This window comes from Klebsiella sp. C360 (assembly GCF_048822415.1).
In the GTDB taxonomy this organism is placed as follows: Bacteria; Pseudomonadota; Gammaproteobacteria; order Enterobacterales; family Enterobacteriaceae; genus Klebsiella; species Klebsiella quasipneumoniae.
This window is the reverse complement of the sequence record NZ_JBMEZZ010000003.1, coordinates 114,872-170,268: the sequence shown is the minus strand read 5'-3', so window position 1 is coordinate 170,268 and position 55,397 is coordinate 114,872. Positions and strand designations below refer to the sequence as shown.

The 55,397-nt window shown below is 59.0% G+C and carries 53 protein-coding genes, 1 other RNA gene, 2 pseudogenes and 1 other annotated feature (2 of these 57 running past the window's edge); of the genes and pseudogenes, 21 read left to right on the top strand and 35 right to left on the bottom strand.

The window, feature by feature from the left end:
• The 8 genes from ldtE to ACOI7D_RS09650 all read right to left on the bottom strand — a co-directional run.
• Positions 1-694 carry the 5' portion of a L,D-transpeptidase LdtE gene (ldtE, locus tag ACOI7D_RS09685; protein WP_065881334.1) on the bottom strand. Its footprint begins 293 nt before the window's first position, so the window shows 694 of its 987 coding nt (coding positions 1-694); the start codon lies at positions 692-694; the stop codon falls past the left edge of the window.
• A 99-nt stretch (positions 695-793) separates the two neighbouring features.
• Positions 794-1,210 (bottom strand): cysteine desulfuration protein SufE, encoded by a 417-nt coding sequence (sufE, locus tag ACOI7D_RS09680; protein WP_023290073.1) that lies wholly within the window; start codon positions 1,208-1,210, stop codon positions 794-796.
• Between the two features lie 11 nt (positions 1,211-1,221).
• Positions 1,222-2,442, bottom strand: a complete 1,221-nt coding sequence (sufS, locus tag ACOI7D_RS09675) for a cysteine desulfurase SufS (protein WP_109547214.1) — start codon at positions 2,440-2,442, stop codon at positions 1,222-1,224.
• Positions 2,439-3,713 (bottom strand): Fe-S cluster assembly protein SufD, encoded by a 1,275-nt coding sequence (gene sufD, locus ACOI7D_RS09670; protein WP_281166475.1) that lies wholly within the window; start codon positions 3,711-3,713, stop codon positions 2,439-2,441. Before sufD ends, sufS begins: the two co-directional genes overlap by 4 nt.
• Complete coding sequence (gene sufC, locus ACOI7D_RS09665) at positions 3,688-4,434, bottom strand: Fe-S cluster assembly ATPase SufC (protein WP_048335957.1); 747 nt, start codon at positions 4,432-4,434, stop codon at positions 3,688-3,690. The genes sufD and sufC overlap by 26 nt, the downstream gene beginning before the upstream one ends.
• Positions 4,435-4,450: 16 nt before the next feature.
• Positions 4,451-5,938, bottom strand: coding sequence for a Fe-S cluster assembly protein SufB (sufB, locus tag ACOI7D_RS09660; protein WP_002908877.1), 1,488 nt, complete (start codon positions 5,936-5,938; stop codon positions 4,451-4,453).
• 2 nt (positions 5,939-5,940) lie between these two features.
• Entirely contained in the window at positions 5,941-6,318 is a 378-nt protein-coding gene (gene sufA, locus ACOI7D_RS09655) for a Fe-S cluster assembly scaffold SufA (protein ID WP_004143232.1), read from the bottom strand.
• Between the two features lie 480 nt (positions 6,319-6,798).
• A complete protein-coding gene (locus ACOI7D_RS09650; RefSeq protein WP_004203090.1) occupies positions 6,799-6,996 on the bottom strand; it encodes a hypothetical protein in 198 nt (65 codons plus the stop codon).
• On the opposite strand from ACOI7D_RS09650, the pseudogene ACOI7D_RS09645 reads away from it, so the two are divergent.
• Both ACOI7D_RS09645 and lldD read left to right on the top strand, forming a co-directional pair.
• A pseudogene (locus ACOI7D_RS09645) lies at positions 6,995-7,084 on the top strand (hypothetical protein); the annotation flags it as partial. The gene ACOI7D_RS09650 and the pseudogene ACOI7D_RS09645 sit on opposite strands and share 2 nt — an antisense overlap.
• Positions 7,085-7,374: 290 nt before the next feature.
• Positions 7,375-8,559: an FMN-dependent L-lactate dehydrogenase LldD gene (gene lldD / locus ACOI7D_RS09640; protein ID WP_048297731.1), complete on the top strand. Its 1,185-nt coding sequence runs from the start codon at positions 7,375-7,377 to the stop codon at positions 8,557-8,559.
• A gap of 49 nt (positions 8,560-8,608) precedes the next feature.
• Here the strand turns inward: lldD and ACOI7D_RS09635 are convergent, their stop codons facing one another.
• From ACOI7D_RS09635 to ACOI7D_RS09620, 4 genes are all read right to left on the bottom strand, one after another.
• Positions 8,609-11,710, bottom strand: a complete 3,102-nt coding sequence (locus ACOI7D_RS09635) for an efflux RND transporter permease subunit (protein ID WP_109547213.1) — start codon at positions 11,708-11,710, stop codon at positions 8,609-8,611.
• Positions 11,707-12,816 (bottom strand): efflux RND transporter periplasmic adaptor subunit, encoded by a 1,110-nt coding sequence (locus tag ACOI7D_RS09630; RefSeq protein ID WP_117140821.1) that lies wholly within the window; start codon positions 12,814-12,816, stop codon positions 11,707-11,709. The genes ACOI7D_RS09635 and ACOI7D_RS09630 overlap by 4 nt, the downstream gene beginning before the upstream one ends.
• A gap of 74 nt (positions 12,817-12,890) precedes the next feature.
• Positions 12,891-13,505, bottom strand: coding sequence for a TetR/AcrR family transcriptional regulator (locus ACOI7D_RS09625; protein ID WP_065805468.1), 615 nt, complete (start codon positions 13,503-13,505; stop codon positions 12,891-12,893).
• A gap of 97 nt (positions 13,506-13,602) precedes the next feature.
• Positions 13,603-14,598 carry an NAD-dependent epimerase/dehydratase family protein gene (locus tag ACOI7D_RS09620; RefSeq protein WP_117140822.1) on the bottom strand — a complete coding sequence of 332 codons (996 nt, stop codon included), beginning with the start codon at positions 14,596-14,598 and terminating at the stop codon, positions 13,603-13,605.
• Between the two features lie 96 nt (positions 14,599-14,694).
• Here ACOI7D_RS09620 and ACOI7D_RS09615 point away from each other — a divergent pair, with 96 nt between their 5' ends.
• The 5 genes from ACOI7D_RS09615 to ACOI7D_RS09595 all read left to right on the top strand — a co-directional run bounded on the left by ACOI7D_RS09615 (position 14,695) and on the right by ACOI7D_RS09595 (position 19,803).
• Complete coding sequence (locus ACOI7D_RS09615; RefSeq protein WP_023290091.1) at positions 14,695-15,606, top strand: LysR family transcriptional regulator; 912 nt, start codon at positions 14,695-14,697, stop codon at positions 15,604-15,606.
• A gap of 156 nt (positions 15,607-15,762) precedes the next feature.
• Positions 15,763-16,761 (top strand): ABC transporter substrate-binding protein, encoded by a 999-nt coding sequence (locus ACOI7D_RS09610; RefSeq protein ID WP_048335962.1) that lies wholly within the window; start codon positions 15,763-15,765, stop codon positions 16,759-16,761.
• Positions 16,761-17,798, top strand: coding sequence for a FecCD family ABC transporter permease (locus tag ACOI7D_RS09605; RefSeq protein WP_023290093.1), 1,038 nt, complete (start codon positions 16,761-16,763; stop codon positions 17,796-17,798). The genes ACOI7D_RS09610 and ACOI7D_RS09605 overlap by 1 nt, the downstream gene beginning before the upstream one ends.
• Complete coding sequence (locus ACOI7D_RS09600; RefSeq protein WP_023290094.1) at positions 17,798-18,559, top strand: ABC transporter ATP-binding protein; 762 nt, start codon at positions 17,798-17,800, stop codon at positions 18,557-18,559. Before ACOI7D_RS09605 ends, ACOI7D_RS09600 begins: the two co-directional genes overlap by 1 nt.
• An 11-nt stretch (positions 18,560-18,570) precedes the next feature.
• The gene (locus ACOI7D_RS09595) at positions 18,571-19,803 is read left to right on the top strand and encodes an MFS transporter (protein ID WP_109547591.1); all 1,233 of its coding nucleotides are present in this window, start codon (positions 18,571-18,573) and stop codon (positions 19,801-19,803) included.
• Positions 19,804-19,867: 64 nt separating this feature from the next.
• Here the strand turns inward: ACOI7D_RS09595 and ACOI7D_RS09590 are convergent, their stop codons facing one another.
• Together ACOI7D_RS09590 and ACOI7D_RS09585 are read right to left on the bottom strand one after the other, a co-directional pair.
• The gene (locus ACOI7D_RS09590; protein ID WP_023290096.1) at positions 19,868-20,899 is read right to left on the bottom strand and encodes a methionine synthase; all 1,032 of its coding nucleotides are present in this window, start codon (positions 20,897-20,899) and stop codon (positions 19,868-19,870) included.
• Between the two features lie 23 nt (positions 20,900-20,922).
• Positions 20,923-21,900 carry a DUF1852 domain-containing protein gene (locus tag ACOI7D_RS09585; protein ID WP_050533306.1) on the bottom strand — a complete coding sequence of 326 codons (978 nt, stop codon included), beginning with the start codon at positions 21,898-21,900 and terminating at the stop codon, positions 20,923-20,925.
• Positions 21,901-22,498: 598 nt separating this feature from the next.
• Here ACOI7D_RS09585 and ACOI7D_RS09580 point away from each other — a divergent pair.
• Complete coding sequence (locus ACOI7D_RS09580) at positions 22,499-22,819, top strand: hypothetical protein (RefSeq protein ID WP_072421549.1); 321 nt, start codon at positions 22,499-22,501, stop codon at positions 22,817-22,819.
• A 98-nt stretch (positions 22,820-22,917) separates the two neighbouring features.
• Here the strand turns inward: ACOI7D_RS09580 and ACOI7D_RS09575 are convergent, their stop codons facing one another.
• The 3 genes from ACOI7D_RS09575 to ACOI7D_RS09565 all read right to left on the bottom strand — a co-directional run bounded on the left by ACOI7D_RS09575 (position 22,918) and on the right by ACOI7D_RS09565 (position 26,833).
• Entirely contained in the window at positions 22,918-23,166 is a 249-nt protein-coding gene (locus ACOI7D_RS09575; protein WP_004203110.1) for a GlsB/YeaQ/YmgE family stress response membrane protein, read from the bottom strand.
• Between the two features lie 203 nt (positions 23,167-23,369).
• A complete protein-coding gene (gene menI, locus ACOI7D_RS09570) occupies positions 23,370-23,780 on the bottom strand; it encodes a 1,4-dihydroxy-2-naphthoyl-CoA hydrolase (RefSeq protein WP_064158377.1) in 411 nt (136 codons plus the stop codon).
• The gene (locus tag ACOI7D_RS09565; protein ID WP_109547590.1) at positions 23,777-26,833 is read right to left on the bottom strand and encodes an FAD-binding and (Fe-S)-binding domain-containing protein; all 3,057 of its coding nucleotides are present in this window, start codon (positions 26,831-26,833) and stop codon (positions 23,777-23,779) included. Before ACOI7D_RS09565 ends, menI begins: the two co-directional genes overlap by 4 nt.
• Before the next feature lie 218 nt (positions 26,834-27,051).
• On the opposite strand from ACOI7D_RS09565, the gene ydiK reads away from it, so the two are divergent.
• Both ydiK and rprA read left to right on the top strand, forming a co-directional pair.
• The gene (ydiK, locus tag ACOI7D_RS09560; protein ID WP_023290101.1) at positions 27,052-28,164 is read left to right on the top strand and encodes an AI-2E family transporter YdiK; all 1,113 of its coding nucleotides are present in this window, start codon (positions 27,052-27,054) and stop codon (positions 28,162-28,164) included.
• A gap of 189 nt (positions 28,165-28,353) precedes the next feature.
• Positions 28,354-28,461: antisense sRNA RprA (gene rprA / locus ACOI7D_RS09555), an RNA gene on the top strand.
• Between the two features lie 86 nt (positions 28,462-28,547).
• Here the strand turns inward: rprA and ppsA are convergent.
• Positions 28,548-30,926, bottom strand: coding sequence for a phosphoenolpyruvate synthase (ppsA, locus tag ACOI7D_RS09550; protein WP_004203115.1), 2,379 nt, complete (start codon positions 30,924-30,926; stop codon positions 28,548-28,550).
• A 75-nt stretch (positions 30,927-31,001) separates the two neighbouring features.
• Between ppsA and ACOI7D_RS09545 the strand changes: the two are divergent.
• The 4 genes and pseudogenes from ACOI7D_RS09545 to hemP all read left to right on the top strand — a co-directional run.
• Positions 31,002-31,118 (top strand): annotated as a pseudogene (locus ACOI7D_RS09545) (hypothetical protein); the annotation flags it as partial.
• Between the two features lie 147 nt (positions 31,119-31,265).
• Positions 31,266-32,099 (top strand): pyruvate, water dikinase regulatory protein, encoded by an 834-nt coding sequence (gene ppsR / locus ACOI7D_RS09540; protein ID WP_002909061.1) that lies wholly within the window; start codon positions 31,266-31,268, stop codon positions 32,097-32,099.
• 154 nt (positions 32,100-32,253) lie between these two features.
• The gene (gene aroH / locus ACOI7D_RS09535; protein WP_032453261.1) at positions 32,254-33,300 is read left to right on the top strand and encodes a 3-deoxy-7-phosphoheptulonate synthase AroH; all 1,047 of its coding nucleotides are present in this window, start codon (positions 32,254-32,256) and stop codon (positions 33,298-33,300) included.
• Between the two features lie 155 nt (positions 33,301-33,455).
• Positions 33,456-33,635 (top strand): hemin uptake protein HemP, encoded by a 180-nt coding sequence (gene hemP / locus ACOI7D_RS09530; protein ID WP_023290103.1) that lies wholly within the window; start codon positions 33,456-33,458, stop codon positions 33,633-33,635.
• A 29-nt stretch (positions 33,636-33,664) separates the two neighbouring features.
• Here hemP and selO read toward each other — a convergent pair whose 3' ends face one another.
• The 4 genes from selO to ACOI7D_RS09510 form a co-directional block, all read right to left on the bottom strand.
• Positions 33,665-35,107 (bottom strand): protein adenylyltransferase SelO, encoded by a 1,443-nt coding sequence (gene selO / locus ACOI7D_RS09525; RefSeq protein WP_109547210.1) that lies wholly within the window; start codon positions 35,105-35,107, stop codon positions 33,665-33,667.
• Between the two features lie 113 nt (positions 35,108-35,220).
• Positions 35,221-35,685, bottom strand: a complete 465-nt coding sequence (locus ACOI7D_RS09520) for an NlpC/P60 family protein (RefSeq protein WP_002909082.1) — start codon at positions 35,683-35,685, stop codon at positions 35,221-35,223.
• Between the two features lie 80 nt (positions 35,686-35,765).
• Positions 35,766-36,515, bottom strand: a complete 750-nt coding sequence (btuD, locus tag ACOI7D_RS09515) for a vitamin B12 ABC transporter ATP-binding protein BtuD (protein WP_032453263.1) — start codon at positions 36,513-36,515, stop codon at positions 35,766-35,768.
• Positions 36,515-37,066, bottom strand: coding sequence for a glutathione peroxidase (locus tag ACOI7D_RS09510; RefSeq protein WP_101866368.1), 552 nt, complete (start codon positions 37,064-37,066; stop codon positions 36,515-36,517). The genes btuD and ACOI7D_RS09510 overlap by 1 nt, the downstream gene beginning before the upstream one ends.
• Before the next feature lie 236 nt (positions 37,067-37,302).
• On the opposite strand from ACOI7D_RS09510, the gene ACOI7D_RS09505 reads away from it, so the two are divergent.
• Complete coding sequence (locus ACOI7D_RS09505) at positions 37,303-38,103, top strand: MetQ/NlpA family ABC transporter substrate-binding protein (RefSeq protein ID WP_004203125.1); 801 nt, start codon at positions 37,303-37,305, stop codon at positions 38,101-38,103.
• Positions 38,104-38,148: 45 nt separating this feature from the next.
• Here ACOI7D_RS09505 and btuC read toward each other — a convergent pair whose 3' ends face one another.
• Positions 38,149-39,126, bottom strand: coding sequence for a vitamin B12 ABC transporter permease BtuC (gene btuC / locus ACOI7D_RS09500; protein ID WP_023290108.1), 978 nt, complete (start codon positions 39,124-39,126; stop codon positions 38,149-38,151).
• A gap of 120 nt (positions 39,127-39,246) precedes the next feature.
• Complete coding sequence (locus tag ACOI7D_RS09495) at positions 39,247-40,680, bottom strand: H+/gluconate symporter (RefSeq protein ID WP_023290109.1); 1,434 nt, start codon at positions 40,678-40,680, stop codon at positions 39,247-39,249.
• Between the two features lie 275 nt (positions 40,681-40,955).
• Here ACOI7D_RS09495 and ACOI7D_RS09490 point away from each other — a divergent pair, with 275 nt between their 5' ends.
• The 3 genes from ACOI7D_RS09490 to ACOI7D_RS09480 are packed head-to-tail and all read left to right on the top strand — an operon-like array spanning position 40,956 to position 43,523.
• Positions 40,956-41,870 carry a LysR family transcriptional regulator gene (locus tag ACOI7D_RS09490; RefSeq protein WP_050533303.1) on the top strand — a complete coding sequence of 305 codons (915 nt, stop codon included), beginning with the start codon at positions 40,956-40,958 and terminating at the stop codon, positions 41,868-41,870.
• Between the two features lie 49 nt (positions 41,871-41,919).
• Complete coding sequence (locus tag ACOI7D_RS09485; protein ID WP_109547208.1) at positions 41,920-43,173, top strand: D-amino acid dehydrogenase; 1,254 nt, start codon at positions 41,920-41,922, stop codon at positions 43,171-43,173.
• The gene (locus ACOI7D_RS09480; protein WP_072419980.1) at positions 43,170-43,523 is read left to right on the top strand and encodes a RidA family protein; all 354 of its coding nucleotides are present in this window, start codon (positions 43,170-43,172) and stop codon (positions 43,521-43,523) included. The genes ACOI7D_RS09485 and ACOI7D_RS09480 overlap by 4 nt, the downstream gene beginning before the upstream one ends.
• 52 nt (positions 43,524-43,575) lie before the next feature.
• Here ACOI7D_RS09480 and ihfA read toward each other — a convergent pair whose 3' ends face one another.
• From ihfA to ACOI7D_RS09430, 10 genes are all read right to left on the bottom strand, one after another.
• On the bottom strand, positions 43,576-43,875 hold the full coding sequence (gene ihfA / locus ACOI7D_RS09475; RefSeq protein ID WP_002909098.1) for an integration host factor subunit alpha: 300 nt from the start codon (positions 43,873-43,875) through the stop codon (positions 43,576-43,578).
• Between the two features lie 4 nt (positions 43,876-43,879).
• Positions 43,880-46,267, bottom strand: a complete 2,388-nt coding sequence (gene pheT / locus ACOI7D_RS09470; protein ID WP_060592527.1) for a phenylalanine--tRNA ligase subunit beta — start codon at positions 46,265-46,267, stop codon at positions 43,880-43,882.
• A gap of 15 nt (positions 46,268-46,282) precedes the next feature.
• Positions 46,283-47,266, bottom strand: coding sequence for a phenylalanine--tRNA ligase subunit alpha (gene pheS / locus ACOI7D_RS09465; RefSeq protein WP_002909105.1), 984 nt, complete (start codon positions 47,264-47,266; stop codon positions 46,283-46,285).
• A gap of 63 nt (positions 47,267-47,329) precedes the next feature.
• Positions 47,330-47,454: a sequence feature (Phe leader region), on the bottom strand.
• On the bottom strand, positions 47,405-47,449 hold the full coding sequence (gene pheM, locus ACOI7D_RS09460) for a pheST operon leader peptide PheM (protein WP_001386830.1): 45 nt from the start codon (positions 47,447-47,449) through the stop codon (positions 47,405-47,407). (Overlaps the previous feature by 45 nt.)
• Before the next feature lie 118 nt (positions 47,455-47,572).
• On the bottom strand, positions 47,573-47,929 hold the full coding sequence (gene rplT, locus ACOI7D_RS09455) for a 50S ribosomal protein L20 (protein ID WP_000124850.1): 357 nt from the start codon (positions 47,927-47,929) through the stop codon (positions 47,573-47,575).
• A 50-nt stretch (positions 47,930-47,979) separates the two neighbouring features.
• Positions 47,980-48,177 (bottom strand): 50S ribosomal protein L35, encoded by a 198-nt coding sequence (gene rpmI / locus ACOI7D_RS09450; protein WP_001124225.1) that lies wholly within the window; start codon positions 48,175-48,177, stop codon positions 47,980-47,982.
• A 92-nt stretch (positions 48,178-48,269) separates the two neighbouring features.
• The gene (infC, locus tag ACOI7D_RS09445; RefSeq protein ID WP_004189469.1) at positions 48,270-48,812 is read right to left on the bottom strand and encodes a translation initiation factor IF-3; all 543 of its coding nucleotides are present in this window, start codon (positions 48,810-48,812) and stop codon (positions 48,270-48,272) included.
• Positions 48,813-48,815: 3 nt separating this feature from the next.
• A complete protein-coding gene (thrS, locus tag ACOI7D_RS09440) occupies positions 48,816-50,744 on the bottom strand; it encodes a threonine--tRNA ligase (protein ID WP_017900777.1) in 1,929 nt (642 codons plus the stop codon).
• Positions 50,745-51,175: 431 nt separating this feature from the next.
• Positions 51,176-51,409 carry a hypothetical protein gene (locus ACOI7D_RS09435; protein WP_023290114.1) on the bottom strand — a complete coding sequence of 78 codons (234 nt, stop codon included), beginning with the start codon at positions 51,407-51,409 and terminating at the stop codon, positions 51,176-51,178.
• Positions 51,410-51,678: 269 nt separating this feature from the next.
• Positions 51,679-52,437 (bottom strand): DUF481 domain-containing protein, encoded by a 759-nt coding sequence (locus ACOI7D_RS09430; protein WP_004203142.1) that lies wholly within the window; start codon positions 52,435-52,437, stop codon positions 51,679-51,681.
• Between the two features lie 355 nt (positions 52,438-52,792).
• Here ACOI7D_RS09430 and pfkB point away from each other — a divergent pair, with 355 nt between their 5' ends.
• The 3 genes from pfkB (at position 52,793) to ACOI7D_RS09415 (ending at position 55,081) form a co-directional block, all read left to right on the top strand.
• Entirely contained in the window at positions 52,793-53,725 is a 933-nt protein-coding gene (gene pfkB / locus ACOI7D_RS09425; protein WP_281166476.1) for a 6-phosphofructokinase II, read from the top strand.
• A 93-nt stretch (positions 53,726-53,818) separates the two neighbouring features.
• A complete protein-coding gene (ghoS, locus tag ACOI7D_RS09420) occupies positions 53,819-54,103 on the top strand; it encodes a type V toxin-antitoxin system endoribonuclease antitoxin GhoS (RefSeq protein ID WP_023290116.1) in 285 nt (94 codons plus the stop codon).
• Between the two features lie 105 nt (positions 54,104-54,208).
• Positions 54,209-55,081, top strand: coding sequence for a fructosamine kinase family protein (locus tag ACOI7D_RS09415; RefSeq protein WP_109547206.1), 873 nt, complete (start codon positions 54,209-54,211; stop codon positions 55,079-55,081).
• 43 nt (positions 55,082-55,124) lie between these two features.
• Here the strand turns inward: ACOI7D_RS09415 and tonB are convergent, their stop codons facing one another.
• Positions 55,125-55,397, bottom strand: partial view of a TonB system transport protein TonB gene (gene tonB, locus ACOI7D_RS09410; RefSeq protein WP_032428890.1) — the end only. 474 nt of this gene lie beyond the right edge of the window; the window shows 273 of its 747 coding nt (coding positions 475-747); its start codon lies off the right edge, out of view — the gene reads right to left on this strand; its stop codon occupies positions 55,125-55,127.

Genomic DNA, 55,397 nt, shown 5'->3' with positions numbered 1-55,397 from the left:
GCACCGGCGTCCCGGTTTTCACCTGACTGAACAGCGCCTTGATGTCATCGGCGTTCATCCGCATACAGCCCGAGCTGACGCGCAGCCCAACGCTGTCCGGCGCGTTAGTCCCGTGGATGAGATATTCGCCGTTACCGTAGGCCAGACGCAGCGCATAGCGGCCCAGCGGGTTATTCGGCCCGGCCGGCACCACCGCCGGGAGCGTCACCCCTTTCTCCAGCGAGCGCGCGCGGATGCCGGCGGTGGGTGTCCAGGTCGGGTTAGGGATCTTCTGCCCGACGCGGGTGGTCATCTCCGGCGTTTCCAGCCCTAACTGGCCGATGCCCAGGGGATAAACCTGGACCTGATTCTCTCCCGGCGGGAAGTAGTACAGCCGCAGCTCCGCGAGGTTGACGACAATCCCCTCCCGCGGCACGTCGGGCAGCAGCATCTGAGAAGGGATCAGCACCTGGGTCCCGGGCTTCGGCTGCACCGGCGCGATGGTATCGTTGGCTTCAAGGATCAGCATCGCCGCGGTATCGAAATGGCGGGCAATCGCCTGCAGGTTGCGATCGCTCTCCTGAACCGTCCAGTACTGGTTCTGGCCAATCAGCCGGCTGTTGGCCGGAGGCAGCGGGTAATCGACGGCCCAGGCGGCCGGTGAGGCGCCAAGGGCGCTGAGAAGGGCTAAAGCGATCATCGTTTTGCGTTTCATACTGAGATTCCTTCTTTCGCTGATAAAACGCCAGGAGACTGAACGGCGGCAGGGTCAGCGCCCTGCCGGACGTAACAGAATGAAATCTACCTGTTTATTCTAGCTAATATTTGCGGCTTTCGCGCGTATCGCGCGGATCATGGCTTCGAGGCCCTGCGAGCGGGAGGGGGTAAGATGCTGGGTGAGGGCCATTTTTTCAAACCACGGGCGGACGTCGAACTCGGTGATGTCCTGGGCGGTCATCCGGTCATAAAGGATAAACACCACCGCAATCAGCCCTTTGACAATCGCCGCATCGCTGTCGCCGCGCAGGGTGACAACGCCGGAAGGATCCTGCGCCATCACGATCCACACCTGGCTTTGACAGCCCTGAATAATGTTCTGCGGGCTGTGCTCCTCGGCGCTCAGCGGCGGCAGCCGCTGGCCCAGCTCAATGATATAGAGATACTTCTCTTCCCAGTTGGCGCAACGGCTAAAATTGCGCAACAGTTTGTCTTTGTCCGGTAATGCCGCCATCGTCACGTCCTTTACCCTAATAGTTTGCGGATCCGCTGGAGGCCGGCCACCAGGCGGTCCACCTCTTCCGTGGTATTGTACATCGCCAGCGACGCCCGACACATGGCCGGTACCTGATAGCGGGCCATCAGCGGCATGGCGCAGTGATGCCCGGTCCGCACGGCGATCCCGTAGTTATCGAGGAAGCTGCCGACGTCATAGGCGTGATGCTGGCCGAGGTTAAAGGCAATCACCCCTTTGCGCTGCGCCGGACCGTAGAGGATCAGATCCGGCACCGCGCGCAGGGCCTCCAGCGCGTAGCGCATCAGCGTCTGCTCGTATTCGGCGATCTGGGTCAGTCCCAGCTGGCTGACGTAGCTCAGCGCCGCGCCGAGGCCAATGATCCCCCCGGTATTCGGCGTGCCGGCCTCAAAGCGCCAGGGCGCCTGGTTCCAGGTGGTGCCCTCCGTCAGGCTGACGGTGGCGATCATCGACCCGCCCCCTTCCCATGGCGCCATTGTCTGCAGCAGCTCGGCCCGGGCGTAGAGCACGCCGATCCCGGTCGGGCCGTACAGTTTATGGCCGGAGAAGACATAAAAATCGCAGCCCAGCGCCTGAACGTCCACCGGGTGGTGCATCACCGCCTGGGCGCCGTCCACCAGCACTTTCGCGCCATGCTGATGCGCAAGGGCAATCAGCGCCGACAGCGGGTTTTCCGTCCCCAGCACGTTGGAGACTTCGGTTATCGCCAGCAGGCGGGTACGCTGGTCAAACAGCCCGGGAACCACGTCCAGCTGCAGGGTGCCGTCCGGGTTGAGGGGGATCACCCGCAGCTCAGCCCCTACCCTGGCGCAGAGCATCTGCCACGGTACGATGTTGGCGTGGTGCTCCATCTCGCTGATGATGATGTTATCCCCGGCGCCGACGTTGGCGTTTCCCCAGCTGTTGGCCACCAGGTTAATGCCCTCGGTGGTGCCGCGCACGAATACCAGCTCCTCCGCCGAGCCGGCGTTAAGGAAGATGGCCGCCTGCTGGCGCACCGCCTCCATCCGCGAGGTGGCTTCCGCGCTGAGGGTATGGATCCCACGATGCACCGCCGCGTAGCCGTGGCGATAGAATTCCGCTTCGGCGCCAATCACCGCCTCCGGTTTCTGGGCGCTGGCGGCGCTGTCAAGATAGACCAGCGGCTGGCCGTTAACCTCCCGGCTCAGTACCGGAAAATCGGCGCGAACCCGTTCTACTGAAAATGTCATGCTGTGCCTCCCGGCAAACGCTCTCCAATCCGCGCCAGCACCTGCTCTCTGAGCGCATCGCTGTGGATAGCTTCGGTAAGCTCGGCGGCGAAGGCGTAGAGGATCATCTGCTGCGCCGCCTGCTGTTCAATCCCGCGCGAGCGCAGATAGAACAGCTGTTCTTCGTCAATGCGCCCTACCGTCGCCCCGTGGCTGCATTTCACGTCATCGGCGTAAATCTCCAGCTGCGGTTTGGTGTCGACCTCCGCCAGCCGCCCGAGCAGCAGATTGTTGTTGGTCATCTGGCCGTCGGTTTTCAGCGCATGCGGCGCGACGTTGATCAGCCCGTTAAACACCGCCCGGCCCTTATCGCTGACAATGGTTTTATGCAGCTGGCGGCTGGTGCAGTACCCCACCTGGTGGTCCAGCCAGGTGCGGCTGTCGCAGACCTCATTTTTCACCGGCATCGCCAGCGAGTTAAGACGCAGGTCGCTGTTTTCGCCGCCCAGACGCGTGCTGGTGTGATGACGCAGCACCTGACCGCCGAGCAGGAAACTGCTGCTGAAAGCCGAGGCGTCGCGGCCCAGCAGCAGGTCGTTATGGGCGAAGTGGTAGCTGTGCGCGTTCTCGAACGCCAGCTTGAAGTGCTGCAGGCGCGCGTTGTCCGCCACCGTCATGGTCAGCCGCCCGCCGGTGAAGTGCGGTTGCTCATCAAGGCTAAGATAGTGCTCGACAATCGTCGCCTCCGCCCCGCTCTCCAGCGCCAGATGGTGACGATAGTGGGCGGTATTCAGCGCATCGCCGGCCAGGCCGCGGGTGATATGCATCAGCAGCAGCGGCTTGTCCAGGCGACGGTTGCGCGGCACGCGCAGGCGGGTCACCGTCTGCGCCAGGCTTTCGGTCAGATGGAGAAACACCTCCGGCTGGAGGGCACCCGGCAGATGCTGGCGCTGGTTATCGACACTGACCTCCACGCCGCTGGCGGCGAGATCGTCGCTCAGCTCAGGATGATAGCGACCGTCGATAAACACCAGTCGCCAGGCGTCCAGCGGCAGCGCCAGCGCGTCACGCTGTTCGGCGCTGATCGACGCTCCCTCATCGGCGACGAAGCGGCCGTTAATCAGCGCGTCCAGCGGGGTGTATTTCCAGTCCTCCTGCTTGCGCGTCGGCAGACCCAGGCGCAACAGCTGCTGCAGATGCTGGCTGGCCTCCGGCGTACGCTGGTCGCCCTGCGCTTCAAACAGATGGTGCCACTGCTGCAGCGCATTACTGCTGTTCGGTAAGCCAGCCATAGCCCTGCTCCTCCAGCTGTTTGACGAGAGTGAAATCCCCCGACTTCACAATCCGCCCCTGATACAGCACATGGACATAGTCCGGCTTGATATAGTCAAGGATGCGCTGATAGTGAGTGACGATGATGAAGGCGCGTTTGCCGTCGCGCAGCGCGTTCACGCCCTGGGAGACGATTTTCAGGGCATCGATGTCGAGCCCGGAATCCGATTCATCGAGAATGCACAACTCCGGCTCAAGCACCGCCATCTGCAGAATGTCGTTACGCTTTTTCTCGCCGCCGGAGAAACCCACGTTCACCGAACGGGTCAGCAGATCTTCCGGCATCTGCAGCAACCTGATTTTCTCTTCCATTAAATCCTGAAAGTCGAAGCGATCCAGCGGCTCCTGGCCGCGATAGCTGCGCACGGCATTCAGCGCGGTCTGCAGGAAGAACTGGTTGCTGACGCCGGGGATCTCCACCGGATACTGGAAGGCCATAAAGATGCCTTCCCCGGCGCGATCTTCCGGGGCGAGCTCCAGCAGGTTTTTGCCCTTAAACTCGACGCTGCCGCCAGTGACCTCGTAATCTTCGCGCCCGGCCAGGGTGGCCGAAAGCGTACTTTTCCCCGAGCCGTTCGGCCCCATAATGGCGTGGACCTCCCCCGGACGCACCGCAAGGTTCAGCCCGCGCAGGATCGCTTTATCTTCGACGGCGACGTGTAAATCTTGAATACTTAACATCTTTTTTCCTTAATTATCAGCCGACGCTATGCTCAAGGCTAATGGCCAGCAATTTTTGCGCCTCTACGGCGAACTCCAGCGGCAGTTCGGAGAAGACGTCTTTACAGAAGCCGTTGACGATCATCGAGATGGCATCGTCTTCGCTGATCCCGCGCTGCAGGCAGTAGAACAGCTGGTCCTCACCGATCCGCGAGGTGGTCGCTTCGTGTTCCAGCTGAGCGCTGTTGTTGCGGCATTCGACATACGGGAAGGTATGCGCCCCGCAGTCCGGGCCAATCAGCATCGAATCGCACTGGGTGTAGTTGCGGGCGTTGGTGGCGGTCGGCATGATTTTGACCAGCCCGCGATAGCTGTTCTGGCTGTGTCCGGCGGAGATCCCTTTCGAGATGATGGTCGAGCGGGTGTTCTTGCCGATATGGATCATTTTGGTGCCGGTGTCCGCCTGCTGATGGCCGCTGGTCAGCGCCACCGAAAAGAATTCGCCGATCGAGTTATCGCCGCGCAGGATGCAGCTGGGGTATTTCCAGGTGATGGCCGAGCCGGTTTCCGACTGGGTCCATGACATTTTGCTGTTCTCCCCTTCGCACAGGGCGCGTTTGGTGACAAAGTTGAGGATCCCGCCGGTGTTGTTATCCCCCGGGAACCAGTTCTGCACCGTGGAGTATTTCACTTCCGCGTCTTTATGGATGATGACTTCCACCACCGCGGCGTGCAGCTGATAGCTGTCGCGCACCGGCGCCGAGCAGCCCTCAATGTAGCTGACGTAGCTGCCTTCATCGGCCACCAGAATGGTGCGTTCAAACTGGCCGGTCTTTTCGGCGTTGATGCGGAAATAGGTCGACAGCTCCATCGGACAGCGGACGCCCTTCGGCACATAGATAAAGGTGCCATCCGAAGCCACCGCGGCGTTCAGCGCGGCAAAGAAGTTGTCATTGCCCGGCACCACGGTCCCCAGATACTTTTTCACCAGTTCCGGATGGTCGTGGATCGCCTCGCCGAAAGAGCAGAAGATGATCCCCTGCTCCGCCAGCTTTTCACGGTAGGTGGTCGCCACCGACACCGAGTCGAATATCGCGTCCACCGCCACCTCGCGCCCTTCGCGCACCGGCACGCCCAGCTGGTTAAAGGCTTCTTCCACCTCGCTGGTCAGGAAGGTGTTGGCCCCGGTCTGCTGTACCGCGCCGGGCTCGGAGGCGCAGGTCTCATCGCAGTTGCCGCAGGAGGGGGCGGAATAGTAGCTGTAATCCTGATAATTCAGCTTATCGTAATGCGCCTTCAGCCAGTGCGGCTCTTCCATCTCCAGCCACGCCCGGTAGGCATTGAGCCGGAACTCCAGCATCCACTGCGGCTCATTGCGACGGGCGGAGATGGCGCGAACCACCTCTTCATTAATGCCTTTGGCCAGCTCATCGGTCTGCAGGCGAGTGAAAAAGCCCTCTTTATAATTGAGCGGGCCGCCGGTCCAGGTTTTGACATCGTCTGTTGCTTCAGTATTACGCGACATAGTTACTCCGCCTGCACCCCAAAACTTTCGCCGCAGCCGCACTCGTGCTGCGCTTTCGGGTTATGAAATTTAAAGATTTCATTTAAACCTTCCCGGACGTAATCCAACTCCGTGCCGTCAATGAACGGCATCGCCTGCAGCGGCGCAAACAGCTTCGCCCCGTCAGATTCAAAGAGCAGATCGTCGGGCGCCGGCTCGGCAATCATTTCGAGCACATAGCCAAAACCGGCGCAGCCGCTGGTTTTGATACCCAGCCGTAGCCCCTTTTTATCCGGTTGCTTACGCATCAGATCGCGAATATGCGCGGCAGCGGCCGGCGTCATGGTCAGTCCCTGCCAGCTGAAATCGGCGGGATTAAAGGTTCCTGCTTGTACTTCCATCGATAGACCTCCAGGTTGGCGCCATCAAGGCATACCGCCATGTTAGTGATAATGATTATCACTTCAACCCTTCTCCAGCAGGGATATTGCCTCATTTAGCGCTTTTTATAAGCATAGACCCTTGCCCGGGGATTATCAGGGTACGCAAGTCGAACCTAATCATATGATTTATAATATGTTATTCTGATATTGTTCTGTTACCGCACGCAATGGCAAAGATGTATCGAAAATACCGATTTATGCGATAGCAGCAGACCACCTTCCTGATTCACCCTGGCGCAGAAACGGAAAAAGTGACGGCGTCACTAAGCGGCCATGCGCGCTGAACAGGCGCTGGCCTGCGGAATGAGAAAGCGTGAGAAGAAAGCGTCAAGGCGCGACGCTTTCGGCAGGGGCGGTCGCGGCCTGGCGGGGACGTGGCCGCGATCGGGGGGGATGTAAACCGCGATGAAACGGGTAGTCAGGAAGGCTATCGGTTGGCTAGGTCCCTTTTCTCACCAGGCGGGCGGCCTGGACAAAGACCTCATCCTCCACCCCATCCCCCTTCTGTCTGCCCAGCCGCACCAGCTCATCCACGATACTCCCCTGATTAATCTGCTTTTGGGTCGCCACTAAGCTAATGACCGCCGCGCCGATAGCCATGCCAATCAATGCCGTTTGTTCATCTTTATCTTTCATGGTGTCGCTCCGTCTGTCCTCATCAGAAAGGCTAGCAAAAGATAGCCACTGCTCCATTTCAAATTCACTTTCTTTACGCCTGCTGGAAAAGGCAGGCGCCGAGTTGACCACGCTTCCTTACTATGGCGATAGCGCATAACGCTGTCGCACCACGTGGGGTCTTTTATTTGGCCGAATTCACGCGTCGCGGAAATAAATAAAAATAACGCGCGTGCCTGAGGCAAAAAAAAGAAATAACTCATTAAGCGACAAATCCAGATTATTCCATTAGGGAATGGCTGAGATGCTAATATTTCATTTCCCCAACGATTTTAAGAAGCCTATAGTTTTTTTGCCTGCAGAACATCCACTTAGGTTAAAAGACATAAGGATATAATCATGATTGTTTCAGCCCCCAGCGATTATCGCGAAGCCGCTCGTCGCCGTCTGCCCCGTTTCCTTTTTGACTATATTGACGGTGGCGCGGTGGCGGAAAATACCATGAACGCCAATGCCGCCGAGCTCGCCTCGGTCGCTCTTCGCCAGCGCGTGCTGTGCGGGGCGGGTGAACCGACGCTGGCCACCACCATCCTTGATGCCCCATGGGCGATGCCCGTGGCGCTGGGGCCGGTCGGCGCCACCGGCATGTATGCCCGCCGCGGCGAAGTCCAGGCGGCCCGCGCCGCCTCCCGCGCCGGGATCCCTTACACGCTGTCCACCGTGTCGGTCTGCTCCATTGAGGAGGTGGCGAGCCACGCCAGCGGCGCGCTCTGGTCCCAGCTGTACGTCCTGAAAGATCGCGGCTACATGCGTAACGCGCTGGAGCGCGCCTGGGCCGCCGGCATGAAAACCCTGGTATTCACTGTCGATATGCCGATCCCCGGCTCACGGTATCGGGACAACCGCTCAGGAATGTCCGGGCCGCACGCCACCTTACGACAGTATCTTCAGGCCTGCACCCACCCGCGCTGGGCAATGAACGTCGGCCTGGCGGGCAGGCCTCTGTCGTTCGGTAATATCGAAGCCTATACCGGCCACAAAATGACCATGGACGACTATATGGGGTTTATCAGCAACAACTTCGACCCGTCCATCGCCTGGCACGATCTGGAGTGGATCCGCGACAGCTGGCCAGGAAAGCTGATCATCAAAGGGATCCTTGATGCCGAGGATGCGCGCAATGCCGTGCGGCTGGGCGCCGACGGCATTGTGGTCTCCAATCACGGCGGCAGACAGCTCGATGGCGCCATCCCCACCGCCCGGGCGCTGCCGCGGGTGGCGGAGGCGGTCGGCGACGATCTGACGGTCCTTGCCGACTCCGGAGTGCGCTCCGGCGTGGACGTTATTCGCCTGCTCGCCCTCGGCGCGAAGGGGGTCCTGCTTGGTCGGGCCTATATTTATGCCCTGGCCGCCGCGGGCGAAGCGGGCGTGGCGCACCTGCTGCGCTTATTTGCCGAGGATATGAAGGTCACCATGACCCTCACCGGCGCCACCTCCCCCTCGGCCATCAGCCTCGATTGCCTCGACCGGCTGGAAAAAGATCAACAGCGCAGCCGTGCGGTCCCGGTATCCTTATCTGCCTGACGCAGCCCGGGGCCGGGCCTGACCGCGTGCCTTGACCCGGCAACCGAAATTACCCCTGCGGGTCCAGCGCCGGCCGTTGCGCTGCGTCAGCCGGGCGAGCCGGGCGGATGCGGAACCAGATCGCATACATGGCCGGCAGGAAGATAAGGGTCATGATGGTTCCCCCCAGCGTCCCGCCAATCAGCGTATAGGCGAGCGTCCCCCAGAAAACCGAATGCGTCAGCGGAATGAACGCCAGGATCGCCGCCAGCGCGGTCAGCAGAACCGGACGGGCTCGCTGCACCGTCGCCTCCACCACCGCGTGGAACGGATCGAGCCCCGCCTGCTGGTTATGGTGGATTTGACCAATCAGGATCAGCGTATTTCGCATCAGGATCCCCGACAGGGCGATCAGGCCCACAAGGGCATTGATGCCAAACGGCTGATTGAACAGCAGCAGCGTCGGCACCACGCCAATCAGCCCCAGCGGGGCGGTCAGGAAGACCATGACCATCGCCGACAGGGAGCGCACCTGCAGGATAATGATCAGCAGCGTGAGGGCGATCATGATCGGAAATAACGGCACCATCGCCCGGGTGGCTTTGCCGGACTCCTCGATTGACCCCGCCGTCTCGATGCGATACCCCGGCGGCAGGGCGTCGATAATGGGCTGCAGCGACGTCATCAGCGCGGTGGAGACATCCGGCGGCTGCAGGTTATCCGCGACATCGCCCCGGACGGTAATGGTCGGCGTGCGGTCGCGACGACGGAGCAGGGGTTCTTCCATCCTGATCTCGACTTCACCGATCTGCGACAAGGGAACTCGCTGCCCGTCGCTGCCCACCAGGGTGAAATCGGCGATTTTCGCCGGATCCAGACGGATATCCCCCGCCGCGCGGCCGATGACCTGCACGGCGCGAATATCTTCCCGGACGGTGGTGACGGGGATCCCTGACAGCAGGAACTGCAGCTGCCGGGCGACGGCCTGGGAGCTGAGCCCACTCGCCTGCAGCCGGTCCTGATTGAGGCTGAAATGCATCACCGGCACGCGCGAACCCCAGTCGCTATTGACGGTGCGCATCAGCGGACTGGCCTGCAGCACCGATTTCACCCGATCGGCGATGTCGCGCAGGGTATGCGGATCGGGCCCCATCACCCGCCAGGCGACCGGATACGGCGAATAAGGACCAAAAACCAGCTGCGTGACGCGCACCCGCGCCTGCGGCGCCAGGCCATTGGCCACCGCCTCCCGCAGCCGCAGCTTAAGCGCCTCGCGAGAGGCCGGGCCGTCGGTCAATACCACCAGTTTGGCAAAGGAGGGGTCCGGCAACTCCGGGGCCATCGCCAGGTAAAAGCGCGGCGCGCCCTGGCCGATATAGCTGGTGACAATCTTCGCCTCCGGCTGCTGCTGCAGCCAGCGCTCAATATTCGCCGTCGCGGCGCTGGTCTGAATAATCGACGACCCGTAAGGCATCTGCACCTCAACCAGCACTTCCGGGCGATCGGAGGTGGGGAAAAACTGCTTTTTCACCACGCTCATTCCCAGTAACGCCACCATAAACAGCACCACCACCCCGGCGGCCACGCGCCATTTGCGGGCGATAACCCGGGTCAGCAGCCGGCGAAAGCGCTGATAGCGTGGGGTGTCATACAGCGCGGCGTGGCCCGCCGCCGCGGACTTCCTCTCCGGCAGCAGGTGCACGCCCAGCCAGGGGGTAAAAATCACCGCCACAATCCAGGAGGCAATCAGCGCGATACCGACGATCCAGAACACATTGCTGGCATACTCCCCGGCGGTGGATTGCGCAAACCCGTTGGGCATAAAGCCCACCGCCGTCACCAGGGTGCCGGCCAGCATCGGCGCCGCGGTATGGCTCCAGGCATAAGCCGAGGCTTTGAGGCGGTCGTACCCCTCCTCCATTTTGACCACCATCATTTCGATGGCGATAATGGCATCATCCACCAGCAGCCCCAGGGCGAGGATCAGCGACCCGAGGGTGATGCGGTCGAAGTTTTTGCCGGTAGCCGCCATCACCACAAACACTACGGCCAGGGTGAGCGGCACCGCCGCCGCGACCACCACCCCCACGCGCCACCCCATGCTGACAAAGCACACCACCATCACAACCAGCAGGGCGACAAAGAATTTGATCATGAACTCATCGACCGCGGCGCTGATATTCACCGCCTGATCGGTCACTTTCGTCAACGACATGCCGAGCGGCAGGCTCTGATTGATGCTGGCCGTTTCGGCGTCCAGCGCTTTCCCCAGCGCCAGGCCATTCCAGCCCTCGCGCATCACCACGCCGAGCAGAAGCGCCGGTTCGCCCTGATTGCGGATCAGGAAGGTGGCGGGATCTTCATACCCCCGCTCAACCGTGGCGACATCGGCGAGCTTCAGCGTTCTGCCCCCGGCAATTATCGGCGTGTCGCGGATCTGCTGCAGGCGGTCGAACGCCCCGTCGAGGCGGATAAAGATCTGCCCGCCGCGGGTCTCGATAGCCCCGGCCGCGGTCAGCACATTCTGATTGTTCAGCGCGGCAAAAATCGCCTCCGGCGAGAGCCCCAGGGTGGCAAGACGGTCATGAGAAAACGCGAGATAAATGCGCTCCGCCTGTTCGCCGAGAATATTCACTTTTTTCACCCCGGGAACATGCAGCAGCTGCTGGCGCAGGGCTTCGGCATCACGCACCAGCTGCCGGGGCGGCTCTCCCCGCGCTTTCAGCGCAAAAAGGGCAAAGGTGACATCGGCGAATTCGTCATTCATCATCGGACCGGAGACGCCGGCAGGCAGGTTTTTCGCCTCATCGCCCAGCTTCTTGCGCGCCTGATAAAACTGCTCCGGCACCTCGGAAGGCGGGGTCTGATCCTGCAGCGATAAGGTGATCAACGCCATCCCGGGGCGGGTATAGGTCTCGGTGCGATCGTACCACTTCAGCTCCTGGAGCCGTTTCTCCAGCGGCTCGGCGACCTGATCCTGCATCTCCTGCGCGGTGGCGCCCGGCCAGACGGTGATGACCGTCATTTGCTTGACCGTGAAGGGCGGATCTTCCGCCCGCCCGAGCCCGAAGAAGGCCACCAGCCCGGCGACCGAAATAAGGATAATCAAAAACAGGGTCACCGACCGCTCGCGGACGGCCAGCGCGGAGAGATTAAAACGTCCGTCGCTCATGGCTGGCTCCCGGCGGCAGTATGCTCGCGTCGTTCCGCCAGCCGCACCGCCTCGCCCTGGTGCAGAAGATGGGCGCCCAGAGCGACGATCGGCTCCCCGGGCTTCAGCGGACCGGTCACTCGCGCCGTTTCATCATTCAGGCCGACCACCGTCACCGGTTGCCAGGAGACGGTGGCCGGGCGGGAGACAACGCGCCAGACGCCAGGGCCGTTGCCCGGATCGTAGACCGACGCCAGGGGCACCTCCAGCACCTCGCCTGGCCCCTGGTCGTTGCCGATGCGCAGGGTTACGGTAGACCCCAGCGGGGCGTTCGCCAGCGCGCCGTTCAGCACATAGCGCGCTTCAAAGGTGCGAGTGGCGGCGTCAGCCGCGTCCGAAAGCAGGCGCAGGGTCGCGGTGACCGGCTGAGATTCGCTGCCATAGCGTGTCGCCAGCGCCTCGCTGCCGACCGCCGGGCGCAGCGTCTCCGGAAGCTGCACCCGGGCTTCGCGCTGCCCCGCCCGCGCCAGGCGGATCACCACCTGCCCGGCGCTGACCACCTGCCCCGGCTCGGCGAGCGTTTCCACCACCACGCCGTCAGCGTCCGCCAGCAGTCCGGCATAGCCGGTGGCGTTTTGCGCCACGTTTGCCTGCGCCTGAGCCGCGCTGAGGTCGGCTCTCGCCGCCTCTGCCGCCGCGTTGATCTGATCGAACTCCGCCGCCGAGACGGCGCCGCTGGCCACCAGGCCGCGATAGCGGGCCAGATCGTTAGCCGCCTTTTTGGCTCGTGCCCGCGCGGCGTCGACCGCCCGCTGTTGGGACTGCGCCTGCAGGGCAAGATCAGCCGGATCGAGGCGCAACAGCAGTTGACCGCGCCGGACGCTCTGCCCGGTCTCTACCAGCCGTTCAAGGACTTTTCCCGCCACCCTGAAGCCGAGGTCGCTTTGGGTACGAGCCACCACCACGCCGGTAAAGGCTCGCGAGCTGGCCTCCGCGCGCTCGACGGTGGCCACCCGCACCAACGGCGGCCGCGTGCGGGGATCGTCATGGTCGGCAGGTTCGCCGCAGCCCGCGAGGGCCAGCGGCAGGAGGCAGACGGCAAAATGGACGGCGTTGAGCCTGAGCATGGGTCACCTTAATGAAAAGACCGGTTGGTGAGCGCATTCTCAGACGAGTGACCAATAAAGTCAATAGTCACTAATCAGGGGGAGAGACTTCTCAGGATCAGGGAGGCAAGCAGCACCGCCGCGGTAGGCGCGGTGTCGAGATTGTATTGCAGCTGCACCGGGTTGATGAAAGGACACATCACCATATAGACCGCCAGGGTCGCCTCATCCAGCGGAGTTTTGCGCTCGAACTCGCCCGCCTGGCGGCCTTCGACAAGAATTTGACCAATCAGCTGCTGCAGATGACCGGCATACTGCTCCGTTGAGGGCCATTTATCGCGCGCCGCGACGGCGGCGATATCGTACAGTTTGCGATCCTCGAAAAACAGTTCACTGCCGGCCTCGGTCAGCGCCCGGAACAGGCGGCGCAGCTTCTCGCTGGCGGAGGGGGCATCGGCGATGGCCTCGCTGACGGCCACCATGATCTTCTCCAGCCGGCTGGCGCAGATTGCCTCGCCAATCGCCTGCTTGGAGTCGAAAAACTTGTAGATATAGGCTTTGGAAAAGCCTATTGCTTTGGCGAGATCGGTGACCGTGGTCTTTTCATAGCCATAGCGACTAAAGTGCGCCATGGCCGCGTCAAGAATCTGGTCGCGAACGCTGTGGTCAAGGGGGCCACGGCTTGCTGGGGTGGAGGTATTTTTCGTCATCCGTTTAGCTTAATGCGATCGCTATCGTTTGACAACGAGTGACGTTATTATGATTTGGTCACAATAACGCCCCGCCCTGATCCTCTCTCTCGCCGCGTTACGCCTCACGCGCCTCATTATTTATCGCGCCGGCGGGCAGACAGCCCAGGCCTTGCAGCGTCATATGTACGGCACGATCGAGTGGGGTATGCGGCTCCGCGCCTAAAAAGGCCACCAGCTTATCGTTGCGCAGGCGTACCGGCAGACGCCAGAGATAGTGCATCTCGACCATTTCGCGCAGGGTGGCGTTGAAGGGCGCCGCCAGCTTCACCAGCCACCAGGGAAAGGACTTTACTACCGCCCTGCCGCCATAGCGGGCGACCACCCGCTGGATCGCCTGGCTCATTTCGCTGCCGTCCGGGTTCCAGTGGCCCTGCATATGGAAGCGGGCAAACGGCTCAAGCTCATGCCTGCGGGCCAGCAGCGCGGCGATGGTGGCGGCGACGTCGGGCAGCCAGGCCCACTGATGCCCCACGCCGATCGCCCCCGGGCGGCGAATGACGCCGGGAAGCTGACCGGGCCTGATCAGCCCCTGGGAAAACCAGCTATTCCCGGCGCGCGGACCAAAAAAATCCCCCGCCCGGACAATCAACGCCCGGCCGCCGCGCTGCACATAATCCTCCAGCGCCTGCTCCATCTCCACCCGGATGGCGCCTTTGCGGGTCACCGGCTGTTGTGCGGCCTCTTCCGCAATCAGCGGAAAGGCATCCGGTCCATAGTTATAGACCGTGCCGGGCAGGACAACTAACGCCCGCTGCTGTTCGGCGGCCTGCAGGGTGTTGCGCAGCATAGGCAGTACCTGTTGCCGCCAGTGCCGGTAGCCCGGCGGATTGACCGCATGGACGATCACGTCGCAACCGGCAGCCGCCGCCGCCACCTGCCCGGCATCCAGCGCGTCGCCGGCTATCCACTGCATCCCCTCTCCGGGATCGCGCACCTGGGCGCCGCGCTTCAGCGCCCTAACCTGCCAGTTGTCCGCCGCCAGCCGGCGGGCCACTTCCCCGCCTATGCCCCCGCTTGCTCCCAGAATAAGGACCTTGCCGCTGCTGTTCATCGTCTTTCCCCGTTCGCTAATGGATGCTTGACAGCCTACCTGCGGCTCATATCAAATGAAATTGCATATCATCATCGAGCGGCTATACATTTTTGTATGAATACCTCTATTCCCTGGGAGTGGTACCGAACCTTTCTCGCCGTCCTGCAGGAAGGCTCTTTATCGGGCGCATCGCGCACTTTGAACATCACCCAGCCGACGGCGGGGCGCCATATCGCCGGGCTGGAAGCCGCCCTCGGCCAGGCCTTATTTACCCGTTCGCAGACCGGCCTGCTGGCGACCGACGCGGCGCTGGCGCTGCGGGTGCACGCCGAGGCGATGGCCAACACCGCCCGGGCGCTGGCACGCACGGCGGCCAACTTTAGTCGCGACAGAACCGATCTGCGTGGCGTGGTGCGCGTGGCCGCCAGCGAGGTGGTCGGCGCCGAGGTGCTGCCGCCGCTGATTGCCCGGCTCAGGCAGGCGTGCCCGAATATCGTCATCGAACTGATGCTCTCCAATCGGTTTCAGGATCTGCTTCACCGGGAGGCGGATATCGCGGTGCGGATGGTCGCTCCGCAGCAGGAGCAGCTTATCGCGCGGCGTCTCGGCAGGATCGAGCTCGGGCTGCATGCCGCCGATGCCTATCTGACCCGCCGGGGTCGGCCCGCTACGCCTGAGGAGCTTGACGGTCACGCGCTGATTGGTTTCGACAGCGCCACGCCCCTCGTTCGCCGGGCGCTTGAGCGCTACCCCCGTTTCCAGCGCGAGGCGTTCGCGATGCGCACCGATAGCGACCTCGCCCAGCTGAGCCTGATCCGCGCCGGGGCGGGGATCGGCATCTGCCAGGCGCCCCTTGCCGACGGCATCATTCCCCTGCGGCGAGTGCTGGCGGCCGACTTTTCTCTGTATCTCGAGACCTGGCTGGTGATGCATGAGGACCTGCGCCATAGCCCCGCCTGTAAGCGAGTATTTGATTTCCTCGCCGAGGGGTTGCAGGCGTATATTCGCGGCCCACTGGCGCGCTGAGCCACCCGCCACGCGGGTAACTCCTTCCCTGCTGAAATAGTCACTCATTGACACTGTAAATACGGCATTGTATAAAACCCCGCCTCAATAATGAGTTTCATTTGCATTACTTCCATTTGCTGGTCATCCACTCGCCTGTTACAAGGATAGCGTTTAATGAAGAAGGTCCTCTGCGCGTTAGGCTTGATGTTCACCGCCGTCAGTTCCGCGCTGGCAACAACCTACCCCCTGACGATTGAAAACTGTGGCTATCAGGAGACCTTCACCCGGCCGCCGGAGCGCGTGGTCGCGCTGGGGCAAAATACGGTCGAAATCCTGCTGCTGCTTGGGCTGCAAAAGCAGGTGGTGGCCAGCGCCTTCTGGCCGACCAGGGTATTACCGCAGCTGGCTGAGCAAAACGCGAAGGTTAAAACCCTGACGGTGGAAATCCCGAGCCTGGAATCCGTACTGGCGCAAAATCCCGATTTCGTTCCCGCCCAGTTGCCGCTGCTGCTGGGGCCGGAAAGCAAAGTCGCCAAGCGTGAAGATCTCGCGACCGTCGGCGTGAACAGCTACGTGTCGCCGGGGATGTGCGCCACCAAAAAGGCTACCGGCGATATGTACGGCAGCCGGCAGAAGCTGTGGGACATGACCTGGCTGTATCAGGAAATTAGCGATTTTGCCCGCATTTTCAACGTGGAAGATCGTGGCCAGGCGCTGATCGCCGATTTCAAAAAACGTGAAGCCGACCTGCGTCAGGAGTTCGGTAAAAGCAAAAAAGATCTCTCCTTTGTCTTCTGGTTCTCCAGCGCCTCGCCGTCGGCCGATGCCTATGTCGGCGGCAAAAACAGCGCCTCCGGCTTTATCGCCAGCGTGCTGGGCGGACATAACGCCATTACCGCCGAGACCGAATGGCCCACGGTGAGCTGGGAGAGCATCATTGCCGCCAACCCGGACGTGATCGTGGTCTCAAGCCTGGATCGTAACCGCTGGGCGCTGGATAAGGCCGAGGAGAAGATCAAATTCCTCAAAAGCGATCCCGCCGTCAGCCAGCTGGAAGCTGTGAAAAAAGGCCATATCGTGGTGATGGACGGCCAGGCGATGAATCCGACCATCCGCACCCTTTACGGCGCGGAACAGGTGGGCGAACAGCTGAGAAAAATGGGGCTTAACTGATGAGCGTCGCCGTGCTTCAGACGCGCCGCAGCATGCTGCTCACCGGCTGGTGCGTCGTGGCAGTGTTCGCGCTGGCGCTGGTGATAGCGGTAGGCGTCAGCGTTGGCGAACTGCCCATCCCGCTGCACAACGTCTTTTACGCTATCAGCAATAAAACCGGCTTAACCGCGGTGCCTCTCAATCGTATCTACGAGAGCGTCATCTGGGATTTCCGCCTCAGCCGCGCCCTGGTCGCCGCCTGCTGCGGCGCCGGCCTGGCTATCTGCGGCGCCGTGCTGCAAAGCCTCCTGAAGAACGCCCTCGCGGAGCCCTACGTCCTCGGCGTCTCCGCCGGGGCCTCCACCGGCGCGGTATCAATCGTGGTGCTGGGCCTTGGCGCCGGGGCGATCTCCCTCTCCGCCGGGGCGTTTGCCGGAGCCTTCGCCGCCTTCGCCTTTGTCGCCTTTCTGACCAACGGCGCGCGCGGCGGCAATGAGCGCACCATCCTGGCGGGCGTCGCCGCCTCGCAGTTATTTAACGCTCTCACGGCCTACACCATCAGCACCTCCGCCAGCGCGCAGCAGGCGCGCGATGTGATGTTCTGGCTGCTGGGCAGCTTCAGCGGCGTCCGCTGGCCCGAATTCCAGCTGGTCCTGGTGGTGGTTCTCGCGGGCCTGGCGGTCTGCCTGTGGTATGCCCGGGCGCTGGACGCGTTCACCTTCGGCGACGATGCCGCCGCTTCGCTGGGCATTGCCGTGCCGCGCGTGCGCCTGATCCTCTTCACTACTGCGGCGGTGATCACCGCCACCATCGTCAGCATGGCTGGCTCGATCGGCTTTGTCGGCCTGGTGGTGCCCCACGTGATGCGCTTCTTCTTTGGCCCGTTGCACCGGACGTTGCTGATCGCCAGCGCGCTGGCGGGGGCGATCCTGATGGTGCTGGCGGACATTGCCTCGCGCCTGCTGATTGCCCCGCAAAGTCTGCCGGTCGGGGTGGTGACCGCTCTGGTTGGGGTGCCTTTCTTCGCCGTGATTATCTACCGCTCAAGGAATAAGTGATGAGTATTTGCGCTGAAAATATCACCTGGAAGGCAGGCAAAAAGGTCATCGTCAATACGGTCTCGCTGCGGGTGTCGCGCGGCGAAACGGTGGGACTGCTGGGGCCCAACGGCTGCGGAAAATCCTCGCTGCTGCGGGTTCTGGCGGGCCTGCGCCGCCCGGATGCGGGTCGCGTCACCCTCGACGGCCAGGACATCGCCAGGATGGCGAAAAAGCAGCTCGCCCGCCGGGTGGCGTTCGTCGAGCAACACGGCATGACCGAGGCCAATATGCGGGTGCGCGACGTCGTGCGCCTGGGGCGTATTCCGCACCATTCGCCGTTCTCAAACTGGAGCGCTCAGGATGACGAGGCGGTCACCGCCGCGCTGCAGCGGGTGGCGATGCTGGAGAAAAGCGACCAGGGATGGCTGAGCCTCTCCGGCGGCGAGCGGCAGCGGGTGCATATCGCCCGCGCCCTGGCGCAGAACCCGAGCGAGATCCTGCTGGATGAACCCACCAACCATCTGGATATTCACCATCAAATGCAGCTGATGCAGTTGATCAGCGAGCTGCCGGTGACCAGCATTGTGGCCATTCACGATCTTAATCATGCCGCGATGTTCTGCGATTCGCTGATCGTGATGCAGCAGGGGCAGATCCTCGCCAGCGGGACGCCGGAGGAGATTTTGTCCGAAGCGCTGCTGTGGGACGTTTTCCGGGTGAAAACCAAAATCGAGATCTCCCCGTACCACGGTAAAAAGCACATTCATTTCATCGTTTAGGTTTGGCGTATATGCCTCTCTTCTCCCTGCGCCCTGCGGCGACCCTCTGGCCTCCCGTTTTACTGGGAAGCCAGTTCGTTTTTAATATTGGCTTTTATGCGGTCGTCCCTTTCCTTGCCCTCTTTCTGCGCGACGAGATGCTGCTCTCCGGCGGGCTTATCGGCCTGATCCTCGGGCTGCGCACCTTCTCCCAGCAGGGCATGTTTATCATCGGCGGGACGCTGGCCGACCGCTATGGCGCTAAGGCGATCATCCTCGCCGGCTGCGTGGTTCGCGTCGCCGGCTATCTGCTGCTGGCGTGCGGCACAACGCTGGAGCCTATTATCCTCGGCGCCTGCCTGACCGGCGTCGGCGGAGCGCTGTTTTCTCCGTCGATCGAGGCCCTGCTGGCGCGGACCGGTACCCACAGCCAGGCCAACGGAAAACGCAGCCGCGCCGAGTGGTTTGCGCTGTTTGCAGTGTGCGGTGAACTGGGGGCGGTTATCGGCCCGGTGGCCGGAGGGCTGCTGAGCGGGATCGGCTTTCGACATATCGCCCTCGCCGGCGCGGGGCTATTTCTTCTGGCGCTGCTGGTGCTCTTTTTCTGTCTGCCCGCCGACGGGCAGCGGACACAAACGCGCAGCCGGGTGCCGTGGTGGACCCCTTTGCGTCAGCCGCGCTTTGTCGCGTTTATTATCGCCTACAGCTCATGGCTGTTGAGCTATAACCAGCTGTACCTCGCCCTGCCGGTGGAGATCCAACGCGCCGGCGGCCGTGAGCAGGATCTGGCGCCGCTTTTTATGCTGGCCTCGCTATTGATTATTACCCTGCAGCTTCCTCTCGCCCGTTTCGCCCGACGTATTGGCGCCCTGCGCATTCTGCCGGTGGGCTTTCTGCTGCTGTCGGCTTCTTTTGTCAGCGTGGCGTTATTCGCCGCCTCGTCGCCCGCCGAAGGCTGGCTGCGATTATTGCCGTCGGCCTGCTTTGTCACGCTGCTCACCCTCGGCCAGATGCTGCTGGTGCCCTCAGCCAAGGACCTGATCCCGCTTTTCGCCGAGGAGTCGACGCTGGGCGCCCACTACGGGGCGCTCGCCACGGCGGGGGGTTGCGCGGTGTTAGCCGGGAATTTGCTGCTCGGCCATATGCTGGACCAGGCGCTCACCCCCTCGCCGCAGGCGGTCTATCCCTGGCTTCTGCTGGCGCTGTTTCCGTTGTGCAGCGCCGTGGCCCTGCGGGCGATCTGCCGCCCGCTGGCGACAACCTGACGCTGAGCGGGCAACGGCCCGCTCAGGAAGTTAACCGGGGGAAGCGCACGGAGGCCAGCCCGCCTTATTGTGCCGCCAGCTCGCGGCGAACGATCTCGGCGCCGGCGCTTAAGGCGTGAAGTTTGCCGGTCGCAACCTGGCGCGGCAGCGGCGCCATACCGCAGTTGGTGGACGGATAGAGCTTGTCGGCATCGACGAACGCCAGCGCCTTGCGCAGGGTAGCGGCCACCTCTTCCGGGGTTTCGATAGCATGGCTGGCCACATCGATGGCTCCGACCATCACCTTTTTACCGCGGATCAGTTCCAGCAGATCCATCGGCACCCGCGAGTTGTGGCACTCGAGAGAGATAATATCGAGGGACGATTTCTGCAGCTGTGGGAAGGCCTCCTCATACTGACGCCACTCAGAGCCCAACGTTTTTTTCCAGTCGGTATTGGCTTTGATGCCGTAGCCGTAGCAGATATGCACCGCCGTCTCGCACTTCAGCCCTTCGGTGGCTCGTTCCAGCGCGGCGATCCCCCAGTCGTTCACCTCATCGAAGAAGACGTTGAAGGCCGGCTCATCGAACTGAATAATATCGACCCCGGCGGCCTCTAACTCTTTCGCTTCCTGATTGAGGATTTTGGCGAACTCCCAGGCCAGCTTTTCCCGGCTTTTATAGTGGTTGTCATACAGCGTGTCGATCATGGTCATTGGGCCCGGCAGCGCCCATTTAATCGGCTGGCTGGTGAGCTGACGCAGATAGCGCGCGTCCTCAACGAAGACCGGTTTCTGGCGCTCCACGGCGCCCACCACGGTTGGAACACTGGCCTCATAGCGGTTACGAATTTTCACGATCTCGCGTTTGGCAAAATCAACGCCGCTGAGGTGCTCAATAAAGGTGGTGACAAAGTGCTGCCGCGTTTGCTCGCCGTCGCTGACAATATCGATCCCGGCCCGCAGCTGGTCGTCGAGGGACAAACGCAGGGCGTCGCGCTTGCCGGCCAGTAATTCTTCGCTGGACAGTTTCCAGGGCGACCACAGGGTCTCTGGCTGCGCCAGCCAGGAAGGTTTCGGTAAACTGCCGGCGGTCGATGTCGGAAGCCATGTTTTCATAATCAGTAGCCTTTTATTTTGGTTTAGCAAAGCGCGAAGTTAGCAGACCATTGCTCAAGCAACGTCTTGTGCGGGTTGATAAAATGTTGTTGTGTAAATTTACCCTGCTCTATCGCCAACAGGCTGCGCTCTTCCCGGTCATAAACAATTTTGGTGACGGAATGATCCAGGTGATTGAGATTGGGCTGATAGTATTGCCCCGCCGCAGAATTCGCGTTGTAGATCTCCGGTCGGTATATTTTCTGAAACGTCTCCATCGTGCTGATGGTCGCGATCAGCTCCAGGCTGGTGTAATCGCTGAGCAGATCGCCGGAAAAATAGAAGGCCAACGGCGCGACGCTATGTTTTGGCATAAAATAGCGCACCTGCAGCCCCATTTTGCTGAAATAGCGCTCGGTCAGCGAGACGCCTTCCTGGGCATATTCAATGCCGAGGACCGGATGTTCGTTGCCAGTGCGACGGTAAACATCTTTGCTGGATACGCTCAGGCAAATCACCGGCGCCTTGCTGAAGCTGGTCTTATAGGCGCTGGACTGCACGAAATCCTTAAAGATATTGCCGTGCAGCTCGCCAAAGTTTTCGGGCACGCTGAAGCGGTTCTGGTCTTTATTATGCTCCAGCAGCAGCACGCTAAAATCATAATCCCGCACATACGAAGAGAAGTTATTGCCGACGATACCGGCATGGCGCTCACCGGTTTTTTTATCGACAATATGCGTTTGCAGGATCTCTATCACCGGAAAACTGGCGGCATCAGCAATATTCATCTCGACAGAAATAATATCCAGTTCCACCGCATAGCGATCGTTGTAGGGATTATCCCAGTGCGCCAGGGTATTAAACCGGTTATTCATCATGATTAACGTATTGCGCAGATTGTCCTGACGGCTCTCCCCTCTGGCCAAATTGGCAAAGTTGGTGGTAATACGCGTATTTTCCGCAGGGTTATAATTTTCATCAAACCGGCTGCGCTTAATCGTATAGGTAAATTCGTTATTCATGGCGATTGTCCATCCTGGTGTCGGGCATAAAGCGGAATAAGCGGAGTATTTTCCACAGGCGACGCAGAGTCAGACCTGGCGCGCTTCAACCGGTAAATGTTGTTGATTCGTTAATGGGTCTATTTTTGCCAGAGTCGGTGATGGAGGGAAAGCGACTTAAATTCATTGCAACATGAGCTATCCTCATGTTGCTCCGCTAAGCGCCAGGTGTACTCGAGGTATCGTCATGATGCCATGGTCAGGTGCGGCAGTTCAGGCCACGTCAGCCTAATAAACGTTTGTGGTGTGAATGTATGCCAGGGTACAATCTTTAACCACTATAATACGTGCTTTAACATAGCCGTCGTACCCGTTTAGCTGGAGCTTTTGTCGTACAGAATGATTGTTGATATCAGTATTATGTCGATGTGCATGGCCGTGCTGCTGATTATGAGCGTACTGCTGAATTAAGAGGCTCCCGAACACAATGACACCCGCTCTCATCTGACCTTCACATTCGCGAGGAATAAAGGAGATTCAGAGGATTCGCGCCGCACGGGATTGTCCCGCCTGCCGCCGCCCTCTACTCTTTTGGTACTTGTTAATCGAGGAATACCAGATGAAAAAAGCTCTCCTTGCCCTGTTCGCTATCGCCGCCGTGGCCGCCGCCAGCGCGTTTGCCGCCGATAAAACCGACGCCCCGACGTCCGTTGTCGACAACGGCGGTCGTCCTCCGCTGGAGATGGGTCATGGCCCCCAGCCGCCGTTCCCGCCACCGTTTCCGCCGCGCAAGCCGGTGCTGTTTTCAGCAACGGTCGCGACCGATACGCCGGCGGAAACCATTAACAAACTGACCGCCCTGATCCCCACCGGTCAGGCGAAGCACTACGAAGTTCACGTTGAGGTGGTGCCGGTTGCGGAGGATGCCGACGGGAAATAGCCCTGGCGTGGGCGCTCTGCCTGAGTCCTGCGATAATAAAAAAGCTGCCGCTTATCGCGGCAGCTTTTGTTAGCTTGAATAAAACAGAATGCAGAAAATTAGCTGCGCACTTTACGGTAGATAAACAGCACGACCAGCGCACCGATTACCGCCACCACGAAGCTGCCGAAATTAAACCCGTCGACTTTGCCAAAACCAAAGAAGGTACTGATCCAGCCGCCGACCACGGCGCCGATGATCCCCAGAATAATGGTTACAATAAACCCGCCGCCGTCTTTCCCCGGCATAATCCACTTGGCTAAAATACCGGCAATAAGTCCAAAAATGATCCAGGAAAGAATACCCATGGTTAACCGTCCTCTTGTTACCTTTAAGCATTTCGTATTGAAAAGAGTAGCATATATAACGAGATTGGATCGGTAATAATCTATTTATTAGATAATTTCTTGCCGCCGCGCGGTAGCGCAGCTGGCCTGATGTTTCGCGCTGGCGGCCCCGCCCCCGCTTATTCCCCTGAAAAAAGGGAGGCTATTCGCCTCCCGGTCATGACTTATATTACCGCGGTGGTTAGCCGCGATGAACAGCATAATCGCGACTGTTCGTCGAAGATTTCAATTTGCCAGACCTGGTGGCGAGTCCCGACGTGCAGCGCTCTGCACACGCCCCGCACCCGGCCCCCGCGCGCCGAACGAATGTGGTTGGCGTTAACCTCCAGCCCCACCACCTTCTGTTCGCCTTCGCTGCACAGATAACCCGCCACCGACCCCAGCGTCTCCGCCAGCACCACCGACGCCCCGCCGTGCAGCAGGCCAAACGGCTGCTGTGTACGGCCATCCACCGGCATGGTGGCCTCCAGCGTATCGTCGGTAAAGGTCTCAAAGCGAATATCCAACAGCCCTACCATGTTTCCCTCACCGAGCCGGTTGAGCTGCTCCAGCGTGGCCTGACGTTTCCAAATCATCCGATTATCTCCAGTAACGCCTGCAGCGGGTGGCGAACGCCGCTGCCTTCAATGCGCTTCACCTGGCTGCGGCAGGAGTAGCCCGTCACCAGACAGCGGTTACGCGGCAGCCGCTGCATCGCCTGCTGCCAGGAGAGCGCGTAAATGGCCAGCGAGTTGGCATGGTTTTTCACTTCATGACCATAGGTGCCTGCCATCCCGCAGCACCCGACGCTGACATTTTCCAGCTTCGCGCCGAAGTGGGCAAAAATCTCTGCCCACTGCTTCGTCGCCGCCGGCAGCGCGGTCACTTCCGTACAGTGACCGAACAGGTACCAGGGCTCGCCGCCCGGATCGGGACGGGCGTCGGCGGTCAGGACCTTCGGCAACCACTCATGGACTAACAGCACCTGAAAATCGCCGCGCTTGTCGCCAAGCGTTTGCTTGTATTCATCGCGGTAGCAAAGCACCAGCGCCGGATCGACGCCGACCAGCGGCATACCCAGCTGCGCCACGCGGTTAAGGAAGTCTGCCGTTTTCTGCGCGGTGCGCGCGAAGCGGGTCAGGAATCCTTTAATATGCTGCGCCTTGCCGTTCGGCGAGAACGGCAGCAGCACCGGCTGATAGCCTAAGGCCTCAACCAGACGGATAAAGTCAGCCACCACCTGGGCGTCGTAATAGCTGGTAAAGGGATCCTGTACCACCAGCACCATCTTCGCTTTCTGCTCGGCGCTCAGCGCTTCGAGCTGCTCAAGGGTCATGTTGGCGGAGCGGTGGCCGGCCATCTGCTGCTTCAGCGACGGCGCCGAGAGCAGCGGCAGATCGACCATCCCGATATGCTTCTCCGACAGCTTTTTCAGCCACGGCTGGTTCATGAAGAAGTTAAAAGTCTTCGGCGCCTGGGCCATCAGCGGCGCATAGGATTCCACCGACGCCACCAGATGATCGCGCACCGGCCGCAGATAGCGGCTGTGGTACAGCTGCAGGAAGCGTGAGCGGAACTCCGGGACATCGATTTTGATCGGGCACTGGGTCGAACAGGCTTTGCAGGCCAGACAGCCGGACATCGCCTCTTTGACCTCGTGCGAGAAATCATATTCCCCTTTGCGCGCATGCCAGCTGTTGCGCGTGCGCGCCACCAGCGAGCGCAGGCTAACGCCCTGCTCCGGCAGCGCCTTCTCCAGCTGATTGGGATCGACGCCGCGATCCGCCAGCAGACGCAGCCATTCGCGGACCAGCGTCGCCCGCCCTTTCGGCGAGTGGATGCGCTGGTTGCTCACCTTCATCGACGGACACATCGGGCTTTTTACGTCAAAGTTGAAGCACAGCCCGTTGCCATTACACTCCATCGCCCCGCGCCAGGCGCTGCGCACCGCGATAGGGATCTGCCGATCCCAGGTGCCGCGCTTCACCGCGTCGACTTTCATCATCGGCGCGTCGATCCCTTCCGGCGGACAAATTTTCCCCGGGTTCAGGCGGTTATCCGGATCGAAGACCGCTTTGATCTTCCGCAGCTCGCCGTACAGCGCCTCGCCAAAGAATGCCGGGCTGTACTCGGCGCGGAAGCCTTTGCCATGTTCCCCCCACAGCAGACCGCCATACTTCGCCGTCAGCGCTACCACATCGTCGGAGATCTGCTTCATCAGCAACTCCTGCTGCGGATCGCACATGTCCAGCGCCGGGCGCACGTGCAGCACCCCGGCGTCGACGTGGCCAAACATGCCGTAGCTCAGGCCGTGGCTGTCGAGCAGCGCGCGAAACTCGACGATATAATCCGCCAGGTGTTCGGGCGGGACGCAGGTATCCTCGGCAAAGGGGATCGGCTTGGCGGCGCCTTTGGCATTGCCCAACAGGCCTACCGCCTTCTTGCGCATGGCGTAGATGCGCTCCACGCCATCAAGATCGTGACAGACCTGCCAGCCGATGACCCCCGCCTCGCTGCGGGCCATCAGCTCGTCCAGACGCCGGCACAGCGTGGTGACCTGCTGGTCAATCAGCGCCGCGTCATCCCCGGCGAATTCAACGATATTGAGCCCGAGCATCTCTTTATCCGGTACGTCGGTGATCAGTTCGTTCACCGAGTGCCAGACGATATCCTCGCGCGCCAGATTGAGGACTTTAGAGTCGACGGTCTCCACCGACAGGGCCTTGGCCTCCACCATAAAGGGCGCATTTCGCAGCGCAGAGTCAAAGGAGTCATATTTGACGTTGACCAGCCGGCGTACCTTCGGCAGGCGGGTAATATCCAGCCGCGCTTCGGTGATAAACGCCAACGTCCCTTCCGAACCAGTTAAAATACGGGTCAGGTCGAACTCGCTCATCTCATCGTTAAAGACGTGGCGCAGATCGTATCCGGTGAGGAAGCGGTTGAGTTTGGGAAACTTATCAATGATTAGCTCGCGCTGCGCCTTGCAGCGCTGGTAGACCGTGTTGTAAATCCGCCCTATCGTCGAGGGCGTATTGCCAAGCGTCTCCGCCAGCGCCACCGGCACCGCCTGGGTATCGAGGATATCCCCGCCCATCAGCACCGCCCGCAGGCCAAGCACGTGATCCGACGTTTTACCATACACCAGCGATCCCTGTCCGGAGGCGTCGGTGTTTATCATCCCGCCCAGGGTGGCGCGGTTGCTGGTGGAGAGCTCAGGCGCAAAGAAGTAACCATAGGGTTTAAGAAACTGGTTCAGCTGATCTTTGATGACTCCGGCTTCGACGCGCACCCAACCCTCTTCGGGGTTGATTTCAATAATGCGGTTCATATAGCGGGACATATCGACGATAATTCCGCCGTTCAGCGCCTGGCCGTTGGTGCCGGTGCCTCCGCCGCGCGGGGTGAAGATCAGCGATTTAAAGCGTGGTTCGGCGGCGACCCGCGCCAGTAACGCTACGTCTGCCGTGGAACGTGGAAACAGGACCGCATCCGGCAGCAGCTGATAGACGCTGTTGTCGGTGGCCATCGTCAGCCTGTCGGCATAGCTGGTGGCGGTATCGCCGGTAAAACCCTGTTGCTCCAGTACCTGCAAAAAATTCAGCACCAGTTGAACTACCCCTGGCGCCTGAGAAATTTGTGGGATCATCACACTTGACCCTGCCTGACTATGTTGTGTTTGAAAATATTGTGTTGGTGCTAACTAAACGTTTGCGTAGCGCATTCAACTTTTTATCACATTTTTTTCATATGCGCCCACGTGTTTTCTGTGCAAAATCAGCCCGGCAAAATTATTGATATTATTATCAGTACATGGATTTACGCGGCGCCAGCTTTTTGGCGCGACTGGAAAGGTAAAAATTCTCTATGATTAACCCCCATCAGCCTCGGGACATACCGCAAATACTGCTGTCGGTGCTGTTCCTGGCCCTGATTATCATATCCTGCCTGTGGGTTGTGCAGCCGTTTATTCTGTCCTTCGCCTGGGCCGGCACCGTGGTGATCGCCACCTGGCCGGTGCTGCTGCGTCTGCAGCGCGTGCTGTTCGGCAAACGGATGCTGGCGGTGCTGGCGATGACCCTGCTGCTGTTTTTGCTATTCGTGATTCCTATCGCTCTGCTGGTCAACAGCCTGGTGGATAACAGCGTTCCGCTGATCAAACTCATCAGCAGCGGAAATGTGACGCTGCCGGATTTCGCCTGGCTCAACAGCGTGCCGCTGGTCGGCGATAAGCTCTACGCCGCCTGGCATGGCCTGCTGGATATGGGCGGCTCGGCGATTATGGCCAAGGTTCGCCCCTACATTGGCACCACCACCAGCTGGTTTGTCGGTCAGGCGGCGCACATCGGCAAGCTGCTGGTCTACTGCGGCCTGATGCTGTTGTTCAGCGCGCTGCTTTATTGGCGCGGCGAGCAGGTGGCCTACGGTTTTCGCTATTTCGCCACGCGCCTGGCGGCTAAACGCGGTGACGCCGCCGTGCTGCTGGCCGGCCAGGCCGTGCGCGCCGTGGCGCTGGGCGTGGTGGTGACGGCCCTCACTCAGGCGGTGCTGGGCGGGATCGGCCTTGCCATCTCCGGCGTGCCCTACGCCGCCCTGCTGACCGTGGTGATGATCTTTACCTGTCTGGTCCAGCTCGGGCCTTTGCTGGTTCTGGTGCCGTCGATTATCTGGCTTTACTGGAGCGGGGACACCACCTGGGGCACCGTGCTGCTGGTGTGGAGCTGCGTGGTCGGCACCATGGACAACGTTATCCGTCCGGTGCTTATCCGTATGGGCGCCGACCTGCCGATGATCCTCATTCTTACCGGCGTCATTGGCGGCCTGATCGCCTTCGGCATGATCGGCCTGTTTATCGGTCCGGTGCTGCTGGCCGTCTCCTGGCGCCTGTATGACGCCTGGGTGCACGAAGTGCCGCCGCCGCCGAAAGACCCCGATGTCGTGCTCGAAGAGCTCAGCGAGCTGGAGGCCGGGCGCAAGTAATGCCCTGTCAGGCGGGGGGACCCGCCTGTCTCCCCCCTGGACAATTGTTAAGCAAAATTTATTGATCGGCGGCAAAACGCCAGCCTTGTACGCCCCTCACCCGCTTTTACCCTCCCGGTCCTTCACAACAATTTAACTATTGAGAGGAATCTGATCGACGGCAAAGGCCCCGCTGCCTACTATTAGCTCACGGTTATAAATCAACACCTTGATTTATAAGCATGGAAATCCCCTGAGTGAAACAACGAATTGCTGTGTGTAGTCTTTGCCCATCTCCCACGATGGGCTTTTTTTTGTCCTGCGCATCGCGACGCCGGGCGGCCTGACACCGGCAAAAAAAATCCCCGGCATCGCTGCCGGGGATCTGTACTGTCAGGGCGAACTTATTTATTCAGTTCCGCCAGACCTAACCAGGTTTGCACCACGGTATCCGGGTTGAGGGACAGGCTATCAATCCCCTCCTCCATCAGCCAGGCGGCGAAATCTTCATGGTCAGACGGCCCCTGGCCGCAGATGCCGACGTATTTACCCTGCTGCTTCGCCGCGCGGATCGCCATCGACAGCAGCGCTTTCACCGCGTCGTTGCGTTCATCAAACAGCTCAGAGACCACGCCGGAGTCGCGGTCCAGACCGAGCGCCAGCTGGGTCATGTCGTTCGAGCCGATGGAGAAGCCGTCGAAGTACTCGAGGAACTGCTCGGCCAGCAACGCGTTCGACGGGATCTCGCACATCATGATGATCTTCAGCCCGTTCTCGCCGCGCTTCAGCCCCTGACGCTCCAGCTCTTCGACCACCGCTTTCGCCTGGGCGACGGTACGGACGAACGGCACCATCACTTCGACGTTGGTCAGCCCCATGTCGTTACGCACGCGCTTCATCGCTTCACATTCCAGCGCGAAGCAGTCGCGGAAGCTTTCGGAAACGTAGCGTCCGGCGCCGCGGAAGCCGAGCATTGGGTTCTCTTCTTCCGGCTCATAGCGCTCGCCGCCCACCAGGTTGGCGTATTCGTTCGACTTGAAGTCAGAGAGGCGCACAATCACCCGTTTCGGATAGAACGCGGCGCCAAGGGTGGCGATCCCTTCGGTCAGGCGGCCAACGTAGAACTCTCTCGGCGAATCGTAGCCTTTCATCAGCTCGCGGATTTCATTCTGCAGACCCGGCTCCTGGTCGTCAAACTCCAGCAGCGCGCGCGGGTGAACGCCAATCATGCGGTTGATGATAAATTCCAGCCGCGCCAGACCCACGCCTTCGTTCGGCAGGCAGGCGAAGTCGAAGGCGCGATCCGGGTTGCCGACGTTCATCATCACCTTCAGCGGCAGATCCGGCATGTCGCCGACGCTGGAGCTCTTGACGCTGAAGTCCAGCAGCTCGGCGTAGACATAGCCGGTGTCGCCTTCGGCGCAGGAGACGGTCACGTTCTGGTTTTCCTGAATGCGATCGGTGGCATCGCCGCAGCCGACCACCGCCGGAATACCCAGCTCACGAGCGATGATCGCCGCGTGGCAGGTACGTCCGCCGCGGTTGGTGACGATCGCCGAGGCTTTCTTCATGATCGGTTCCCAGTCCGGGTCGGTCATATCGGTAACCAGCACATCGCCTGGCTCAATGCGGTTCATCTCGCTGATATCGTGGATCACCTTCACTGGACCGGCGCCAATGCGGTGGCCGATGGCACGCCCTTCGGCGATGATCTGCCCCTGAGCGTGGAGGGTATAACGCTCCATCACCTGGCCGCGGGAACGCACGGTTTCCGGACGCGCCTGGACGATAAACAGCTTACCGGTGTGGCCATCTTTCGCCCACTCGATATCCATCGGACGGCCGTAGTGCTTCTCGATCTGCACCGCCTGCTTCGCCAGCTCCTGCACCTCCTCGTTGGTTAACGAGAAGATATCGCGCTGCGCCTGCGGCACATCTTCGATACGCACCTGCTTGCCGTGCTCCTGAGTCGGCGCGTAAACCATGCGGATCTTTTTCGACCCCATGGTGCGGCGCACGATCGCCGGGCGGCCAGCGGCCAGCGTCGGTTTGTGGACGTAGAATTCGTCCGGGTTCACCGCGCCCTGCACCACCATCTCGCCCAACCCCCACGCCGAGGTGATAAACACCACCTGGTCAAAGCCGGATTCGGTATCGATGGAGAACATGACGCCGGAGGAGGCCAGATCGGAGCGGACCATCCTCTGCACCCCGGCGGAGAGCGCCACGCCGCGGTGATCGTAACCCTGATGCACGCGATAGGAGATCGCGCGATCGTTAAACAGTGAAGCAAACACGTGCTTCACGGCAACGAGCACGGCGTCAAAGCCCTGCACGTTGAGGAATGTCTCTTGCTGCCCGGCGAAGGAGGCGTCCGGCATATCTTCCGCGGTGGCGGAAGAGCGCACGGCGAATGAGGCCTCGGCGTCATCGGCGGACAGCAGGTCATAAGCATCGCGAATCGCGTTTTCCAGTTCGCTCTGGAAGGGGGTATCGATGATCCACTGTCGGATCTGCGCGCCCGCTTTCGCTAATGCGGAAACGTCGTCAATGTCGGTTTCATCCAGCAGCGCATAAATGCGCTGGTTAACACCGCTTTGGTCCAGGAACTGATTGAAAGCATCAGCGGTGGTGGCAAACCCGTTAGGTACGGACACACCCATACCGGACAGATTCGTAATCATTTCACCAAGGGAGGCATTTTTGCCCCCAACTCTGTCTACATCATTCATGCCGAGTTGGTTATACCAAAGCACCAGCGGTGACGAGCCATTGTTGGACATCGAGACAATCCTTTTGTGATTTAATACCAGTGAAAAAAATTTCACGATCGACTGCAAGATTATCCTGACATATTTATGGTGCTGAAAAAAACGGTGAATCGTTCAAGCAAATTATTTTTTCTTTTTTCGGACTGTTCCCCCGATATAGATAACTCAATGATTTTTAGGAATTATGACGAAAAACGCTGGAAATTACGGCAGAAAAAAGAAAATGAACCACCCTTTTCATAAAAAACAAAAATAGTGTTTCAATTTTAAGAAGAGACAAATCAAACAGGGATATGCTTAAATTTAATATCCGCTTTCAGGCAATTAAACTCATTATACCGGATGGTCAAAATGGAAAGTGCTGTAGATCGCCACGTATTTTATATTTCTGACGGTACCGCCATTACGGCGGAGGTGCTGGGGCATGCCGTCATGTCGCAATTCCCGGTCGCCATCAGCAGCGTGACCCTGCCGTTTGTGGAAAATATCAGCCGCGCGCGGGCGGTGAAAGAGCAGATCGACGCCATTTATCAGCAAACGGGCATCCGCCCGCTGGTGTTCTATTCCATCGTTATTCCGGAGATCCGCGATATCATTCTGCAAAGCGAGGGCTTTTGTCAGGATATCGTTCAGGCGCTGGTGGCCCCGCTGCAGCAGGAGCTCAACCTCGACCCGACGCCAGTGGCCCACCGCACCCACGGCCTGAACCCCGGGAACCTGATCAAATACGATGCGCGCATCGCCGCCATCGATTACACCCTCGCCCATGACGATGGCATCTCGCTGCGCAACCTTGACCAGGCGCAGGTGATCCTCCTCGGCGTGTCGCGCTGCGGCAAGACGCCCACCAGTCTGTACCTCGCTATGCAGTACGGCATTCGCGCCGCCAACTATCCGTTTATCGCCGACGATATGGACAATCTGGTTCTGCCGGCGTCGCTGAAACCCCTGCAGCATAAGATGTTCGGCCTGACCATCAATCCGGAGCGTCTGGCGGCGATCCGCGAGGAGCGCCGGGAGAACAGCCGCTACGCTTCGCTGCGCCAGTGTCGGATGGAAGTGACCGAAGTGGAGGCGCTGTATCGCAAGAATAAAATTCCCTGCCTGAACAGCACCAACTATTCCGTTGAGGAAATAGCGACAAAAATCATGGACATCATGGGGCTGAATCGCAGGATGTACTAATACACTAGTACATTATTAAAAATTTGTTTATGCTATCACCCGTGGCCTATACAGGATCATGCCCTGCTCTTGCAATAAGCAGGGATTGGTTTATCGTGATGCGCATCACTTCCCGGCATTTTCGCTGGCGAAGAAACAGATTTTTGAGACCCCAATGAATAAAACAGACGAATTGCGTACCGCGCGCATTGAAAGCCTGGTAACGCCCGCGGAGCTGGCCCAGCGCCATCCCGTCACCGCCGACGTGGCCGCCCACGTCTCGGCCTCCCGTCGCCGCATTGAAAAAATCCTCAACGGCGAAGACCGCCGCCTGCTGGTGATTATCGGCCCCTGCTCCATTCACGACACCGACGCGGCGATGGAGTATGCCCGCCGCCTGCAGACCATGCGCGAGCGCTACCAGCCGCAGCTGGAGATCGTGATGCGCACCTACTTTGAAAAACCCCGTACCGTGGTGGGCTGGAAAGGCTTAATCTCCGACCCGGACCTCAACGGCAGCTATCGGGTCAACCACGGTATTGAACTGGCACGGCGCCTGCTGCTGCAGGTTAATGAGCTGGGGGTGCCGACGGCCACCGAGTTTCTCGATATGGTGACCGGTCAGTTTATCGCCGATCTCATCAGCTGGGGAGCCATCGGGGCGCGCACCACGGAAAGCCAGATCCACCGTGAAATGGCCTCGGCGCTCTCCTGCCCGGTCGGGTTTAAAAACGGTACCGACGGCAATACGCGCATCGCCGTAGACGCCATCCGCGCCTCCCGCGCCAGCCATATGTTCCTCTCTCCGGACAAGCAGGGGCAGATGACGATTTACCAGACCAGCGGCAACCCGTACGGGCATATCATTATGCGCGGCGGCAAACGGCCGAACTATCACGCCGAGGATATCGCCGCCGCCGGCGAAGCGCTGCGTGAATTCAATCTGCCGGAGCAGCTGGTGGTCGACTTCAGCCATGGCAACTGCCAGAAGCAGCATCGCCGTCAGCTGGAGGTGTGCGCCGATATCTGTCAGCAAATTCGCGCGGGCTCTACCGCCATCGCCGGCATTATGGCGGAGAGCTTCCTGCAGGAAGGGACCCAGAAAGTGGTTCCCGGCCAGCCGCTGGCCTGGGGCCAGTCGATCACCGATCCCTGCCTGAGCTGGGAAGACAGCGAACGTTTATTGAGCGAACTGGCGGCCGCCACGGCCACCCGTCTGTGACCGCTCCGCCCGCCGCGCCTGCGGTGGGCGATCCCCTTCTGCCATTCCCCTACCAAATTCGGTAACGTGATAAATAACGCTTGCCGTCAAAAACAACATTATTGATAATGATTATCATTGTTGCTTTGATTTTTATTTTGAGAGCTATGACGCGTATGGATAACACTGCCACAGCTGAAAAACCAAAAGACAATGCCCCCTATCCCGTGGCGACGGACAGACAGATCAGCAGTCGGGTTCTGTTAGGCAGCGAAGGACGGGTAGTCATTGAGCATGGCGGCCAGCGCTATCTGTTGCGCCAGACCCACGCCGGGAAGTTGATCCTGACCAAATAATCGCCCCGCAGCGCGCGGGGCGAGGCGAGTTAGCTCGAGCAGCTGACTTCCAGACGTTTCCCCCAGTCCGGCGGCCGACGGACGTAGTCGTCCTCGCGATCGGTGAAGGGATCGGCCAGCGCGGCATGCAGACGCTCCAGCTCCCCCAGATCGCCAGCCTCAGCCTGCTCGATCGCCCGCTGCGCCAGCCAGTTACGTAACACCAGCGCCGGGTTGACGCCCTGCATCCGCTGCTGGCGCTGGGCATCCTCCACCTGTTCATCACGAAGCCGCGCGCGATAGCTGGCGAACCAGCTGTCGAATGCCGCACGGTCGATAAACTCGTCGCGCAGCGGCGAGGCCGCGCTGAGCTGTTCGCTGTGGCTCAGCAGGCGGAACGTTCGGGTATAGTCGCTTCTCTCGCGGATCATCAGGGCAAACAGACCGTCGAGCAGATCGTTATCCCCTTTCTGCTGAGTGAACAGGCCAAGTTTGTCGCGCATCCGCTGGCCATAGGCGGTCAGCAAGGCGTGCTGATACTCATCCAGCGCCGCGTTCAGCGCTTCGGCGCTGATGAACGGCGACAGCGACTGGGCCAGACGCTGCAGATTCCACAGCCCCACCGCCGGCTGGTTTTCAAAACTGTAGCGCCCCTGGTAATCGGAGTGGTTGCAGATAAAGTCCGGCTGAAAATCGTCAAGGAAGCCATACGGCCCGTAGTCGATGGTCAAACCGAGAATCGACATGTTGTCGGTATTCATCACCCCATGGGCAAAGCCCACGGTTTGCCAGCTGGCGATGGTCTGCGCGGTACGCGTGACAACGTCACGGAACCATAACAGGTACTTGTCCGCTTCATCCTGCAGCTGCGGCCAGTGGTGACGAATGACATAATCGGCCAGCTGCTGAACCTTCTGCGGCTCGCGACGATAGTAAAAATGTTCGAAATGACCAAAGCGGACATGGCTCTCGGCCACCCGCATCAGCATCGCGCCAGGCTCCACGCGCTCGCGGTAGACCGGGGTATCACTGGTGACCATCGCCAGAGCGCGCGTCGTTGGGATCCCCAGGGCGTGCATCGCCTCCGACGCCAGGCTTTCCCGGATCGTCGAGCGCAGCACGGCGCGGCCGTCCCCCATCCGTGAATAGGGGGTCAGGCCGGCGCCTTTCAGATGCCAGTCGTAACGGCGGCCATCCGCCAGCTGCTGCTCACCGAGCAGGATCCCGCGTCCGTCGCCCAGCTGGCCGGCCCAGGCGCCAAACTGATGGCCACTGTAAACCTGCGCCAGCGGCGACATGCCCGGGAGCAGCGCTTCGCCGCCCCAGACGCCGGCCCCGCTTTCCGGCGCAAACAGCGCGTCAGGGACGCCCAGCTGTTGCGCCAGCGGAGCGTTGCGCCAGATGAGTCGGGCGTTATCGAGTGGCGTCGGTGACAGGGAAGTGTAAAAGTCCGGCAGTTCATCCCGCCAGTGGGTGGTAAAAGAAAGGGTCATGGTTCCTCCTCTCTCCAGTGTAGTGCCTGGAACAGCGGATTAACACGGGCGGAGTGCAGGGTTATCGGCATAAAAAAGGGAAGCGCTCGCTTCCCTCCGGCCGCTGAATGACGTCAGATACGCCGCGCCTGCCAGAATTTTTTGTTCCAGTAGACGTTATCCAGCGAGGAACGGGTGACGCCCTGACTGGTGGAGGCATGAATAAACTGGTTATCGGTATCGTAGATGCCGACGTGCAGGCCGCTTTCGCCTGAGCCGGTTTTGAAGAACACCAGATCGCCGGGCAGCAGATCGCGCTTATCAATTCGGGTGCCGATTTCCGCCTGCTCGCGGGTTTCGCGCGGCAGCTGGAGGGCAAATTTATCGCGAAACGTGCGCACCACAAAGCCGGAGCAGTCGACGCCGCGCGGCGTCATGCCGCCGTAGCGATACGGTGCGCCGCGCCAGCTGCGCAGCTGCTCGTTCAGATTCGCCACCACCGTAATGGAGTCAGCCAGCCGAGGATTCGGCGGCGGTGCCCGATGGCTGCTGCAGCCGGCTAAAATTAACGCCGCCGCCAACATGAACCAGAAGCGCATTTCAGATGATCCCTCTGTCCCTAGTCTCTTATCGCAATAATTTAGCTTGTTTATCAATATAGTGACAAGATAACTGCGTGCTACTGTGACGCGATGAGCATAATATGACCGGCCACCTCCACTCGCTGGAACGGGATCGCATAGGCAGCGGTTAAATTTTCCTCGTTCAGCACCTCGGCGGTCTCCCCGCAGGCGATGGCTTCCCCCTGGCAGAGCAGCCAGCTCTGTCCGGCATGGCGCAAAGTGTGGTTGAGATCGTGACTGCTCATCACCACCGCAATTCCCGCCGCGCTCAGCTCGCGTAGCAGTCGATCCAGCGCCGCCTGCTGGGCCACATCCAGACTGTTCATCGGCTCATCCAGCAGCAGCAGCTGACCCGCGGGATTGCTTAAGGGATCGATCTGCAGGATCACTGCCGCCAGCCGCACGCGCTGCCACTCGCCGCCCGACAGCTGATTGACCTGACGGCCCAGCTTATTGTCAAGGCCAAGCCTGGCCGCGATATCGTTCACCCGGGCGCTGTCGCCCTGCTGCTGCCTGTGCAGCGCCAGATAGTGCCACACCGGCATGGCGAACGGCGGGGTCTGCTGTTGGCACAGATATCCGCGGCGGCGCGCCAGCTCCGTCGCCGGCCACTCGTCAAGCAACCGTCCGTTAAAATGAATCGTGCCGGGGCCGTCGGACAGCCCCGCCATGCGGGCCAGCAGCGTGCTCTTCCCTGCGCCGTTCGGCCCCACCAGGTGGACGATCTCCCCGGCGCGAAAGGCCGCAGAAAACGGGGCCAGACGCCCCGCCGCTTCTACATCCTGTAGCTGCATCAGAAATGACATTATTTCGCCAGCGCTCCTTTAATCGCCGCCAACAGCTGCGGATCGTCCGGCGTCATATCCGGAGAGAAGCGCTGAATGACGTTGCCCTGGCGATCGACGAGGAATTTTTCGAAATTCCACAGAATGTCGTCCACGTACAGCGGCGCGCGGCCCTTGCTGGCCATCCGCTCATAAAAACCGCTACCTTCCGGGGCCACCGCCTTCGGCGCGGCGGCAACCAGCTTTTGATAGAGCGGTGCGCGATGCTCGCCGTTGACGTCAATCTTGCTGAACAGCGGGAAGGTGACGCCGTAGGTGGTGCTGCAGAAGGTCTTAATCTCTTCTTCACTCCCCGGCTCCTGGCCGAGGAACTGGTTGCAGGGGAAGCCCAGCACGCTGAAGCCCTCGCCGGCAAACTGCTTTTGCAGGTCCTCCAGTTGCTCATACTGCGGCGTCAGGCCGCATTTGGAGGCCACATTGACGATCAGCAGTACCTTGCCGGCAAAGGATGCCAGGGTGGTCTTCTCGCCATCAATGGTCGTCACTTCGGTATTCAGAATGTCATGTTGCATAGCCTGTCCTCAATGGATAAACCGGTTTCCGGTGAAGGTGATCCCTATCTACTGTAGCGGATTCAGCGCCCGCCATTCTACTGCCAATCCCCGCGAGTTGTCGCATGATGTAACAGCGCTTCGCTGCCCGTCGGCAACATGAAATCCTCTCAATTGGGCAGGCACCTATTTACGTGTACAGTGTTCCATGAATGTAATATGGTTTCGTTACTTGTTAATTTAAGAGAGTTTTGTTGATGAAGAAGTTGTTTAGCCTGGCGTTAATCGCCGCCTCTGTCGCCCTGCTGAGCGCCTGCTCTCCGGATGAAGATAATAAAGTGAAAGTCGCTATCAATACCGGGCCGGACGAAGCCATCTGGAAAGTGGTGGAGCAAGTGGCGAAGGATAAATATCACCTCGACGTCGAAGTGGTCTCCTTCAATGATTATGTGCTGCCTAACGAAGCGCTGAACAACAAAGATGTGGATGCCAACGCCTTCCAGACCCTGCCGTACCTTGAGGCGCAGTCGAAAGAGCGCGGCTATAAATTCGCGGTGGTCGGTAAAACCTTTGTCTTCCCTATCGCCGCCTATTCACATCGCATCAAAAATATCAGCGAGCTCCCCGAGGGAGCGACGGTGACCATCTCTAATGAAACCACTACCCTGGGCCGCAGCCTGCTGCTGCTTCAGGCGCAGGGGCTGCTCAAGCTGAAACCGGGCGTCGGCTATTTACCCACCACGCTGGATATCATCGACAACCCGAAACAGCTGAAAATTGTGGAGGTGGATACCCCGCAGCTGACCCGCACCCTGGATGACCCGAACGTCAGCCTGTCAATCATTAACACCAACTTCTCCGCCCAGGCGGGCCTGTCGGCCGCCCGCGACGGCCTGTTCATGGAGGGACCAGATTCCCCTTACGTGAATGCGATTGTCGCCCGCGAGGATAACAAGGACAGCAAGAAAATTCAGGAACTGAAAGCCGCCTTCCAGACCAGTGAAGTCGCGGAAAAAGCGAAGGAAGTCTACAAAGGCGACGCGATCAAAGGCTGGTAAGCCCGAGCCGGCGCCGTCCCTGCAGACGGCGTCACGCTATCCCCGTCACCGCGAGCGCAGCAGCAACCAGATAAAGACCGGCGCGCCCAGCGTCGCCGTCACCACGCCAATCGGCAGCTCAGCGGCGGAAAGCGCCAGCCGGGCGATAATATCCGCCCCCAGCAAGGCGCTTGCCCCTGCCAGCATGCAGGCCGGGAGCAAGACCCGATGATCGCTCAAGCCGCATAGCCGCAGAATGTGCGGAATTACCAGGCCGATAAAGCCAATCGCCCCCGCCAGCGCCACGCTCACGCCGACCATCCAGCCGGTCGCCACCACCAGCAGCTTACGCCACAGCCACAGCGGCAGCCCGAGCTGACGGGCGGAGACTTCGCCCAGCGCCAGTAAATTCAGGGGTTGCGACTGCAGACAGACCCAGCAGAGCGCTGGCAGGAGGGCTATCATCAGCCACAGCTGCTGCCAGTCGACGCCGCCAAACCCGCCCATCATCCAGTACATCAGCTGACGCAGATCAAAAGAGGTGGAGAAGTAGACCGCCCAGGTCATCAGGGCGCTGCAGATGATCCCCAGCGCCACCCCCGCCAGCAGCAGACGGCTGGTGGAAAGATGGCGGCGGGCAAAACGCAGCAGAATAAAGGTGATCAGCAGCGCGCCCAGGATTGCGCACAGCCCGAGCGCCCAGCCCGGTAACAGGCCTTTACCCAGCAGGACGGCGGCAATCAGCCCGACGCCCGCGCCGTTGGAGACGCCCAGCAGACCCGGTTCCGCCAGCGGATTTTCAAACAGCGCCTGCATTATCGCTCCGGAGAGCGCCAGCGCCGCCCCCACCAGCAGCACCGCCAGGGTCCGCGGCAGGCGGATCTGCCAGATAAACAGCTGACCTTTGGCGCTGAGCCACTCGCCGGGCGGGATCCATTGATCCCCCGCGCACAGGCTGATCAGCAGGGTGACCAGCAGCAACAGCGTTAAACCAAGGAGCCAACGCCGGCTGCGGCGCTGTTGAAGATGGGCGAGAGTCAGCATAGATTCCATTACGCAGTGGGAACAAGAGGCTGATTTTACGGTGGGTGTCGCGGTGAGAAAAGGAAAACCTCGCGACCAAAGGTCGACGCGGAGGACGCTCCCCCCGTCGACCATCTCGCTTTACACCAGAATCTGAAACAGCAGCGCGAAGAGAATGATGTTCGCCACCACGATTGCCCAGCCGTTATAGAGCATATACTTCAGATGTGTAGACTGCGCCAGCCCCATCTGGCCGAACATGTCCGATGAGGGAAACGGCCCGAACCAGTCCACCTGAGACGAGGCCAGCAGCACCGCGGTGGTCCCCTGCGGCGGCACGCCGGCGGCCATCAGCATTGGGCCAAAGATTTTATGCGTAAAGGTCATCTGGGCTACCGCCGCGCCGGGCACATGGCCGATAATATTGAACGCGAAGATGCTAAAGCACAGCCAGGCCGGGGAGATCCCCTCCAGCAGCGGCTGGGTATACTCCAGCAGCCCCTGATAGGCGTGCAGGCCATCCATCAGCTCAAGGATCGGGTTATACAGCCAGTAGAGAATAAACATCCACACCAGACGACCGCAGCCGTGATACAGCGCCTGCAGGATCTGCGTCGGCCGCAGGCCGCCCACCAGCCCGGTCATCAGTGCCACCAGCAGCATGACGATAATCGCAAAGCTGAAGCCGGCTTTAATCACCACCCCAACCACCGCCATCACGATGATGGTCGCGGCGAAAGCCAGCGCGCTTAATTTACGCCGGCGCTGCTGCGCGGCGCTAAGGTCCTCTTGCGGCTTTTCCGAGAGATCGACCTCATAGCGCAGTTTGCCTTCGGTCATCTTCTGGATCCGTCCGGCCATGATCCAGCCGGCTAACAGGGTGACGGCGCTCATCGGCAGGCCGACATACAGCAGATAATCCGGATAGCTCAGACCGCCGAGGCTGAGGATCGTCACGGTGCTGGGGGTGAAGGGCCCGGTAAAGAGTCCAACGGAACCGGCGGTCATCATCAGCGCGGCTACCGTCGGCGGCGTTAAGCGTACCGCCGCCGCTACGGGGATAATCACTGCGACAATAATCGCATTGCCGCCGGCCATGGTGCCCAGCGAACCGCAAATTAAAATCGATGACACCACAATGCCGAACTTGACCCGCGTCTGGCTCGACAGCCCAATACGGTGGACCACGAATTTCACCAGTTCAACCGCCGCGCCGGTGCGGGTGGCCACTTCCCCCACGCCGGCGCCGAGCATAATGATAAGCCCGACGGTGGCAATAAATGACCCGGTGGATTTCGCCAGCATCGCGCCCATTTCCGGCAGACCGGTCGAGGTCATGATCATGGCGATAATAATCGAGGAGATGACCGCCAGCACAATATCGACGCCGATCAGCGATAATATCGCTAACGCCACCAGCGGCGTAAATCCCAGCAGGCCAAGCTCGCTGCCCGGTCGACCGTGGCACCACAGCGCAATCAACACGAACAGCAGCAATAACAGACCGGTAATAACGTTTTTTCGCGTGATATTTCGTCTGACAGGCGTATTGCCTGCGAGCGTTGAGTCACTCATAACACTCCTTAATGCCAATCAATCCGACCATGATGGTCAGGTGGTGTATGGGGCCTGCTCAGAAAATATCCTCCCTCTTTTTCATTATTGGCCGCAGCCTGAGGGTCTGTTGGGGTACAAAGGAAACGATTCTGAGAGCGTTTTATTCCGCCATCAGGCGGGGCCAGCAGCACAATATGTAACCAATGCGCTGATTGGTGATTAAATTTATGTTAACTTAGTGTTAGTAGAAAATGACTTTTTATCGGTAGGCTATAACCCTGAGTTAACTGTTCATGAAACTGCGTCATCTGGAAATCTTCTATGCCGTCATGACCTGCGGCTCTCTGTCACGGGCGGCGGAATCGCTCAATATCTCCCAGCCAGCGGCCAGCAAAGCGTTAAAAAGCGCCGAACTGAAGCTGGGCTTTACCCTGTTTCAGCGGGTGCGCGGCAAGCTGCTGCCGACCAGCGAGGCGATCACACTTTTCGAAAAAGCGCAGACTATTTATCAGGACCTTGATAACCTGCGCCTGCTGGCCGATAACCTGGCCCGCGATCCGCGCGCCAAAATCACCTTAGGCTGTCTGCCGAGCCTGGGGTTAAGCCTGGTGCCGGAGCTGGTGACCGATTTTTATCAGCAAAACAGCAACCTGGTGATGACGCTCACCACCGATCACACCGAAACGCTGGTCAGAAAACTGGATTTACGCGAGATAGACTTAGCGCTGACGCTGCAGCCGGTGCAGCAGGGAGAGATCCTTACCACCCTGATTGCCGAAGTGCCGCTGGTCTATATCGACCGTCATTATCGTCAGGGAGCGGTGGATATCAGCCAGATCGACCAGCAGCGCTGGATCTCGCCGGGGCCGCACTCGCTCTCCGCCGCCATCGCCACCCGTCGCGACTTTTCCACAACCCGGCTGAATGTCCAGACCTACTACATGGCCACCGAGTTCGTGAAGCGCGGCATGGGCTGCAGCATTACCGATATCTTTTCCGCCCAGCACAACCTGGCGCCCGAGATGATCCATCCCATTACGCCGCCGATGGCCATTAACCTCTGCCTGCTGCGTCGGGCCGACGTTTCCCTGAGCCCGATGGCGCAAAAATTCGTCGATTTTCTCTGCCAGCGCCTGCGCCAGCAGCTCAAGGAGATTAACCTGCGGTTATACCCTGACCATAAAAAGTCAATTGCGCCGCCAGGGTAAATGCTTTGACATAACCCGATAAATTGAACAGCGGTGGATATATCGGGTTATGAACAAACGCATTGTCATTATCGGCAGCGGCGTGGTCGGTCTGGCCACGGCCTGGGAACTGATCAAGCGCGGCCATCAGGTGCAATTACTGGAGCGCAACGGCGAACCGGCCAGCGCCACCAGTTTTGCCAACGGCGGACAATTAAGTTACCGCTACGTCGCCCCCCTTGCCGACAGCGGCGTTCCCCTGCAGGGGATAAAATGGATGGGCAAAGCCGATTCGCCGCTCAATATGCGTCTCAATATCTCTTTACAGCAGTGGCGCTGGCTGCTGCAGTTCCTGCGCGCCTGTAATAGCCAGACCAATAAAATAAACGGCGCTCATATATTGCGTCTGTCGCTGCTCAGCCGGCAGGTCATGCAGTCGTGGCGGGAAGAGGATAATCTTGCCGATTTTCACTGGCGGCGCAGCGGAAAATTAATTATCCACCGCCGGGAATATGATTTTACTAAAGCGGCAAAAGGGATAGATCCTCAGTATCAGCAGGCGCTGAATGCTGAAGCCTGCCTGCAGCTGGAACCGGCGCTAAAACATATCAGCCCTTCGCTGCAGGGCGGAATTTATTCGCCGGGGGATGAAACGGCGGATTGCCATCAATTTTGCCTTGCGCTGATCGACAAGCTCACCGCCAGCAGCCGCTTCAGCCTGCTGACCCACTGTGAGGTGCAGCGGCTCGCCAGGCGCGGCGGACGCGTCAGCGCCCTAGAGACCAGCCGCGGGACCATCACCGGCGATGAGTACGTCGTCGCCGCCGGCAACGGCAGCGGTCCGCTGCTGGGGCACATGGGCGTTCGCGTGCCGCTCTGCGCCCTGAAGGGGTACAGCCTGACCCTTCCCTATCCGCAGCAGGCGGGCATTGCGCCGGACATCAGCGTCACCGATTACGGGCACAAAATCGTTTATGCCCGCCTGGGCCAGCAGCTGCGCATCGCGGCGATGGTGGACATCGGCTACGACGGCGACACACTGCGCGAGAGCCGCATTCAGGCGCTGAAAAAAATCGTCTCCCGCAGCTTTCCCGAACTCGAGGGGTTGGACCAGGCCGAAGCCTGGACCGGCATGCGCCCCTCAACGCCAGCCGGGCCACCGCTACTGGGACGCGCCGGCTACCCCAACCTGTGGATGAATCTCGGCCAGGGCAGCCTCGGTTTTACCCTCGCCGCCGGCAGCGCGGTGGTGCTGGGCGCGTTAATCGACAATCAGATGCCAGACATTTCTTTAGAAGGTCTCACATGGAAACAAACCGCATGACAATCATTCGCAATCATCCTCAACCTCGTCTTTCCGCCAGCGTTGCGTATGGCAATCTGCTGTTCCTCTCCGGACAGACGCCGAAAAGCAACGAGGAGGACATCGCCTTGCAGACCCGCGAAGTGCTGGAGAAAATCGACGCCCTGCTGGCGGCGGCCGGGAGCGATAAGCGGCACATTCTCTCCGCGCAGATCTGGCTGAAAAATATCGAGCGTGACTTTGCCGCGTTCAATGAGGCGTGGGTGGAGTGGATGCCGGAAGGCCATAGCCCGGCGCGCGCGGCCGTGCAGGCGGAGATGGCGCGACCAGAAATCCTGGTGGAGATCATGCTCACCGCCGTTAAAGCGTAAGATTCGACAGAAAAGAAAAAGGCCGCAATGCGGCCTTTTTAATTAGTTCAGATTATTTGTCTTTAGGCGACGCATTTTCGACACGGCTTTTCAGCTTCTGACCGGGTCTGAAGGTCACCACGCGCCGGGCTGTAATGGGAATATCCTCCCCCGTCTTCGGGTTACGTCCCGGGCGTTGGTTTTTATCCCGCAAATCGAAGTTGCCGAACCCGGAGAGTTTGACCTGTTCTCCGTTTTCCAGAGCACGACGGATCTCTTCGAAAAACAACTCGACCAGTTCTTTGGCATCCCGCTTGCTAAGCCCAAGCTTATCAAACAGATATTCTGACATTTCAGCTTTTGTAAGCGCCATAGGTTCAATCCCTCAATGATGCCTGGAATCGCTCTTTTAATGCCTCTACACATCTGGCAACGGTAGCGGCAATCTCCTCTTCTTCGAGTGTACGGCTGGTATCCTGCAGGATCAGGCTAATCGCAAGGCTCTTATACCCTTCCGCCACACCTTTACCACGGTACACGTCAAATAAGTTTACGCCAACTACCTGATTTACGCCAACTTTCTTACATTCGGCTAAAACATCGGCGGCAGCCACGTTTTCCGCGACCAGCACCGCGATGTCGCGACGGTTCGCCGGGAAGCGGGAAATGTCGCGCGCCTGAGGCACCACGCGGTCTGCGAGCTTGTTCCACTCCAGTTCAAACACCAGAGTGCGACCGTTCAGATCCAGTTTACGTTCCAGCTCAGGATGAACAACCCCAATGAAACCAATGCGTTCACCTTTAAGATAAATCGCTGCGGATTGCCCCGGATGCAGCGCGGTGGTCGCTTCAGCACGGAATTCGATATCCGCTAATTTTCCGGTTAAATCCAGAACGGCTTCCAGATCGCCTTTCAGATCATAGAAATCGACCGTCTCTTTCGCCAGTGTCCAGTGCTCTTCGTAGCGGTTGCCGCAGATCGCCCCGGCCAGCATCACATCCTGACGAATGCCCAGCGGCGCATTGGTGTCCGGCACAAAGCGCAGACCGCTCTCAAAGATGCGAACCCGGCTCTGCTGACGGTTCTGGTTGTAGACCACGGTCCCCAGCAGGCCAGTCCACAGCGACAGGCGCATCGCCGACATTTCGCTGGAGATCGGGCTTGGCAGGATCAGCGCCTCTTCACCGGCGTGGATCAGCTGCTGGACTTTCGGGTCGACGAAGCTGTAGGTGATCACTTCCTGATAGCCTTTGTCATTCAGCAGCGTTTTCACGCGCTTCAGCGACAGGTCGGCTTCACGGTGGGTACCCATGATCAGACCCGCCTGCACCGGCTCATCAGGAATGTTGTTGTAGCCATAAACGCGAGCCACTTCCTCGACCAGATCCTCTTCGATCTCCATGTCGAAACGCCAGCTCGGGGCCACCGCCTGCCATTCGCCCTCGCCCACCGTCACTTCGCAGCCGAGGCGCTGAAGAATATCAGTGACCTGCGCGTCGTCGATATGGTGGCCAATCAGGCGATCCAGTTTGCTACGACGCAGAGTGATGGTGGCGCGTTGTGGCAGGGTCGCTTCGTTGGTCACGTCGATCACCGGGCCGGCTTCGCCGCCGCAGAGGTCGATCAGCAGACGCGTGGCGCGCTCCAGCGCTTTATACTGCAGGGCCGGATCGACGCCGCGCTCATAGCGATGAGAGGCATCGGTGTGCAGGCCGTGACGGCGCGCGCGGCCGGTAATGGACAGCGGGCTGAAGAAGGCACACTCCAGCAGTACGTTCTGGGTTTCGTCGTTAACGCCGGAGTGCTCCCCGCCGAAGATCCCGCCCATTGCCAGCGCTTTGTTGTGGTCAGCAATGACCAGGGTATCGCTGTCGAGCTTCGCTTCGGAGCCATCGAGCAGGACCAGGGTTTCACCCTCTTTCGCCATGCGCACCACGATCCCGCCTTCGATACGGTCGCGGTCAAAGGCGTGCATCGGCTGGCCCAGCTCAAGCAGCACATAGTTGGTCACGTCAACCACCGCGTCGATGGAGCGGATCCCGCAGCGGCGCAGTTTCTCTTTCATCCACAGCGGCGTCGGCGCTTTGACGTTGATGCCTTTTACCACGCGGCCCAGATAGCGCGGGCACGCCTGCGGGGCGTCAACCTGAATCGGCAGCACATCGTCAATGGTGGCGGCTACCGGGGTGATTTCCGGCGCGTTCAGCGGCGCCTTGTTCAGCACGGCCACATCGCGCGCGACGCCGATGATGCCCAGGCAGTCGGCGCGGTTCGGGGTGACGCTGATTTCGATGGTGTTATCGTCAAGCTTCAGATATTCGCGAATATCGGTACCGATCGGCGCATCCGCCGGCAGCTCGATAATTCCGCTATGATCATCGGAAATGCCCAGCTCGGAGAAGGAGCACAGCATCCCCTCTGACGGCTCGCCGCGCAGCTTTGCCGCTTTGATTTTAAAATCGCCCGGCAGCACGGCGCCGATGGTCGCCACGGCGACTTTCAGCCCCTGACGACAGTTTGGCGCGCCGCAGACGATGTCCAGCAGGCGTTCGCCGCCGACGTTGACTTTGGTGACGCGCAGTTTGTCGGCGTTCGGGTGCTGACCGCACTCCACTACTTCACCGACAACGACGCCGTTGAAGCTGCCGGCAACCGGCTCCACGCCGTCCACTTCGAGGCCCGCCATGGTGATCTGATCGGAAAGCGCTTCGCTGTCGATCGCCGGGTTAACCCACTCGCGTAACCACAGTTCACTGAATTTCATTGTTCTGTCCTGCCCTTATTTAAACTGTTTGAGGAAACGCAGATCGTTTTCGAAGAACGCGCGCAGATCGGTGACGCCATAGCGCAGCATGGTCAGACGCTCCATGCCCATGCCGAAGGCGAAGCCGGAGTACACTTCCGGATCGATACCCACGTTGCGCAGCACGTTCGGGTGCACCATCCCGCAGCCCAGCACTTCCAGCCATTTGCCGTTTTTACCCATCACGTCAACTTCCGCGGACGGCTCGGTGAACGGGAAGTAGGACGGACGGAAGCGTACCTGCAGATCTTCTTCAAAGAAGTTGTTCAGGAAGTCGTGCAGGGTTCCTTTCAGATTGGTGAAGCTGATGTTTTTATCAACGATCAGACCTTCCATCTGATGGAACATCGGGGTGTGGGTCTGATCGTAGTCGTTACGATAGACGCGGCCCGGCGCGATAATACGGATGGGCGGTTGCTGGTTTTCCATGGTGCGGATCTGCACGCCGGAGGTCTGGGTGCGCAGCAGGCGAGTGGCATCGAACCAGAAAGTGTCGTGGTCAGCGCGCGCCGGATGGTGGCCCGGGATATTCAGCGCATCGAAGTTGTGGTAATCATCTTCGATTTCCGGGCCCGTCGCCACGGTAAAGCCGAGCTCACCGAAGAAACTTTCAATACGGTCGATGGTGCGGGTGACCGGATGCAGACCGCCATTCTCAATGCGGCGACCCGGCAGCGAGACGTCGATGGTCTCTGCAGCCAGACGAGCATTCAGCGCCGCGCCTTCCAGTTCGGCTTTGCGCGCGTTCAGCGCCTGCTGTACCTGCTCTTTCGCTTCGTTGATGACCGCACCGGCTGCCGGACGCTCTTCCGGCGGCAACTCACGCAGGGTGGTCATTTGCAGGGTCAGATGCCCTTTCTTACCCAGGTATTCCACGCGGACGTTGTCCAGCGCAGCAACATCTGATGCCTCGTTAATGGCTGCCTTGGCACTGGCAACCAGCTCTGCGAGATGTGACATGGTTTTCCTCATTATGTCGGTGCAGACACCGGTTATAGTGAAATTAATATTCCGAATCCATATACGAAAAAAGCCTCCACAGGGGAGGCTTTCTGGCGCTGTTTTCCGTTTCTTCTTTCACGCGCTAGCCTCCTGAGTTCAGGTGCTAAAGTAAAAAAAGAAGCGGAAAATAGCAGCATTCATGCTTGCATTACCTTGTCTGGTAAGAAACGTCAGACCTGTATTGAAAAGCCTGCGCCGATAAAAGTCAATGTATTGATGGTGTTGAAACGAAAAGAGGGAGACAAGCTCCCTCTTTCAACTGGCTTATGCCAGAGCTGCTTTCGCTTTTTCGACCAGAGCGGTGAACGCTACTTTGTCGAATACGGCGATGTCAGCCAGGATCTTACGGTCGATTTCAACAGAGGCTTTTTTCAGGCCATTGATGAATTTGCTGTAAGAAATACCGTTCTGACGTGCTGCTGCGTTGATACGTGCAATCCACAGTTGACGGAACTGACGTTTACGTTGACGACGGTCACGGTAAGCGTACTGACCAGCTTTGATAACAGCCTGGAAGGCAACGCGGTATACGCGAGAACGCGCACCGTAGTAGCCTTTAGCTTGTTTCAAAATTTTCTTGTGACGTGCACGTGCAATTACACCACGTTTTACGCGAGCCATGTGTGCTCTCCTGTATCTATTCTAAGTTAAAAAAGTTAAACGTTAACGACTTATGCGTACGGCAGGCACGCGATAACCAGGCCCAGATCGCCTTTGGAAACCATGGCTTTCGGACGCAGGTGACGTTTACGCTTGGTAGCTTTTTTAGTCAGAATGTGACGCAGGTTAGCGTGCTTGTGCTTAAAACCACCTTTACCGGTTTTTTTGAAGCGCTTAGCAGCACCGCGTACGGTCTTAATTTTTGGCATTTTAATAACTTCCACTTCGCATTGTTAATAAACGAAACAAAGGCGAACAAAACCAGTGAGCCGAAGCCCACCGGAAATGTTTCTTGATGGCCTTACTGTTTCTTCTTAGGAGCGAGCACCATGATCATCTGGCGGCCTTCGATCTTCGTTGGGAAGGATTCGACTACTGCCAGTTCAACCAGATCGTCTTTCACGCGGTTAAGCACTTCCATACCGATCTGCTGGTGGGCCATCTCACGACCGCGGAAACGCAGCGTGATTTTGGCCTTATCGCCATCTTCGAGAAAGCGAATCAGGCTGCGGAGTTTTACCTGATAGTCACCTTCATCAGTACCAGGGCGGAATTTAATTTCCTTAACCTGGATAACTTTCTGCTTCTTCTTCTGTTCCTTAGAAGACTTACTCTTTTCATAAAGGAACTTGCCGTAGTCCATGATACGACAAACTGGCGGCTCGGCGTTAGGGCTGATTTCAACTAAATCTACTCCAGCCTCTTCAGCCTTTTCGATAGCTTCTCTCAGACTCACAATACCCAGCTGCTCACCTTCCAGACCTGTTAAGCGAACTTCCTGGGCGCGAATCTCGCCATTGATACGATTCGGACGTGCCGTTTGAACTCGTTTTCCGCCTTTAATACCTTATTCCTCCAGTTGTTGAAGACTGCGGCTGCGAATCTCTTGTTGCAGCTTCTCGATCACTTCATTTACGTCCATGCTGCCGAGGTCTTTCCCGCGACGGGTGCGCACGGCCACTTTGCCGGCTTCGACTTCTTTGTCGCCACAGACCAACATATACGGGACACGACGTAAAGTGTGCTCGCGGATTTTAAAGCCAATCTTCTCATTTCTCAAGTCTGCTTTTACACGAATGCCCGCATTTTGTAGTTTACGCGTCAATTCGTTAACGTATTCAGCCTGAGAATCGGTGATATTCATGACCACCACCTGCACTGGTGCAATCCAGGTTGGGAAGAAGCCAGCGAACTCTTCGGTCAGGATGCCAATGAAGCGCTCCAGAGAACCGAGAATCGCACGGTGGATCATGACCGGCACCTGACGCTCGTTGTTTTCGCCCACATAGGAGGCGCTTAAACGCTGCGGCAGAGAGAAGTCCAGCTGTACCGTACCGCACTGCCATGCACGATCGAGACAGTCATACAGGGTAAATTCAATTTTCGGGCCGTAGAACGCCCCTTCACCCAGTTGATATTCAAATGGGATATTATTTTCTTCCAGCGCCACCGCCAGATCCGCTTCCGCGCGATCCCAGGTCTCGTCGCTGCCGATACGTTTTTCCGGGCGAGTCGACAGTTTGACGACGATCTTCTCGAAGCCAAAGGTGCTGTACATATCATAAACCATACGAATACAGGCGTTCACTTCATCGCGAACCTGATCTTCAGTACAGAAGATATGCGCATCATCCTGGGTAAAGCCGCGAACGCGCATCAGACCGTGCAGCGCGCCTGATGGTTCGTTACGGTGGCAGCTACCAAACTCCGCCATACGCAGCGGCAGATCGCGGTAGGATTTCAGCCCCTGGTTGAAGATCTGCACGTGGCCCGGGCAGTTCATCGGCTTAATGCAGTATTCACGGTTCTCAGAAGAGGTGGTGAACATCGCATCTTTGTAGTTGTCCCAATGGCCGGTTTTTTCCCACAGCACACGGTCCATCATGAACGGACCTTTGACTTCCTGGTACTGATACTCTTTCAGTTTCGAACGGACAAAGGTTTCCAGTTCACGGAAGATAGTCCAGCCGTCGTTGTGCCAGAACACCATCCCAGGCGCCTCTTCCTGCATATGATACAGGTCGAGCTGCTTACCGATTTTACGGTGGTCGCGCTTGGCGGCTTCTTCCAGACGCTGCAGATAAGCATTCAACGCTTTTTTATCTGCCCACGCGGTGCCGTAGATACGCTGCAACATTTTATTGTTGCTGTCGCCGCGCCAGTAGGCACCGGCGGTTTTCATCAGCTTGAAGTGATGGCAGAAGCGCATGTTCGGCACGTGCGGACCGCGGCACATATCGATATATTCTTCATGATGATACAGGCCAGGCTTGTCATCATGGGCAATGTTTTCGTCAAGAATAGAAACTTTATAGCTTTCGCCGCGCTTCACGAAGGTTTCACGCGCTTCGTGCCAGCTCACTTTCTTCTTGATGACATCGTAGTTTTTCTCGGCGAGCTCATGCATACGTTTTTCGAGCGCGTCGATATCTTCCTGAGTCAGGGTATGGTCGAGGTCTACGTCATAGTAGAAGCCATTATCAACAACCGGACCGATAGCCATTTTGGTGTTGGGCCACAGCTGCTTGATGGCATGACCTAACAGGTGCGCGCAGGAGTGACGAATGATCTCCAGCCCTTCTTCATCTTTAGCCGTGATAATAGAGAGGGTGGAATCAGTTTCAATCGGGTCGCAAGCGTCTACCAGTTCACCGTTTACCCGCCCGGCGATGGTGGCTTTCGCCAGACCCGGGCCGATATCCAGCGCGACGTCCATCGGGCTGACAGCGTGATCAAAATGGCGTTGGCTGCCATCAGGAAGCGTAATTACAGGCATTTTATGTCCTTATTTGCAGTGGTGCCCCGCACGAAAGAGCACATACAAAACTATATAATCATCATTATCATCAGGTTAAGGCGCAGTTCCCGCTTCACTCTGCGAAAAGAGGAGCACGACCGGAGCGATCGTTCCCGCCTGCTGCCGCCTGCTGATAACACCGGGGAGTAGTTTACACATCATTGGTACGTGATTAAAGCCGTAATAGCATAAATGATGGCGGAATGTGGAGAAAACAAGAGCCGCGCGGATAAAAGCAGAATATCCGCCAGGAAGACGCGAAAATAATCACCAGCGAAGCCGGATGATATTATGCGGACAAACTAAAAGAGACGCCTTGATATTGCCTGCGTGATGTTTAGCGCGGGTCGTTAAACCGGTACCACTCTACCCGGCTTAATAGTCCGCCCGTGAAGCAGTAGCCTGCGATATTAAGACCACTCGCCTGCTACCAGCGTATGCACATTAAAGGCATCGCTCATGGATTGTCCGGTACTACGGGAACCGGGGGCAATATTCGAACCGGCCTCAACGTCGGTTGCTTTGGCGATACCTACCTGCGTATGGTCCTGGTTACCCGACGGCGGAACTGGCGTGGCGGCTGATGCGCCAAAGGAAAGCACGCACAGCGCCAGGGCTGCGATGGTAAATTGGCTGTTTTTCATGATGTTTATTCTCTTATTACGGAAGACGGACCGAACAATGTCGCCATTCGGTCAGTGACTCTTAGTATAGATCCAGATCACATATTTGTCCGTCGAATATTTAGCTTTTCGTGTCAAATAGAATGAATATTTGTCAGCAAACGGAGAATAATGGAGAAAAGATGGAGGCCCGTTTCTTTTTATAAAAACTAAAACGAATTGCCAGAAAAAATAATGTCACTTATTGTTAAATCTAAAACGATCAGGCCGGGAAACCCGGCCTGAAAATATTACATCTTATACCCGAGGGAGAGCGAGGTCCGGCGATCGGTATGCTCCGGCGCAGACGCAGGCGGCTCCGAGTTCCAGGTGACGTTGTACGCCACTTTCAGCGCAAAGTGGGCGTTAATCGCCACGTTTAACGCGCTCTCTGAGTTGACCGTGGTGTCCTCGGCGCCAAACACCGATACCCCTTGAGTAAATTTGGCGTTGTCGGTCATCTGCCAGGCCCAGGTTCCGGAGGCGTAACCCAGCGGCTGAGTGTCGGTATCCCCGTCGGTGTATTCGTCATAGCGGACGCCAGGACCAAATTCAAACCGCAGGCTATGCACTGGTCCGTTGAGGATTTGACGACCATAGCCCGCCGTCAGAACATCGCGCTGCTGGTAGCCGTTGTAGCGGTCGGTTAGCCAACTGCCCTGCCCAAAGACGTAGTTCATATCGGTCAGGTTATAGCGGCTACGGCCACCGACAGCATATTTCTCTGAGGAGCGCTCATCGTTGGACGAGGTGTTGCTGGCGTTGCCCCACAGCGACCAGGCGGTGGTATTGCCATACCAGGTCAGGGTGGAATCGGCCGTCATTGAGGAGTTCTTGGTGTTGCCGGACTGCGCCAGGTAACCTGCGTTGACCACTCCTTCGAACGGTTTTTTGGCAGCGGAAGGGTCATCCATGACGGTAAATACAGAATCATCGGCCATTGCGCCAACAGACGCAAAAAGCCCCCCCGCCAGCATGACCGCTGCGGGTACTGTCTTTAAAAGCTTCATTATAACTCTCTAAAATACATTTTTTAGGACAGTACAAATGATGAACAGGCGTCACTTTGCCGGCTCATTGAATTTAGCGTCCGTACAACATAAAAGAGACCTGTGGGTCCCGGAAACTTTCGCGAGGATCGCGGAGTGCAGGTCCTAAGAAAGGTAGCAAATTATAAAAAAGCACGAATAACATAGCAATCACTTACTCTTTCGTTTTTTGAATAAGACAGCTCCGGAAACAATCTTTATTTCATAATGAAAATACAGACTTCTTTGCAAATCTCTCAGGGACAGCACTTTCCCTCCCTGGATCATCGTGCCATGCTTAAATAAAGTACAGACGCCGTATTAAGGAGGAGAAGGAATGACCAAAATTTATACGCTCACGCTGGCCCCCTCGCTGGATAGCGCCACCCAAACCCCGCAGATCTACCCGGAAGGGAAACTCCGCTGCAGCGCGCCGGTATTTGAACCCGGCGGCGGTGGGATCAACGTCGCCCGCGCCGTGACCTTTCTCGGCGGGAAAGCCACCGCCATTTTCCCTATTGGCGGCGCCACCGGCGAGCACCTTGCCGCCCTGCTGGCCGATGAGCAGGTGCCGGTCGAGACCGTCGAAACCCGCGACTGGACGCGACAGAACCTGCACGTTCACGTAGCCGCCAGCGGCGAACAGTATCGCTTTGTGATGCCCGGCGCCGCGCTGACAGACGATGAATTCCTCCGCCTGGAAGAGAAAGTCCTGACTATCGATCCCGGCTCTCTGCTGGTGATCAGCGGCAGTCTGCCGCCAGGAATCAGCGTCGAAAATCTGATGCAGCTGGTTAAGCATGCGCAACAGCAGGGCCTGCGCTGCATTATCGACAGCTCCGGCGACGCGCTGGCCGCCGCGCTGGACGTCGGCAATATTGAATTAGTGAAGCCAAACCAGAAAGAGCTCAGCGCCCTCGTGCAGCGCGATCTGAGCCAGCCTGATGACGTCCGCCTTGCTGCTCAGTCGTTGATCCAGTCCGGTAAAGTTCGCCGGGTGGTGGTCTCCCTTGGTCCGCAGGGGGCGTTGGGGGTTGACGCCAGCGGCAGTGTTCAGGTGGTGCCGCCGCCAATGAAAAGCCAGAGCACCGTCGGCGCCGGCGACAGCATGGTGGGCGCCATGACCTTACGTCTGGCGGAGAACGCCAGCCTCGAAGACATGGTACGCTTTGGCGTTGCCGCCGGTAGCGCCGCGACCATCAACCAGGGCACCCGCCTCTGCTCGCAGGCCAATACGCAAAAAATCTACGATTATCTCTGCGGGCGTTGATCTCCCCTGCCCCTCCGCGCTGGCGGAGGGGAACCACGATATTTGCAGGATGGTCTATGCTGGAAAGGCCATGCATAACAACGGGGTGTAGAAATGAGCAATGATATTACCGCCTGGGTCGTCAGCGTGAACTTCCACGAACAGGCGCTAACGGAGATCAATGAGGTCAGCAACCATTTTACCCGGGCAGGGTTCGTACTGACGCTCAATGATGAAGAGGGCACTCCCCATGAGCTGGGCACCAATACCTTTGGCCTGCTGAGCGCCCAGGCAGCCGAGGAAGTGAAGGCCCTTAGCGCCGGACTGGCGGAAGCGGCCCTTGGCCGCCCTGCGGAGATCGCCGTCAGCACATTCGCTGAATGGTTAAAAGCTCAATAAGTGCGTTTAGCGCAACGTAAAGCGTCAGTTGTGCGTCAGTTCCAGGTTTACCCGGTAGTAATGCGCTAACCTTATGATATGGTGGAAAACATGGGGAGAGACAGCATGTGGCAAGCAATCAGTACTCTTTTACGCGATTGGCATACCGAAGACGCTGAAATCGAACTGAAAACCGAGCTGCCCGGCGGAGAGATCCATTCCGCCTGGCATTTGCGTTTCGGCGGCAAAGATTACTTCGTGAAATGCGACGAACGGGAACTCCTGCCTATCTTCACCGCCGAGGCCGATCAGCTGGAGCTGCTGTCGCGAAGCAAAACTGTTCGCGTACCGCAGGTCTTTGCCGTCGGCAGCGATCGCGACTACAGCTTCGTGGTCATGGAATACCTCCCTCCCCGTCCGCTGGATGCGCATAACGCTTTCCTGCTTGGCCAGCAGTTAGCCCACCTGCATCAGTGGAGCGATCAGCCGCAGTTCGGTCTGGATTTTGATAACGATCTTTCCACCACGCCGCAGCCCAACGCCTGGCAACGTCGCTGGTCGGTGTTTTTCGCCGAGCAGCGTATCGGCTGGCAGCTGGAGCTGGCGGCGGAGAAAGGGTTGCACTTTGGCGATATCGATACCTTAGTCGATGTGGTACAGCAGCGGCTGGCCAACCATCAGCCGCAACCTTCGCTGCTACACGGGGACCTGTGGTCCGGCAACTGCGCCTTAGGGCCGGATGGCCCCTACATTTTCGACCCGGCCTGCTACTGGGGCGATCGCGAATGTGATTTAGCTATGCTGCCGATGCACTCGGAACAACCCCCGCAGATCTATGACGGTTATCAGTCCGTCTCACCGCTGCCGGCTGGTTTTCTCGAGCGTCAGCCGATCTACCAGCTTTATACCCTGCTGAACCGGGCGATATTGTTCGGTGGCCAGCACCTGGTGACGGTCCAGCAGGCGCTGGACGATGTCTTGATGGAAAAAACGCGTTAGACAAGGTTTACGGCGGACCTCCCCGGTCCGCCGCCCTGCATTATCAGTTAATCTCGACGCCGTTTAGACGGAATTTAATGGTCATCGTCACGCCGGTTCCCGGTCTTGCCTGCTCGTAACGCCATCTGCGCATCGCGCTTTTCACCTCACGCTCAAACATATTCGCCGGCTGGGCGGAGAGGATCTGCAGATTATCAATTCGGCCATCAGGCGTGACGTCAAACTTCACCCGCACCGTTCCTTCAATGCGCAGCGCCTGAGCGCGCGCCGGATAGGTCGGCTGAACGCGGCTGATCGCCCGCGGACCGCTCGGGGC

Excerpts from the sequence above, each read along its gene's own strand:
- ACOI7D_RS09595 (WP_109547591.1), top strand. The coding sequence starts at position 18,571 with ATGCCTCTCTTCTCCCTGCGCCCTGCGGCGACCCTCTGGCCTCCCGTT.
- aroH (WP_032453261.1), top strand. The coding sequence starts at position 32,254 with ATGAATAAAACAGACGAATTGCGTACCGCGCGCATTGAAAGCCTGGTA.
- hemP (WP_023290103.1), top strand. The coding sequence starts at position 33,456 with ATGGATAACACTGCCACAGCTGAAAAACCAAAAGACAATGCCCCCTAT.
- ACOI7D_RS09430 (WP_004203142.1), bottom strand. The coding sequence starts at position 52,437 with ATGAAGCTTTTAAAGACAGTACCCGCAGCGGTCATGCTGGCGGGGGGG.
- pheT (WP_060592527.1), bottom strand. The coding sequence starts at position 46,267 with ATGAAATTCAGTGAACTGTGGTTACGCGAGTGGGTTAACCCGGCGATC.
- sufA (WP_004143232.1), bottom strand. The coding sequence starts at position 6,318 with ATGGAAGTACAAGCAGGAACCTTTAATCCCGCCGATTTCAGCTGGCAG.
- selO (WP_109547210.1), bottom strand. The coding sequence starts at position 35,107 with ATGACCCTTTCTTTTACCACCCACTGGCGGGATGAACTGCCGGACTTT.
- btuC (WP_023290108.1), bottom strand. The coding sequence starts at position 39,126 with ATGCTGACTCTCGCCCATCTTCAACAGCGCCGCAGCCGGCGTTGGCTC.
- ihfA (WP_002909098.1), bottom strand. The coding sequence starts at position 43,875 with ATGGCGCTTACAAAAGCTGAAATGTCAGAATATCTGTTTGATAAGCTT.
- ACOI7D_RS09510 (WP_101866368.1), bottom strand. The coding sequence starts at position 37,066 with ATGCAACATGACATTCTGAATACCGAAGTGACGACCATTGATGGCGAG.
- sufC (WP_048335957.1), bottom strand. The coding sequence starts at position 4,434 with ATGTTAAGTATTCAAGATTTACACGTCGCCGTCGAAGATAAAGCGATC.
- lldD (WP_048297731.1), top strand. The coding sequence starts at position 7,375 with ATGATTGTTTCAGCCCCCAGCGATTATCGCGAAGCCGCTCGTCGCCGT.
- ACOI7D_RS09600 (WP_023290094.1), top strand. The coding sequence starts at position 17,798 with ATGAGTATTTGCGCTGAAAATATCACCTGGAAGGCAGGCAAAAAGGTC.
- sufB (WP_002908877.1), bottom strand. The coding sequence starts at position 5,938 with ATGTCGCGTAATACTGAAGCAACAGACGATGTCAAAACCTGGACCGGC.
- ppsR (WP_002909061.1), top strand. The coding sequence starts at position 31,266 with ATGGAAAGTGCTGTAGATCGCCACGTATTTTATATTTCTGACGGTACC.
- ACOI7D_RS09620 (WP_117140822.1), bottom strand. The coding sequence starts at position 14,598 with ATGAACAGCAGCGGCAAGGTCCTTATTCTGGGAGCAAGCGGGGGCATA.
- btuD (WP_032453263.1), bottom strand. The coding sequence starts at position 36,515 with ATGTCATTTCTGATGCAGCTACAGGATGTAGAAGCGGCGGGGCGTCTG.
- ACOI7D_RS09590 (WP_023290096.1), bottom strand. The coding sequence starts at position 20,899 with ATGAAAACATGGCTTCCGACATCGACCGCCGGCAGTTTACCGAAACCT.
- ACOI7D_RS09625 (WP_065805468.1), bottom strand. The coding sequence starts at position 13,505 with ATGACGAAAAATACCTCCACCCCAGCAAGCCGTGGCCCCCTTGACCAC.
- sufE (WP_023290073.1), bottom strand. The coding sequence starts at position 1,210 with ATGGCGGCATTACCGGACAAAGACAAACTGTTGCGCAATTTTAGCCGT.
- ACOI7D_RS09490 (WP_050533303.1), top strand. The coding sequence starts at position 40,956 with ATGAAACTGCGTCATCTGGAAATCTTCTATGCCGTCATGACCTGCGGC.
- pheS (WP_002909105.1), bottom strand. The coding sequence starts at position 47,266 with ATGTCACATCTCGCAGAGCTGGTTGCCAGTGCCAAGGCAGCCATTAAC.
- ACOI7D_RS09585 (WP_050533306.1), bottom strand. The coding sequence starts at position 21,900 with ATGAATAACGAATTTACCTATACGATTAAGCGCAGCCGGTTTGATGAA.
- rpmI (WP_001124225.1), bottom strand. The coding sequence starts at position 48,177 with ATGCCAAAAATTAAGACCGTACGCGGTGCTGCTAAGCGCTTCAAAAAA.
- ACOI7D_RS09580 (WP_072421549.1), top strand. The coding sequence starts at position 22,499 with ATGAAAAAAGCTCTCCTTGCCCTGTTCGCTATCGCCGCCGTGGCCGCC.
- ACOI7D_RS09650 (WP_004203090.1), bottom strand. The coding sequence starts at position 6,996 with ATGAAAGATAAAGATGAACAAACGGCATTGATTGGCATGGCTATCGGC.
- ACOI7D_RS09605 (WP_023290093.1), top strand. The coding sequence starts at position 16,761 with ATGAGCGTCGCCGTGCTTCAGACGCGCCGCAGCATGCTGCTCACCGGC.
- rplT (WP_000124850.1), bottom strand. The coding sequence starts at position 47,929 with ATGGCTCGCGTAAAACGTGGTGTAATTGCACGTGCACGTCACAAGAAA.
- ACOI7D_RS09480 (WP_072419980.1), top strand. The coding sequence starts at position 43,170 with ATGACAATCATTCGCAATCATCCTCAACCTCGTCTTTCCGCCAGCGTT.
- ppsA (WP_004203115.1), bottom strand. The coding sequence starts at position 30,926 with ATGTCCAACAATGGCTCGTCACCGCTGGTGCTTTGGTATAACCAACTC.
- ACOI7D_RS09485 (WP_109547208.1), top strand. The coding sequence starts at position 41,920 with ATGAACAAACGCATTGTCATTATCGGCAGCGGCGTGGTCGGTCTGGCC.
- thrS (WP_017900777.1), bottom strand. The coding sequence starts at position 50,744 with ATGCCTGTAATTACGCTTCCTGATGGCAGCCAACGCCATTTTGATCAC.
- ydiK (WP_023290101.1), top strand. The coding sequence starts at position 27,052 with ATGATTAACCCCCATCAGCCTCGGGACATACCGCAAATACTGCTGTCG.
- ACOI7D_RS09415 (WP_109547206.1), top strand. The coding sequence starts at position 54,209 with ATGTGGCAAGCAATCAGTACTCTTTTACGCGATTGGCATACCGAAGAC.
- ACOI7D_RS09635 (WP_109547213.1), bottom strand. The coding sequence starts at position 11,710 with ATGAGCGACGGACGTTTTAATCTCTCCGCGCTGGCCGTCCGCGAGCGG.
- sufS (WP_109547214.1), bottom strand. The coding sequence starts at position 2,442 with ATGACATTTTCAGTAGAACGGGTTCGCGCCGATTTTCCGGTACTGAGC.
- ACOI7D_RS09630 (WP_117140821.1), bottom strand. The coding sequence starts at position 12,816 with ATGCTCAGGCTCAACGCCGTCCATTTTGCCGTCTGCCTCCTGCCGCTG.
- ACOI7D_RS09610 (WP_048335962.1), top strand. The coding sequence starts at position 15,763 with ATGAAGAAGGTCCTCTGCGCGTTAGGCTTGATGTTCACCGCCGTCAGT.
- ACOI7D_RS09520 (WP_002909082.1), bottom strand. The coding sequence starts at position 35,685 with ATGCGCTTCTGGTTCATGTTGGCGGCGGCGTTAATTTTAGCCGGCTGC.
- ACOI7D_RS09435 (WP_023290114.1), bottom strand. The coding sequence starts at position 51,409 with ATGAAAAACAGCCAATTTACCATCGCAGCCCTGGCGCTGTGCGTGCTT.
- ACOI7D_RS09615 (WP_023290091.1), top strand. The coding sequence starts at position 14,695 with ATGAATACCTCTATTCCCTGGGAGTGGTACCGAACCTTTCTCGCCGTC.
- ghoS (WP_023290116.1), top strand. The coding sequence starts at position 53,819 with ATGAGCAATGATATTACCGCCTGGGTCGTCAGCGTGAACTTCCACGAA.
- ACOI7D_RS09495 (WP_023290109.1), bottom strand. The coding sequence starts at position 40,680 with ATGAGTGACTCAACGCTCGCAGGCAATACGCCTGTCAGACGAAATATC.
- pfkB (WP_281166476.1), top strand. The coding sequence starts at position 52,793 with ATGACCAAAATTTATACGCTCACGCTGGCCCCCTCGCTGGATAGCGCC.
- ACOI7D_RS09575 (WP_004203110.1), bottom strand. The coding sequence starts at position 23,166 with ATGGGTATTCTTTCCTGGATCATTTTTGGACTTATTGCCGGTATTTTA.
- ACOI7D_RS09565 (WP_109547590.1), bottom strand. The coding sequence starts at position 26,833 with ATGATCCCACAAATTTCTCAGGCGCCAGGGGTAGTTCAACTGGTGCTG.
- ACOI7D_RS09505 (WP_004203125.1), top strand. The coding sequence starts at position 37,303 with ATGAAGAAGTTGTTTAGCCTGGCGTTAATCGCCGCCTCTGTCGCCCTG.
- menI (WP_064158377.1), bottom strand. The coding sequence starts at position 23,780 with ATGATTTGGAAACGTCAGGCCACGCTGGAGCAGCTCAACCGGCTCGGT.
- sufD (WP_281166475.1), bottom strand. The coding sequence starts at position 3,713 with ATGGCTGGCTTACCGAACAGCAGTAATGCGCTGCAGCAGTGGCACCAT.